This window comes from Pseudomonas sp. R4-39-08, assembly GCF_003852275.1.
Taxonomy (GTDB): Bacteria; Pseudomonadota; Gammaproteobacteria; order Pseudomonadales; family Pseudomonadaceae; genus Aquipseudomonas.
Window position 1 is genome coordinate 802700 of sequence record NZ_CP027733.1, and the last position, 56251, is coordinate 858950.

A 56251-nucleotide genomic window follows, 5' to 3' on the forward strand; every position below is an offset into this window, starting at 1 on the left:
GTTGTATTGAGTCAGGTTCAGGGTGCGCCGATGGTGCAGATTCAAGGTGCCGGCGCGGCGGATGTACGCCCGGTTGATGAAACCGGCGCGCCTGTACAACTTACCCGAATCGGTTTGGCCGGCAGTACGCTGTATGGCGCCACGGTCGACGGCGAACTGCTGCGCGCGGACGTGCGCATGGCTCGGGACGGCGTGTTGCCTATGGCTGCGCAATCGCTCGAATCATTGGAGCAGGCGCTAAAGGGCGCTGTGCGTGTCGAAGGTTTCTTTCATGATGATGCCGGGCAGCTCAATGCCCAGGTTCGCGATGCCCGGCAGCAACTGCACAGTGTCCCCGTGGATAACGCAAGCGTGCTGCGCCCTCAGTGGAACCTGAGCGATGTGTGGGTCAAGGGCATCGAGAAAGGTCTGCCGTTGCCCAGCCAGCAGGCGCTGACGACCGCAGTCGACCTGGGCCCTCGCGGCAAGGTTGCGTTTGACGCAGGCGCGTTGTTGAGCTGGGACGCGGCTGCGCAACGTTGGGATCACTCGGGGCTGCAGGGCGTCACACAGCTGGAGCGAGGGTTGGACGGACGTGCCTATGTGCTGCAGGAAGGGCAGCTCAAAGCGGTGACCCTGCAAAAGGTGCGTGACCCCGTCTTCGAGGGGGCCAGCCATGAATTGAGCGCACTGCCCAAGCCCCGTCCTCAAGTGTCACTTGACGAGGTGCTGGCGGGGGATCCTCAGCGCCCTGTCACCGGATTCGCTATCGCTGACGGTCGCAACTTTGTAACTGTCGATAAAAACCATCAGCTTCAAGCCTGCGTGGATGGGGTGGTCAACCCGTTACGGCTTTCCCCCGCGCTCGCCATACAAACCCTGGCGCTCGATCATGAAGCAAGTCTTTATGCGCACACCCAGGCGGGCGAATTGTTCAAGGCGGATTACCACGCCTGGCAGGGCCGCGATGGTGCCGCGCCAAGCTGGACCCAGGTTGAATTACCGCAGGGCCAATCGCTGGACTCCTTGCGGATGGGGGCTGATAAGCATCTGGTTGGCGGATGGGATAAACAGTTCCATCGACTCGATAAGGCGGCCTTGGGCGCAATGGCGTGGGGGCCGTTGGCAATGGCGGTGCAGCGGCCCTCATTGACCGATACGTTATCGGCCGCGCAGATGCGCAAGCCGATGGCAGGAGGCGCGCTGACGGCCACAAGCACTGTCGTGGGCCAAACCCGTGAAGGCGTGCCGCTCCAGCGCAATTTTTTCCAGGGACTCAATGCGCACTTTCATCCTCTGGAAGCCATCAGTGAGAAAGGCAAATCCATTCAACATCACGTAAACGGGCGCCGGGGGCTGGAGCACGTTTACGCTGACGATAAGCAACTGCACCAGCAGCTCGCATCGCTTTCCAAGAGCAAGCCGGTTGCCGCTGACCTGAATGCGCGTCTCGCCGCCTTGTGCGAGCCCGGGCCGCGTCAGGCATTGGCCATGCGGATCAGCCAGGCGTTGACGCAGGTAACAGAAAGCAGCCAATCGAGCGCCCGCCTGTTAGGAGACGTACACGGGCTGGCGTTTGACCCACGGCCCACGCTGAGCCGAGCGCTGACGAGCCCTGAGTCGACGCTGCACCAACTGCATGAGGCATTCAAACGGGTTGCGCCTTCATCGGAGCCTTCAACGGCAGGCCTGCTGGCCAACTTCGAAGGTCAAGGCTTGACACTGCCCAAGTGGAAACCTGAGCGTAAACGCGATCTCGCCCACCCTGCGGCCATCGTCGAGGGCGACCTTATTCACCATGCCAATACGCTCAAGCAACTAAACGACCTGGCCCAGGAACTCGACAGCACTACTGGCCACAGCCCCAGTGCCTTGAAAAGAATCGAAGCGTCCATGGGCACTGTGATGAAAGAGTTTGATGACAGCCCTGTCCATAAACTGGCCAGCCAGAAAGTCGCCAGTTATAGCCAGGCGGAATCCCTGTATGACAATTTCAAGCTATTGGCCAAGGACCTTGGCACGCCGGGGTCTGCCTTGCATTGGCACCTTTCGGGCCTGCTGGGGTTGCCCGCCGATGCGTCCATTACGCAGGCAATGACACAGCAAGTGCAGCAGATGGAAAGTGGTCAAACCCTTAACCCCAGCCGAACCCAGGGCGAAAGCCTGGGGCTGATGGTGACCGGTATAAAACCTGCGCCAGCCGTAGAGTTTTTTCTGGGAGCCTCCAAGTCTCATACGCACGGTGTGAGTATCACCCGTACCGACAAGGGAGCCAGGGTCCAGATCAGCCGCGACGATATGCGGCGCCTGGCCGGCTCCGTGGCCACGGGGGCGACGTTAGGTCGCGGGGACGGTGCAGTGGGGCCCGGCCTGAGAGTTGCCGGTGAGTTGACGGCCGCCGTTGTGAAGAACACTGGATCGAACATCAGTTTCGATGTGAAGGAGTCGGACTTCGGCAAGATGATGTCGATACTGATGGGGCAGTCCGGGGGCTTCCACGACTTATTGGCGCTGGGAGAAAAAGGCGCAGTTGGCGAAAGCTCGAAACTCAGTGCTGACGTTAACCTGGATGGGCTCGCGCAATTGCGTTTGATGTACAGCCCGCAGGAAGACATCGCCGAGTTGGATTCAGTGATACGCGCCGGGATAGGAGTGATGGGTAACCTTAACCTTGCGCACACGGATAAAAGCCAAGCCACCACGCGCTCTGCGACGGGCACCAGCCGTGACCAGGCAAGCAGCGCGCAGTGGCTGAGGCAGGGCGGTGCTGGGGCCAACTTTGTGCCGATCAGTACGTTGGCGTTGGCGGGCAGTGCCGGGGCCAGCGGGCCGGCAACGGTGGTTGCGGCCTCGGCGGACGTATCGGTCATGGTGAAATTTGACCGTGGGCAGTCACAGGCCTTTAGCTTTTCTTTCAAGCCGCCGCAACCAGTGACTCAATCTCAGGTCGATGATATTCACAGCAGCCTGTCACTGTATTCCCCCCAGTTCAAACGGGACTTGGCCGCCGCTGACCCGTTGGGCGCGCAGGGCTCCCCAAAAGAACAACTGGCCAAGTTGCAGCAGTTTCTTTCCACTCATCCGGCGTTGGCGACAAAGCCGGACGCTTATTACGCCATCAGTCAGTCGCTGGACACGTTGATGACCCAACAAGACTTGATGAACAAGGGGCTGCAGCAGTTGGCATCGGTCGAGTCTTCCGTCACGCGCGTGGGGTTACGCGATAACGGGCGGCATGACTGGTTGGACGATGTCGCGCCGGCCAACAAGGCCGCCATCGAACAGTGGCTCAAGGATGACCCGCAGTTTGCCCAGGTGATCGGTCAACTGCAGCGGGGTGAAGGGACTTCAGTGAGGCTTGGCATGGAGCTCAAGCCAGAGGTTTTACGCGCCATCGAGCGCAGCCTGCTCGCGGGCGCAGATACCGAGCCGCTGATCAAGCAGGCACTGGGAGGTCCGAACCACCTGCGCGTCAAAAGCATGAGCATGAGCTACACCGCGAGCCAGTCCCATGGCATGTCGGTGCCAGCCATGATGAATCTGAGTTTTTCCAGCAGCGCGGCCGTCAGCTATACGCAAAAACAGGTCAACGTCGACTTCGAGTACGGGGTGGATGCGGATAAACCGCTGCGGATGAACTTGAACGATACGCTGAGCAGCCTGCCTGGCCATGACCTGACGATTGACCTGGGGGACCTGCGCATAAGGACGCCGGCTTCCACCGCCTGAAAGGTAAACAGCGGGCATAAAAAAACGGCCTACCTTTCGGTAAGCCGTTTTTAGTACTTGGTGGCTACACAGGGACTTGAACCCCGGACCCCAGCATTATGAATGCTATGCTCTAACCAACTGAGCTATGTAGCCAAGTGGCGCGCATTATTCGCGTAGAACGGGAATGCGTCAAGAGATTTTGTTAAGTTTTTTCTACGCTTTCAACTGTTTAACGAAAAACAGGCTGATTGGCGACGAGCGGCGGGGGCTCTTCAGGCTGCGATTCTCGGGCGGTCGCGCCCATCAAGCGTCAATCGCGTTGGGCAGATATCCTTTTCGCCCAACGGTGTTGCTGTGGCGAGACTTACGGCAACGGGTTGCGCGTCACGCGTTTGAGCTGTTCGCGCGCTCGCGACAAACGTGAGCGTACCGTGCCGATGGGGATGTCCAACGCATCGGCGGTGTCCTGATAGCTACCATCGGTCTCGAGCGAAGCGTAAAGCGTTTTGCGCATTTCTATAGGCAGGTGGTCGATGGCGTTCAGGGTCTTTTCAAGCCGTCGGTTGACTTCAAACTCCCAGTCCAGGCTGTTGTGTTCTTCCTGGCCATGCCACAACGATTCATCGAACTCGCAATGCACCGGTTTGGCATACATGCGCCTGAAGTGGTTGCGGATCAAATTCTGCGCAATTCCGCACATCCAGGTGCTGAGTGTGGCCTGCCCGCTGAAACGCTCTCTGTTGCGCCATGCTTCCAGGTAAGTCAATTGCAGCAGATCGTCAGCATCTTCAGGGTTGAGCACGCGTTTATGAATGAAGCGTCGCAGTTTTTTTTGCTGGTCGTCCGTCAGCTGGACCATGAACTGAGGCGAATTGCCGACGAGGTGAACTAGATCGCCAATAGGTATTTTCATGTTGTTTTTCCTCCGGGAAGGCTCGATCGAAATGGTTTCGATAGGGACCCCTTTTGCACCGGCTGTGCCAAATAGGAAAAACACACAACTTATTGATTTATATAGATATATATTTTTTGTTAGGGGTTTTTTGTGCCGTAACTTGCAAAGAAGACGATCTGGGTGTGCGGGTATTTTCATACCCCTCGCCGTGAAATGTTTTGATGGAACTGAACCGCAGCGGCTTGCCACATAGGGACACAAACTTCCCATTCTGGCCCGCCCATGAAAGTCGAATCCTTCAACGATGTGCAGCAGATCCAACCTGCGGACAAGCCCAGTGTGAGCACTGTCGATGTGCCAATCCGTTCGCAGGGCTTAGATGACATCGCGCAGATTTTCAGCGAAGAAGTGGCACTCAACGCACAGGCCCTGGGCCGGCGATCCATTGGCGCAAAAGTTTCGCCTGTCGCAGAGTTCGTGCAGCTCTATGAACAACTGGGTCACCCCGGCCTGGCCACGCTGGAAACCGTTGTTCGTCGGCTTCGGTTCGAGTTGCTGCGCAAGCCCACTGTCGAAAAATTGGTAAGCCATGCCGGTGGTGACCCCGCGCGTGCCTTCGTGGTGCTTCAATTCATCGCCAACGAAGCGCAAACCAATGGGCTGACAGTAGAAGAGGGCCTGGCGCGCGGGGCCTTGAAAGCGCTGAGGCAGGATTTCGGCGGGCACATCCAGGCAGGCCTGAATATCGCCTTGGCATTGAAGGAGGCCAGCGCTGACCCGCAGGAGCGTCAGGACGTACGTGCGCTTTATTACGCCTCCGTGGTCGTTCGCCAATCCTTGGCGTTGATGCTGCAGACGCTGTTGAAGATGTACGGCTTAACGGCGTTTCCCAAAGGCGTCGACCTGATGACTCAGGCGCTGAACAGCGATATCGCGGCGCACACCCAGTCGGTGCCCACGGAAAAATTGCACCTGCTGCTTAAGGGGTTGGCGCAGTGTCGTCAATTGCGTTCGGTGCTGGGCAACTGTGATGCGTTGATCCGGCGCCTGAACGTCGATCTGGAGGCGGTGGATTTATTGCAGCGTTTTCTGGGTTATGCCAGTACCGGTATCGATGCGGCCGAGGTGCAAAGGCTGGCCAGTGAGTTTGGGGGGACGCTGCTTGCCGCTCGTCTGCGCTCGCTTAATGAATTGGCCACGGAAGTAAAAAGTCTGCCCAAGGACTGGTGGCTTGATGCGCAATCCCAGGCATCTGCCGTGAAAGCGTTCAAGGACGTCATGGTTGAGTGGGCGCGCGAAGAGCGCGGTCATCAGACATTTCCCGGCGAGACGAGGACGTCCGGGTGACACTGCTGTCATCGGTCAATGGCGTGCTGCTCAAGGTGGCGCGGCGTGCCGAAGTGCTCGGCGCGGTGGTGGTCCTGGCCATCGTGTTTATCTTTATCGTGCCGCTGCCCACTTGGCTAGTGGACATCCTGATCGCGTTGAACATCTGTATTTCCTGCTTGTTGATCGTACTGGCGCTGTACTTGCCGGGGCCGTTGGCGTTCTCGTCGTTTCCATCGATCCTGCTGTTGACCACCATGTTTCGCCTGGCCCTGTCGATTGCCACCACACGCTTGATTCTGCTGGAGCAGGACGCGGGCGACATTGTGGAAGCGTTCGGTAATTTCGTGGTGGGCGGCAACCTGGCGGTGGGGCTGGTGATCTTCATGATCCTGACCATCGTCAACTTCCTGGTGATCACCAAAGGTTCGGAGCGGGTCGCCGAAGTGGCTGCCCGCTTCAGTCTGGATGCGATGCCGGGCAAGCAGATGTCGATCGACAGTGACCTGCGCGCCGGGTTGATCGATGGTATGCAGGCTCGTGACAAACGCGAGCAGTTATCCCGCGAAAGCCAGCTGTTCGGGGCGATGGACGGGGCCATGAAGTTCGTCAAGGGCGATGCCGTTGCCGGTCTGATCATCGTGGTCATTAACCTGCTGGGAGGCTTTTCTACCGGCATGTTCCAGCACGGGATGAGCGCGGGCGAGTCGATGGCGCTGTATTCGGTACTGACGATCGGCGACGGCCTGATCGCACAGATTCCCGCGTTGTTGATCTCCCTGACGGCCGGCATGATCATTACCCGAGTGGCGCCGGACGGGCGCAAGGGCGTCACCAACATGGGCGCCGAAATTGCCCGGCAGATGACCAGCGAACCCAAGAGCTGGATGATCGCGTCGGTGGGCATGTTGGCCTTCGCCACGCTTCCCGGCATGCCTACCGTGGTGTTCATTCTGATTTCGCTGATGACCGGCTCCCTGGGGTACTACCTCATGCGCCAGCGTCAGCGCGAGGACTCCCCGGCGGCGTCGGACGAAAAAGCGGTCCGTCCGGAAGAGAACGGCAGTGAAGACCTGCGTGGCTTCGACCCGTCACGGCCGTATCTGCTGCAATTCAACAGCCAGATGTACGGGGCCCCCGAGGTCATCGACATCGTGCAAAAAATTCGTCAGGCCCGAAATGCGCTGGTCGCCAATATCGGGCTGACGCTACCCCCGTTCGAAGCCGAGTTCAGTGAGGCGCTGGCCGTCGACGAGATGCGCTTTTGCGTGCATGAAGTTCCGACCGTGACGGCGACCCTCAGCGACCGTGTTGCGGTTGAATACGCCTCCTTGGCGCAGCCCCCGGACAGGGGCGATAGAGGCCTGGCTGAGCGGGACGAGGCGGACTGGTTGTGGCTCGACCCTGATGATCCATTGCTCGATGACCCCCAGATTGAGCGTTTCAGCGCCCAGAGCCTGATCATCGAACGGATGAAGCGGGCGATGTTGCTGAGCGGACCGCGGTTTCTCGGCATCCAGGAATGCAAGTCGATCCTCAGTTGGCTTGAACACAACCAGCCGGAGCTGGTGCAGGAGCTGCAGCGCATCATGCCGCTTTCGCGCTTTTCGTCGGTGCTGCAACGCCTGGCGAGTGAGGGTGTGCCATTGCGCGCCGTACGTTTGATCGTCGAGTCATTGATCGAGTACGGCCAGCATGAGCGTGAACCGGATGCCCTGGCCGATTACGCACGGATCGCCCTCAAGTCGCAGATTTTTCACCAGTACAGCGAAGCCGATGGCCTGCATGCGTGGCTCCTGTCGCCACAGACCGAGAACATCCTGCGCGAAGCGTTGCGCCAAACCCAGAGCGGGGTGTTTTTCGCCCTCGATAACGACAGCAGTGCGGCCTTGGTCGGGCTGCTCAACCAGGCCTTTGTGCTAAGGCCGAAAACCAAGAGCGTGCTGTTGGTTGCCCAGGATCTGCGCAGCCCGTTACGGGCGCTTTTGCTGGATGAGTTCAACCATGTGCCGGTGATGTCTTTTGCCGAGCTGGGGAGCAACTCCAAGGTCAAGGTATTGGGCCGTTTCGACCTGGGCCAGGACGAACCAATGCGTGGGGCGGCGGCATGAGCGCGTTATTTTTATCCGGATCGAGGGTGGCCCCATGATGTTCGAGCTGCGGGTGCTGGATGGTATGCATCAAGGCGCCGCGCTGCCGTTGTTTGGTGAGCAGTGGGGCGTGGGTGCCAATTCGGACGCTGATCTTCTGTTGAACGATCCCGGGGTTGCCGAGCATCACGCACGTTTGCGCTTGGCCGATGGCCGGTGGTCGGTGCAGGCCGAGGCGGGGCTGCTTAAAAACAGCGATGGGCAAGTGCTGGCGCAGATCGGCGAGCTTGCGCTGAACACGGTCTTTTTGATCGGTCCCGTTCGCTTGTGCGTCAGCCCTGCCGATCAGCCCTGGCCACAGGCACCCGCACCCGCGCCTGCGGCGCCTGAGCCTGCGGAGCAGGCGCCGCTCGCGTTGAAACTGTCATCAATTCCATCGTCCCAACAAAAGCGTTTGCTTAGCCTGGTACTTGCGTTCGCCGTACTCATTGCGGCAGCCGGCATCATCTTTAGTGGCGAGCGCAAGGCCCAGGCATCGCTGATGCCGGTAGTGGTTCAGAAGCCAGAACTGGGCTCGCCCTTTGAGGTGCGCCAGCAATTGCTGAAGATGCTCAGCGAGCGGGAATTGACTTCACGGGTCAGCTTGCAAGTCATCAATGGGCAGATTTCCCTGAGCGGTGATGTTTCCCAGGAAGAGGCGGACTTGGTCGCGCGCATGCTCGACCGCTTTGCCGGGCAGTTCGAAACCGCTGTGCCGGTGATCAGCCGCGTACGCACGCGTGACGGAGCACTGCCGTTCAAGATCGTGCAGATCATCAGCGGACCGAACGGCCACGTTGTGCTGGAAGAGGGCACCCGGTTGTTTGTGGGCGACGAAGTCAATGGCCTGCGCCTGGTGCTGATCGATAACAGCAAGGTGGTGTTCGACGGTGCGCAGCGCTATGAGGTGCGTTGGTGAGCGGCGCGTGGCAAGAGCGTCTCCAGGCTTGGCAACGCAGTCAGTCGGCGGCGTTGGACAGCTTTGCGCCGGTCACGATGCGCGGTCGCATACAGCGCGTCAACGGCATGCTGATGCAGTGTCGGCTGCCCCAGGCGCGCATCGGCGACCTGTGCCAGGTTGAAAAGCAACCGGGCGATTACATGCTCGCCGAGATCATTGGCTTCGATCAGCAGGATGCGGTGCTCAGTGCCCTGGGGAATCTGGAAGGCGTGAGTGTGGGCGCCAGCGTGGAGCGTCTTGGTGTGCCGCACAGGGTACGGGTGGGTGATGACCTGCTGGGCCAGGTGCTGGACGGTTTCGGCCGGCCGATTGCCGGCAACGGTCCCAGTGCGTTCGCCGAAGCGGATACGCCCGACGCAACCCCGGTGTTGTGCGAGGCGCCGTTACCCACGGAGCGGCCGCGCATCAACCGCGCATTGGCCACGGGGGTGCGATCGATCGACGGCCTGATGACGCTGGGAGAAGGCCAGCGCGTCGGGCTGTTCGCGGGGGCAGGCTGTGGCAAGACTACCTTGTTGGCCGAGATCGCCCGTAACGTGGACTGCGATGTGATCGTGTTCGGTTTGATCGGCGAACGGGGCCGAGAGTTGCGCGAGTTTCTTGACCATGAATTGGATGACCAACTGCGGGCCAAGGCGGTGCTGGTGTGCTCCACCTCTGACCGTTCCAGCATGGAGCGCGCCCGCGCCGCCTTCACCGCGACGGCGCTCGCCGAAGGTTTCCGGCGCAAGGGCCAGCGGGTGCTTTTGTTGATCGATTCCTTGACGCGTTTTGCGCGAGCCCAGCGTGAAATCGGCCTGGCTGCCGGCGAGCCGCTGGGGCGGGGCGGTCTGCCGCCTTCGGTGTACAGCCTGTTGCCGCGCCTGGTGGAACGGGCGGGGTTGACGCGTGACGGCGTGATCACGGCCATCTACACGGTGTTGATCGAGCAGGACTCGATGAATGACCCGGTGGCCGACGAAGTTCGCTCGCTGCTGGACGGCCATATCGTGCTGTCACGCAAGTTGGCCGAGCGCGGCCATTATCCGGCCGTGGACGTGCTGGCCAGCCTGTCGCGGATTTTGACCAATGTCTGCGAGCCCAGGCATATCCAGGCCGGTACGGCTTTGCGACGCCTGTTGTCGGCCTACCAGCAGATCGAGCTGATGCTCAAGCTGGGTGAGTACCAGGCAGGCAATGATGCCCTGACCGACATGGCGGTAAGCAGCCGCCAGGCGGTGGATAGCTTCCTGCGCCAAGACTTGCGTGAGCCTTCTGCGATCGACACGACGATGGACCAACTGACGGAGCTGACTGCCTATGTCCCATTCTGAAACGTTGCCCGGTGAGATCGAAACCCTGCGGCGGTTGCGTCGGTACCGGGCCGATCGTGCCGAACGTGCGCTGCGCGAGGCCAAACGATCACAGCAGGCATTGGTGGCGCACATCCAGCAGGCCCAAGACCTGCTGGAGAAAACCCGTCAGGAAGAGCAACGCCAATGTGCACAACTGTTGAGCGAGCACCAGGGGCAGGTTGTGAGCGTTCAGGCGCTGAAGTCGTGGAATCGCAAGGAACAAAGCCTGTCTGCCGGTACCCGGCGTGAAGAAGGCCAGGTGCAACAGCTGCAAGGGCAGCAGGAACAGCGTGAGGTGGAGGTAGGTATCGCGCAGAAGCACGTCTCCCAGTGCCTTCGCCAAGTAGAAAAACTGCAGGAATTGGCCAATTTACTCACGCAGGAACCGCTATGAACGCTATTTCAGCCAACACGCCTGAACGCCAACGCCGACGCGACCCTCGCGAGGACCGTGTCCACGAGGTGGGCGCCCCAGTGCCTTGGGAGCAACGGCAGCTCTTTACCCAATTGTTCGGTGATGACGAACAGGATTCGGGCCGTAGCGCGTCTCAGCCCGGAACCCGGGCCGGCGGTGATGTCGCCATGGTCGAGGCGTTGTCGGAGCAGTTGATACCTCGGCTGCAAAGCGGCTCGACGTGGCCGCTGACAGTGGCCATGTACTTGCCACGCCTGGGGCGGATCAATGCCCGTATTCGTCGAGAAGGGGCGGGGTGGAATATCGAGCTTGAGGCGCAGCAGGACGCAACAGCGCGCTGGCTCTACGGCGTACGGCACCAATGTGAGCACAGGCTCGCCGCGAGCCTGGTGTTACCGGTGGCGCTGTGCGTGGCGAATTCGGCGCCGGCATGATGTTGCCCTCTCTGGCCTTGTGCACTGTGAGGGCTGATGCAGTGGCTGCCCGGCGACGGCTGGGGCGTGGGTTGCACATGCCGTTCCAGGTGGCCGAACAGCGCGGTGAATTACGCCTGGAGCCTGGCACTGAGCCGGTTGGCGCTCAGTCGCTGTGCTTTGAAACCACCAGTGGGGTATTGGCGTTCAGCGAACCGGGGCCGCAATTGAGCTTGATGGGTGAGTGCCCGGTGACGTTGGCCCAGGCCGGCAACGATCCGGACTCCTGGTTCTGGGCATTGTTTCAGCACTACTTGAGCCCCCAGATACGTGACCTGTTCGGCTATATGCGGCTGCTGGAGACGGATCGGCCCGAGGGGTTCGGTTGCCGGCTCAGCGTGTCCCTGGGCGCCTCACGGGTCATGGGCTACCTGTGGCTGAGCGCTGGAAGCTTCCTCGCGTTGTGCGAGGCCGCCCCATGGCGCTCTGTCGCTGCACCCCTGCCGGGGCAGTTTCAACTGGCGATTGCCGTCACCCTGGGGCGCATGCGCCTGACCATTGCACAGGTACACGGCCTGCGCGCCGGTGATGTGCTGGTCCCCGAGCTCGCGCTGTTCCAGGCGCAGGGCAGCGGTTATATGCAGGTTGGCAGGCATCGGCTGCGGGGCAGTATTGACGATGAAAACGGGACTCTGTGCCTGACCCTTTCTTCTATCGAGGACACGTCTGTGGACGATAATTTTGCGGCGCACGCCTACTCCGAGGATGCGCAGGATGAACCTGTGGTGGATATCTTTGGCCACGAGCCATTCGATGAGTTGAGCATGGCGCTGAATGTTCGCTGCGGCACGCTGAACCTCACGCTGGGCGAGTTGCGCAATCTGGGGCCTGGCTCAGTGCTGGGCATTACCGGTTACGCGCCTGGCCTGGCAGGCCTGTATTACGGCGACCGTCCCATTGGGCAGGGCCAACTGGTGGAAGTCGATGGCCGCTTGGGGTTGCAGCTGTCCCGCGTGCTTTTCGGTCGATGACAGTTCAGGGGCTGGACCCCCTCGTTCTCGCACTGTTTATTGCCACGCTGACGCTGATGCCGATGCTGTTGATTATCTGCACATCGTTTTTGAAAATCGTGATTGTGCTGATGATTACCCGCAATGCCATCGGCGTGCAGCAAGTGCCGCCGAGCATGGCTATCAACGGCATCGCATTGGCCGCGACGCTGTTTATCATGGCGCCGGTGGGTTACCAGATCGCAGAAAGCCTCAAGATTTCTCCGCTGGACACGAGCAGCGTGCAGGGGGTGCTGCAGACAGGCGCAGAGGCCATCAAGCCGTTGCGTGCATTCATGCTGCGCAATCTCGACCCCGACGTGCTCACCCACCTGTTGGAGAATACCCACCGCCTCTGGCCCGCGCAGATGGCGCAGGAGGTGCAGCGTGAAGACCTGATCCTGCTGATTCCCGCCTATGTATTGTCGCAACTGCAGGCGGGGTTCGAGATCGGGTTTCTGATCTACATCCCCTTTATCGTGATTGACCTGATTGTCTCCAACCTCTTATTGGCGCTGGGCATGCAAATGGTTTCACCCATGACCATTTCCCTGCCGCTCAAATTGCTGCTGTTTGTAATGGTGTCCGGCTGGTCGCGGCTGCTCGACAGCCTGTTCCTTTCTTATCTCTGAGCTGAATATGGAACCGATCGTATTGTTCAAGCAGGGCATGTTACTGGTCGTGGTATTGACCGCACCGCCGCTGATCGTGGCTGTGGTGGTAGGCGTGCTGACCTCGCTGGTTCAGGCGCTGATGCAGGTGCAGGATCAGACGCTGCCGTTTGGCATCAAGCTGGTGGCGGTGGGTGTCACCCTGATCATGACCGGACGCTGGATCGGCGTGGAGTTGATCCAACTGATCAACCTGACGTTCGACATGATCGGCCGTTCGGCCCTCCACTGAGGTTGCTTCTGTGCTGCTGTATCTTGAATACCTGCCAAGCCTGGTGATTGCCATGGCGCGCATTTATCCCTGTGCCTTTCTGGTCGCTGCATTCTGTTTTCAACATATACGTGGCATGCCCCGGCACACGATCGTGATGGTCATGGCATTGATCCCCGCGCCGGGTATCCATGCAGCGTTGGAGGGGCTGGATTACTCGGGCCTCATGCTCGTCGCCTTGGCGCTCAAGGAGTTGGCCCTCGGGGTAGTACTGGGCGTGTTGCTGTCGATGCCGTTCTGGATGTTCGAGTCGGTGGGCGCGCTGCTGGATAACCAGCGAGGCGCGTTGGCCGGGGGCCAGCTCAACCCGTCGCTGGGCCCGGACGCAACGCCCATCGGGCATATGCTCAAGCAGTTGGCGATTTTTCTGTTGATGGTCACCCTGGGGCTTGGCGCACTGACCCAGGTGATCTGGGACAGCTACCTGATCTGGCCGCCGACGGTGTGGTTCCCGCTGCCGGGGCCCAATGGGTTCAGCGTATTCATCGCGCTGCTCGGGGATACGTTCACCCATATGATGCTCTACGCGGCGCCCTTTATCGCCGTGCTGCTGTTGCTGGAGTTCGGCATCGCGCTGCTGGGTGTTTACAGTCAGCAGTTGCAGGTGAGCACACTGGCTCCGCCACTCAAGAGCCTCGCGGGTATCGGTATCCTCTTGCTGTATTTTGCGTTATTGCAGGATCTGATCGTCGGGCGTATGAGTTTGCTGGGTGACCTCAAGCATTCCCTTGGGCTGCTGTTCAAGGTGGCGATGCCATGAGCGACTCGGGAGAGAAAAAACACCCCGCCTCCGCTAAAAAGCTGCGTGACCAGCGTAAGAAAGGCCAAGTCTCCCAGAGCCAGGATGTAGGCAAGTTGCTGGCGCTGACCGCCATCAGCGAAATCGCGCTGTATACCGCCCAAAGCAGTTTGCAACGTTTCGAACAATTGATGGTGCTACCGATTTCACGCATGAATCAGCCCTTCGTGCGAGCGCTGGAAGAAGTGCTGTTCGATGGGGTGGTGGTGTTTCTATCGTTCGCCTTATTGATGGTTGGGGTGGCGATTGCCACGAAGCTGATCAGCAGTTGGTTGCAAGTCGGGTTTCTGTTCGCCCCGGAAGCACTCAAGCTCGATTTCAATCGGGTCAATCCCATGAGCCAACTCAAGCAAATGTTCTCCGCCCAGTCGGTGATGAACCTGCTGATGAGCGTGGCCAAAGCGTTTCTCCTGGGCCTGATTGTGTATCTGGTGGTCTGGCCCTCTTTGGGCACGCTGATTAATCTGGCCAACAGCGATCTGCAAAGCTACCTGCTGGCGCTGATTGCGCTGTTCCGCTATCTGCTCCATGCCTGTCTCGGATTGCTGTTGGTGTTGGCACTGACCGACCTGACCCTGCAAAAGTACTTCTTCGCCAAGCGCATGCGCATGACCCAGGTCGAAGTGGTCAAGGAATACAAGGACATGGAGGGTGACCCGCACGTCAAGGGGCAGCGCCGCTCGTTGGCGTATCAGTTGGCGCAGGAGGAACCCAAGGTCAAGTTGCCCAAGCTGGAAGAGTCGGACATGTTGGTCGTCAACCCGACCCACTTTGCCGTCGCCCTGTATTACCGTCGCGGCAAGACGCCGTTGCCGCAGTTGGTGGCCAAGGGCACGGATGCGCAGGCGCGCAAACTGATCGATCGCGCCAAGGCGGCTGATGTTCCGGTCATTCAATGCGTATGGCTGGCCCGCACGATTTACGAGAAAAAGCTCGGCGCGCCGATTCCTCGTGAGACGTTGCAGGCCGTGGCGTTGATCTACCGTACCTTGCGTGAGCTTGACGATGAGGCCAAGCGTGAAACCCTTACATTGCCGGAGCTCGAGCAGCGCTGATCAGCGTATGACCGAAAGGTCCAGAGCGTGCAAGTTGGCCAGAGACAGCATCCGGCTGAGGATTTTTTCCAGCGCCTGGGGTTGTGCGGGCAGGGCGTGCCAGATAACCAGCGCGCCCTGGTTGTCCACATAGAGGTAACAGCCGTCAAACGCCAGCGCCTGTTGGAAACGACGCTCCAATACCTGTTCCAACTGCCCAGCTTGCAGGGCCATGCCTGCAATGTGTAAGGCTACGCCCTTGCGTGTGCCCGCATCGCACGAGCGCAATGTAATCCCCCTGCACAACTGCTGATGAGCGGGACGGCCGCTCACCAGGTCGTCAATGAGCATCTGGCGGTTCACAGGGGCGCCTGCCTCCACGCTCATCGCTCCAAGGACACGGTCTGATAGTCCGAACGCTCCCCGGCCGGGCCAGGTTCGACGCGCATCTGCGGGGGCCACCAGACCACCATCTTGTCTTTGCTCGATTGCGGACGTGAGCAGGAGTCGCCTTTGCAGGTCGATGTGCAACCGGTAACAAGCAGTACGGCAGCCATAAGCGCGGCATGCATCAGTTTGTGGTTCATGGTGTAGGTGTCCGGGTTGGGAGTGGGGTGATCAGGGAAGGGCGTGGCACACTCAGATGTTCATCCTTGATGACCGGACGCATGGCGATAAACACTTCAGCTTCTTCACCAGGCTTGAGCCAGGCACGCGGCCAGACGGTGACTGCCAGCGTTTGCGAATTGCTGCATTCCTTCTCATCGATGCGCACATTGCGCTTGAACTGATTGCGCAGCACCACCACCGCCACGTTGTAGTGCGGGCCTGCATACCATTGGCTGCGCTCAGTATTCAGCGCCAGCAAGTCGCGGGTGCTGCACAACGTGTTCAGCCCCAGCGGCATAGGTTCGGCCTTGAACGCCTTGGGAACTTCTCCACTGACTAGGTGCGCGAGGGTGCTGGTGATATCGCTGCGATTAATCACCGGCTGATGGGGGGCGTAGCGCCGCGCCAATGGCTTGAGCGCAGCTTGCAGTTCGACCTGATCGTCCTGAGGCAAATAGCGCGAAGGATCCGACTGATCGCCGATCACTCGCGGGGTCAGGATGAACAGCCGCTCACGCCGGTTATTCTGCCGTTCGGTCGAGGAAAACAGCGCCTTGCCCAGTAACGGTATGTTCCCCAGCACGGGGACCTTGTTTTGTTTGTCGGTGCTTTCGGTGACGTGGAACCCACCCACCACCAATGAGCGCTTTTCTGCCATCACGGCTTGGGTGCTGACCTTGCCTCGGCGTACATCCGGGCCAATACGTTCGGGGTTGGACTCGTCAAAGTTACCGTCTTCGATGTCTATCGCCAGATGGATCTGATGACCGCCCCGGCTGGTGATCACTCGGGGAACCACCTGGAAGCTGGTGCCCACGGTGATGGGCAGGATCGTCGCGTTTCTGGTGCCGGCAGTCAGGTATTGAGTACGGTTGAAGTCAATGATCGCCGGTTGGTTTTCCAGGGTCAGCACCGAGGGATTGGAGACCATGGTTGCCAGCCCGCGGGACTCCAGCGCGCGGATATCGGCGTAAAAGCGATCAAGACGTCCGATCGATAATTGTGATGCGGTACCGGGCGCCATGTTGACGCCGCCACGGAAGCGACTGTTCTGAAAGCCCCACTTGATACCGAATTCATTTAATTGCGTGCGCTCGATGTCGAGGATGATTGCATCGATTTCCACCAGCTTGCGCGCGACATCCAGTTGGCTGATCAACTCGCGATACATCGCTTGTCGCTCCGGCAAGTCATAAATCAGGATGGCGTTGTTACGCACATCCGCCTCGACGCGGATCCGGCTGGTGCCCACTGGCGCCCGAGGCGTAATCGACATGCCGGCATCCGGGGCAGGTGCACTGAGCATTTGCCCCAGCAGCGGGTTGCCCAAGCGCGCAAAGCTGGGCGTGACCGGTGCGGGCTGGGACTGGGACGGAGAACGTTGGGCCAGCCCGGAAAGCGTCGTGCCGGAGCGCGGCTCCAATAGCCCGCGCAGCATGCTGGCAACGCCAGGGATAACGATTTTTTCGCTGCGATACTCTATCTGGCGGTCTGCGGCATTGGCGAATTTCAGCGGGAACGTCAGCACGCTCTGTTTTTCATCCGCAGAGCGACGCTGGCTGCTGAATTGCTTGATCTGTTCGATGTAGCTTTTGGGGCCGGATACCAGAACGATGCCGTCTTCCGGCAACTCGCCCCAGCCGAAGCGACTGTCGAGCAGACCGATATCAGTTAGCGCCTGCTTGAGGTCGGAAACCGTCTCGGAAGAGACTTCCAGGCGCGCGGACTCTTGTTGGTCCAGTGTGCTGATAAACAGTGTGTTGTTGTACATGTACCACTGGAAGCGGTGTTCGACGCCCAGTCTGTCCAGCAGCGACTGCGGTGTGTTCGCTCGGATCTTGCCATTGACGTCGCCCTCCAGCAGGCCCTCGATTTGCAGTTGCGTGCCGAAGGTCTGGGCGAAGTCCTCGAGCACTTCGCGCAGAGGCTTGTGTTCGGCCTCATAGGCGTAGGCGGTGTTTTTCCACTCGGGAGGGATGGCAGCAAAGGCGCTGAGCACCGGAGCGAGCAAACCGGCGAGCGCGATCAGGCACCTGAAGTGGGCACGTCTGGACGAAGTCTCAGGCGGGTTAACACGCAAGCTGTTGCGCTTGAAGAGGTTCTTATACATAGATGTTTCCCTGATTAGTGCGACAACGAACGTAGCGAGGTGGGGCTGAGCGGATGGGGCGGCTTGTTCAGGCGCGCAAAGGTTGCCCGCCAGGTATCGCGTTGGTTGAGCAGGGACTCTATACAGCGTTGCAGAGGCTGTTCGCCGTAGGGCTTATGCAGGCAATGAACCAGCCAGAGTTCACCGCTGGTTGGGTGCTGAGCGAGAGCACCCTGGAAGTGATGCAGGCTTATTGCGCCCAGTCGCATCCACGTCATCAGCACTGATTTATTCGGGAGTTGTTGGGTCAGTTGGACACTTAGCAGAAGAGTGTCCGGACAGTGACGCAAGACGATTTCGTCGTCGTTTTCGAATAACCTCAACTCTGCGCCGCCACTTCTCAAACACTCGGCAAGTAGCTCTTTCATGTTACTGGGCGCTGTCCAGAGCAGACTTCATTAGCATGAACTTTACGCGGGTCTGTTCATTGATGAGGTATTCAGACTTGCGGTGTTTTACCACAAGGTCATAAAACAAGTCCGCGTCCTGCTCTGACCCGGAGTAATTGTTTACTGCAGAGTCGACCTCACGTTTAACGTGTTTTGCGTCTCTGACAAGTCTATCTCTAAGGCTGTCGAAAAAGTTCATGTGAGGTGCCTTTCTGGGTGTGTAACCCTTTATGGCTTTTATTTCGAAATGGTTCCATGTGTTGCGTCTTATATGTTAAGAAATATGTCCCCGTCGTCCGTTGTCGAAGGGCTTTCATCGTTGCTCATGACGGCCTTGACCATAGAGATCCAGTCAATCCGGAAATCTCCCTCATCGGTATTCAATAACAGCGTTTGAGGCTCGATCGAGTTTGCTGCGCGCAGCGACCAGTGATGACTACCGCTGCTGTCTAGGCATCGCCTCACCGTCTCGAGGTCATGTGGATTACAAAGTAATGTCGCCTTGATTGCAGGGATTTGGCACGCCAGCAACTGCTTGATCAGGGCTCCGATACGTTGAGGTGGGGACGTTTGCTCAAGCAAAAGGTGAATAGCCTGGTTGGCAATTGAAGTGGCGCATCGTTCGAGGTTTTCAAAGAGGACCTGACGCTCTGCTTCCCAGCGTTTGAGTTGGGCATCGGCACGCTGCCATATTTCAAACCCTGCTTGTTCAAGCAAGTGTTCCCGTTGTTCGTGTGCTTCCCTCAGCAATTGTCTGGCACCAGCCTTTGCCTGCTCTATCACATCACTGGCCTGGGTATAACTGGCCAGGGTTTCACCGGAAATCAGGCTTCCCGGGAGAGGCGGCGTAGCGCCAGGCGAGTTGATCGTACGTCGACATAGCATCGTTAATCTCCTTGCGGCTGCGGCCATGACTCGCAAGCACTGCTGTTAAGGTTCAGCGTGCCTATACGCCACACCACGGCGTGCCAGAGGGTATCGAGCCGACTGTGCGATCCATTGAGCGCCAGTGGCATTTCTTCCAGATCAAGCACGCGTCGGCGTGCAAAGCGTAGCCTTATCCGTTGCCAGGCGGCAGGTGGGATCCAAGCGCGCAACAACTGCAACGGATCCTTATCCGGTTGCACAATATCCAGGCATAGCGCCTTGGACAGGCTGTTACACCACAGAAGATGGTGCTCATCCAATGCTGCTGCGTAGCTGGGCCGGCAGATACCGTCGATCAGTGCCAGCCCCAGCTCAAGTTGCTCGCATGAGGCAATTGCCAATTGGAGTAAGGCGGGGTCAGGCATTGTCGGCAGGCAGGGAGTAATACCGTAATGTGTACCCGTTGCGACTAGCCCGCGGCGATGAATGTCTACAAGCGCCGCATGGGTATGCGTGCTTTTCCAGTCTGCGTGCGCATACAACCAGGGGGCTGCCCACCATCGGGCCCATGCGAGGTTACTCATTGTTTGAATGAGCGGGCATGTCAGGGGACCGCGCGTGCGTTTGAGCGTGCAAGACAGGTTCGGGCGTGGCTCGCTGTTTTCGCTTCTGCCAGAACAGGGTGGCCGACACCATAAGCGCCAGGACCAATAGCGAGACCGTCACGCTGGCTCGCCAAAAACCAAGGTCGTCGCCTGGGACCAGAAACGGCCCGAAGTAAACCAGGCTTTGTTGTTCCGTATAAGCTGTCGCTGGCACGAATACCACGGTCAGTTTCTGCGGATTATCGAGCGCCGTGGCCATGCCGGGTATGCTACTGGCAACCAGCCTGCGCACACGGGCCCTGATATTGTCGGGGTCAAGCCGCGGATCATGTTTGATAAACACCGACGCGGAGGCCGGTTGGACAGGCTCGCCCGGCGCCACTCGCTCAGGCAGTACCACATGGACCCTGGCCACGATGACCCCATCAATGTTCGATAAGGTGGTTTCCAACTCCTGGGACAGGGCGTAGATGTAGCGTGCTCGTTCTTCCAGCGGCGTCGAGATGACGCCTTCTTTACGAAAAGTGTCCCCCAACGTAGCGCGTGCTGCCCGGGGTAGTCCAACGGCCTCCAGCGTTCGTACGGCCCTTGCAATATCGATGGCATTGACTACCACGACAACGCCGTCTTTGGCGGGAACCTTGCTCGCACGAATATGTTTGTCCGCCAGTTCTGCTACAACTTCGTTGGCCTCTTGTTCCGTTAATTGCCGGTGGAGTTCGACACGTTCACTGCAGCCACTTAGCATGAGTGTGAAAGACAGGGTTAATGCAGTAAACAACGTGCGCGTCATGTTGACCTACTGGAGGTTGCTGATTTTATCAATGCACTGCGCGGTTTTACCAACACACTTCGTCAACATTAGCTGAAGCAATAATGCGTCGGAGAGTTGGCCTGGGTATTTTCGGGCCTCGTCAAGTTTGTCTGTGCTGCCGAGTGCACGCAAACTTTTGGACATGCGTTCAGTTACACCGGTTAGCTTGCCTGCGGTGTCGGTCAACAGGTTTTTTGGCGTTGGCTGATCAACTGTCGGGCTCGTATAGGCAGATGGCGTCATGGCCGAATTGAAAAAGTTCACATCTGTGCTTGAGGCGAACACTTCTTCTGTTCTGTAGGCGCCCGGCAGTCTGGCGTCAGCAGGCTTTATAACTTCTATCATCATGCAGCCCCGTGGTTGAGTAGTTGCCAATGCGGTGTTGATAGTCGGTAATGGAGTCTGCACTTAAATGGCCCTCCCGGCAGAGGCTGCCGGAAAGGCCAGATACGTTCAGGCGGTTACAAACGCAGGGCGTCGACAGCCGATTTGATACCACTGGTATTGGCGTTCTCTGCCGCTTTGAACGCGTTTTTTACACCGTCTGCGCGTTTCTTGCGTTCAGAGGCTTCCAAGCCAGCGTCGGCATCCTGCGCAGACATACCGCCACTGCCACCGCCAAAACCGCCCGCATAAGGTGAATAGGAAGATCCACTAGGAATAGTCATATCATTTTCTCCGTAGATAACGTTATTTTTACTGGGGTCAGCAATACGCTAAAAAATGTTTGTATAACCGTAGTGCCTTTCCATCATTTAAGTGGTTCAAGAGATTTTTGCGTTCCATGGGGTTCCGAGCGGAATGTTTCAAAAAATGTAAGTTGATAGCGGTATAGGTCGTGGCGATTCTCAGCTCAGCGAAACGCCCAGATGCTTCATCCGGTGGTAGAGCGTTCTTTTGGCTACTCCTAGTTCTATCGCCACACTGTCGACACAGCGGTCGTTTTGACGAAGAGACTCCTCAATCAGCGATTTCTCCATCTGATGCAAGCGGGCCTTCAGGCTCATTTCCCGTTCCTGGCGCGTTATCACCGTTGCTGAGAGCGGTGGCAGGCCCAGTACAAAACGCTTCGCCGTAGAACGTAACTCGCGCACATTGCCCTTCCAGGAATGACACAGCAACTGTTGTAACAACCACTTGCCGGGACGGGGCGGAGCAGGGAGTTTGAAGTGCTCAGCCTCATGCTCAATCATGTCGAGGAACATCGGTATAATTCGCTCTCGCCGCTCCCGTAAAGCCGGAAGATGAATGCTGACAACATTCAAGCGAAAGTACAGGTCTCGCCGGAAGGTACCTTGCTCGACCATGTCGTGCAGCGCGTGCTGAGCAGAGGCGATCACTCGCATGTCCACTGGTATGAATCGGGTCGAGCCCAAACGCTCAACCCCGCGAGACTCCAATACCCGTAGCAGCTTGGCTTGCAGCGTCAGTGGCATGCTGTCGATTTCATCGAGGTATAAGGTGCCCAAGTGTGCCGCTTCAACGAAGCCGGCTCGAGATTGCATGGCGCCCGTGTAGGCGCCGCTGTTGACGCCGAACAACTGGCTTTCGGCAAGGCTTTCCGGGATGGCCGCACAGTTGACCGCAACGAAGTTTCCTTTGCGGCGTGACAGGTGGTGAATACGTTGTGCCAGTGTATCTTTACCGGTACCTGTTTCTCCCATCAGCAGAATATCTATATCGAGAGCGGCTGTGCTGTTAACAGTCGTTTCGATGTTCGGGCAATCAGAAAAAGTTATATCTGTTATAGGTTTATTCTGACTGAGCGTCGACATAAATGCTTTGGTCCATTGCGGTAGCCACTCGATAAGGGCTGTCTCCATTAGCGTTAGTTAAACAGGATTTTTTTGGCTTGTCATGATCCTGTTAAAGCAGCAGGCAAAATGAAAAGTATGAATGCTCAAGCGATAAAGGATTTCAAGTGAAGATTAGAAGTGTCAGGCAAGTTGGGTGTAAGAGAAATCCTGAATTAATAGCGATTAATTTTAAATGGCGAGTTTTTTAACGAGGGATAACAGTTAATGTGCGGCGAGCGTTTGAAGTTAAAACGTATCAGCAGATGTCATGCTTGCAAAGTTTGTTTCTTCATAGGAAGTATTTTATTTGCGCGGCGCTCTAACGCCCACAAAAAAGCCGATGCAATGCATCGGCTCATTTTTGCGGCGTCAAAAACCGCAGGCAATTCTTACACGTTGAAACGGAAGTGCATCACATCACCATCCTTGACGATGTATTCCTTACCTTCAAGACGCCATTTACCGGCTTCCTTTGCACCCGCTTCGCCCTTGTACTGGATGAAGTCGTTGTAGGCGATCACTTCAGCGCGGATAAAGCCTTTTTCGAAGTCGGTGTGGATCACGCCGGCGGCCTGTGGCGCGGTGGCGCCAACCTTGACGGTCCAGGCGCGGACTTCTTCGACACCGGCGGTGAAGTAGGTCTGCAGGTGCAGCATTTCGTAGCCGGCGCGGATCACGCGGTTCAGGCCAGGCTCTTCCAGGCCCAGGGCCTCGAGGAACATGTCTTTTTCTTCGCCGTCATCCAGCTCTGCGATTTCCGCTTCGATCTTGTTGCACACGGGGACCACGATCGCGCCTTCTTCGTCGGCGATGGCCTTGACCACGTCCAGCAGCGGGTTGTTCTCAAAGCCGTCTTCAGCGACGTTGGCGATGTACATCACAGGCTTGGTGGTGAGCAGGTGGAAACCCTTGATCACGGCTTTTTCGTCGGTGCTCATGTTCTTCATGAGGCTGCGCGCCGGCTTGCCTTCGGTGAAGTGAGCGATCAACTGCTCCAGCAGGCCTTTCTGGACTACTGCGTCCTTGTCACCGCCCTTGGCGTTGCGCGCGACTTTCTGCAGTTGTTTCTCGCAGCTGTCGAGGTCGGCGAAGATCAGTTCCAGGTCGATGATCTCGATGTCACGCTTGGGGTCAACGCTGTTGGAGACGTGAATCACGTTCTCGTCTTCAAAGCAGCGGACCACGTGGGCGATGGCATCGGTCTCACGGATGTTGGCCAGGAACTTGTTGCCCAGGCCTTCACCTTTCGAGGCGCCCGCTACCAGGCCGGCGATGTCGACGAATTCCATGGTAGTCGGCAGGATGCGCTTGGGATTGACGATGGCCGCCAGTGCAGCCAGGCGTGGGTCGGGCATGGCCACGATGCCGCTGTTGGGCTCGATGGTACAGAAGGGGAAGTTCTCCGCTGCAATACCGGACTTGGTCAGGGCGTTGAACAGGGTGGATTTGCCGACGTTGGGCAGGCCGACGATGCCGCAATTGAATCCCATGGTGTTTCCCCTCGGTAAAAGTCAGGCCTTCTGGCTGTGCAGGTTTTTCATCGCACGGTTCCATTCACCGGCGAAGATATCCGGCAGCACGCCGAGGGCAAAGTCGATGCTGGCATCGAGTTTTTCCTGTTCGGCGCGTGGCGCACGACCCAGGACGAAATTTGAAACCATACTGGCAACGCCTGGGTGGCCAATGCCGAGCCGCAGACGGTAGAAGTTATTCTGATTCCCCAACTGCGCGATGATGTCGCGCAGGCCATTGTGCCCGCCATGCCCGCCGCCCAGCTTGAGCTTGGCAACGCCGGGTGGCAGGTCCAGTTCGTCATGGGCCACCAGGATTTCCTCGGGTTTGATCCGGAAGAACCCCGCAAGCGCCGCGACAGCCTGGCCGCTGCGGTTCATGTAGGTGGTGGGAATCAGCAGACGAACATCCTGACCCTGGTGCGAGAAGCGCCCGGTCAGGCCAAAATATTTGCGATCGGCCACAAGATTGATGCCTTGGGCGTGGGCGATGCGCTCAACAAAAAGGGCCCCCGCGTTATGCCGGGTCTGTTCGTATTCGGCGCCTGGATTTCCCAGGCCAACGATCAGTTTAATGGCGGTCACGACAGGGGCCCTTCCTTTGGAGTTGTGGATAACATCGCTGCAACCAACGTGCGGCGAAAGTGGACGACAGGAGCTCACTTATCCAGAGATAAACTTCGCGTTATCGCCCGCTTTCTCGCTACGTTTCGGTCCGCGATGTTTCCTCAAGCTCCGACGCTGCACAGAGCATTACTCGGCAGCGGTTTCGCCTGCTTCATCTTCTGCTACAACACGTGGCGCGTGGACGTTGGCAACAGCCTTGTCGTCGTTGTGAGCCAGTGCAACGAACTCAACGCCTTTAGGGGTCTTGAGGTCGGACAGGTGAATGATGGTGCCGATTTCAGCAGCCGACAGGTCGACTTCGATGAACTCAGGCAGGTCTTTCGGCAGGCAGCTTACTTCCAGCTCGGTAGTAGTGTGGGAAACAACGCCACCTTTCTTGACCGGAGCTTCTTCACCAACAAAGTGCACTGGAACGATGGCGGTCAGTTTCTGACCGGCAATAACGCGTACAAAGTCAGCATGCAGCACGTGGCCTTTGGCCGGGTGACGTTGCAGGGCTTTGATGATCACGTTCTGCTTGGTGCCACCGACGTTCAGTTCGATAACGTGGCTGTAGGCAGCATCGTTTTCGAGCAGTTTGGCAACTTCTTTAGCCAGCATGCTGATGGATTCAGGGGCTTTGTCGCCACCGTAAACTACAGCTGGAACCAGGCTTGCGAGACGACGCAGGCGGCGGCTCGCACCTTTCCCCAGGTCGGAACGCACTTCAGCATTCAGAGTAAAATCGTTCATGTTGTATCTCCAAAATAACCACATTCGCCCCAGCGTTTGCGACCAGCGCTAAAGGCGATATGGGCAAAAAAGCCCCGCCCCAGCGGAATGCTGGGGCGGGGCGCTTTTCGTCAGTGAAATGGTCCGCAGGTTTGACCCTTAGCGGAACATCGCGCTGATCGATTCTTCGTTGCTGATGCGGCGAACCGCTTCGGCAACTACCGGTGCGATATCCAGTTGACGGATACGCGAACAGGCTTGAGCTGCAGCGGACAACGGGATGGTGTTGGTCACCACCAGTTCGTCCAGCATGGAGTTCTCGATGTTCTCGATCGCTCGGCCCGACAGCACAGGGTGTGTGCAGTAGGCGAAGACTTTTGCGGCACCGTGCTCTTTCAAGGCTTTCGCCGCGTGGCACAGGGTGCCGGCGGTGTCGACCATGTCATCAACCAGAATACAGGTACGCCCTTCGACATCACCGATGATATGCATCACTTCAGAGTGATTGGCTTTCTCGCGGCGTTTGTCGATGATACCGAGGTCCACGCCCAGGGATTTGGCGACAGCCCGTGCACGCACGACACCACCAATGTCCGGGGACACGATCATCAGGTTTTCAAAGCGTTGGTCTTCGATGTCATCCACCAGGACGGGGGAGCCGTAGATGTTATCTACTGGAATATCGAAGAACCCCTGGATTTGGTCAGCGTGCAGGTCAACCGTGAGAACACGGTCGATACCTACCACGGTCAGCATGTCAGCAACGACTTTCGCGCTGATGGCCACACGTGCGGAGCGCGGACGGCGATCCTGACGGGCATAACCAAAATAAGGGATTACAGCTGTGATTCGAGTCGCTGAGGAGCGGCGGAAGGCATCAGCCATCACGACGAGTTCCATCAGGTTATCGTTGGTCGGAGCGCAGGTCGGCTGAATAATGAAGACGTCTTTACCGCGAACGTTTTCATTGATCTCGGCAGTAATTTCGCCGTCGGAGAATTTACCGACAGAGATGTCACCGAGAGGGATATGCAGCTGACGTACGACACGTCGAGCCAGATCGGGGTTGGCATTCCCCGTAAAGACCATCATCTTGGACACGCGCAGTACCTAGAGGCTGAGGGTAACCTGGATGAGTATTAGAAAATGGCAGGGGCGGCTGGATTCGAACCAACGCATGGCAGGATCAAAACCTGCTGCCTTACCGCTTGGCGACGCCCCTGTATCTGTTGCAACGAGTGCCTAACACTCGATTCCTTTTAGAGCAGATTTTGCAGCTTGCGATGCAACATCGAAACGTTGCTTCCTTTTGCTACAAACCCTGTAAGGGTCTCTGTAAGAAGGGCCGAGACTTTATCAGCTTCAGCTTTGCTTGGGAAGCCCCCAAACACACAACTTCCAGTTCCGGTTAATTTTGCTTCGGTAAATTTACCTAACAAATTCAAAGCGTTACGTACTTCTGGATAACGCCTTGCTACAACCGGTAAGCAGTCATTTCGACTGTTTCCCTTGGGAACGGGGCGCACTTTAATGGGAGAAGAGTTACGTGTCAACAACGGATCTGAAAAAATTTCTGCTGTACTTACAGATACTTGCGGCACCAGCACGAGATACCACGGCTCTTCGGGCTCCACGGGGGTCAGTTTCTCCCCCACACCCTCGGCAAATGCGGCATGCCCATGCACGAAAACCGGGACGTCGGCGCCGAGTGTGAGGCCCAGTACGGCCAGGCGATCAAGGTCCCAGCCCAGTTGCCACAAGTGGTTGAGCCCGAGCAGGGTGGTCGCGGCATTTGAACTGCCGCCACCGATACCGCCGCCCATGGGCAGGATCTTATCGATCCAGATATCGATGCCGAGTGGGCAGCCGGATTGCTGCTGAAGTTTCTTCGCGGCCTTCACGATCAGGTTGCTGTCGTGGGGCACGCCTTCGAACGCGGTGTGCAGCTTGATCACGCCATCGTCACGCACGGCGAAGGTCAGTTCATCGCCGTAGTCGAGAAATTGAAACAGCGTCTGCAACTCGTGGTAGCCGTCTTCACGACGGCCCAGGATGTGCAGCATCAGGTTGAGTTTGGCGGGAGAGGGCAGCGTCAGTGTTGCGACAGTCACGTTATTGCCCCAATTTACGTGGTTGCCAGTCCTTGATCACCAGCGTGACGTCAAGGTCGGTGCCGTGCAGTTTGATGCGCTCGGGCAGCCAGTAGCCGTTCTGCTGCACGTAGCTCAGGTACTCGACCTGCCAGCCGTTCTGCTCCAGGGAAGCCAGGCGACTGTCGCCATTGAGGCTCAGGCGGCTTTTGCTTTCCGGCGCGGGCAGGCCGCGCACCCACCAGACCAGGTGTGATACGGGCAGCTTCCAGCCGATCTGCTGCTCCAGCAGTTCTTCCGGGGAGGTCGCTTCGTAGCGGCCCTGGTTGGCCACTTCAAGGCTGACTTGTCCCGGCCGGCCGGTCAGGCGAGCGGCACCGCGACCCAGCGGGCCTGAAAGACGAATATCGTAGTAATCCTGGCGTTGCAGCCAGAACAAGGTGCCGCTGCCGGAATCTTTCGGCGCGCGTACTCCGACCTTGCCTTCGATCTGCCAGCCGTCAATGCTGCTGAGCTGGTCCTTGTGCTGTTGCCATTGTGCCGGGTTGCCCTGGCCTTCAACGGATTCGCGGTTGCCTACACCCGCGCAACCGGCGAGCAGGGCGATGAAACTGAAAACGATAACGTGGCGCAAGAACATAAGCTTATAGGGTCTCGGATCCGGTCAGGCGCTTGATGGTGCCGCGCAGGATGGGGCTTTCGGGTTGTTCCTTGAGGAATTTTTCCCAGATTTGTTGCGCTTCGCGTTGCTTGCCGTTGGCCCACAGCACTTCGCCCAGGTGGGCGGCTACCTCTTGGTCGGGGAAGCGCTCCAGCGCCTGGCGCAGCAGGCGCTCGGCCTCGTCGAGGTTGCCCAGGCGATAGTTGACCCAGCCCAGGCTGTCGAGCACGGCCGGGTCTTCCGGGTTGAGCTTGTGGGCCTGTTCGATCAGCACCTTGGCTTCGGCGTAGCGCGTTGTGCGGTCGGACAAGGTGTAGCCCAGGGCGTTGAGGGCCATGGCGTTGTCCGGGTCGCGCTTGATGATCAGGCGCAGGTCTTTTTCCATCTGCGCCAGATCGTTGCGTTTTTCTGCCTGCATGGCGCGGGTGTAGAGCAGGTTGAGGTCGTCGGGGTATTGCAGCAACGCTTGTTGCAACAATTTCCAGGCGCGTTCGCCCTGGTTGTTGGCCGACAAGGTCTCGGCCTGGATCAGATACAGCTGGATCGCGTAGTCCGGTTCGGCATCGCGGGCCGCGGCCAGGCGTTTCTCCGCTTCGTCGGTACGACCGTTGCTCATCAGAATATCGGCCTGGCGCAACTGGGCCGGCAGGTAATCATTGCCCGGGCCGACCTGGGCGTACTCGAGCAAGGCCGCTTGCGGGTCGTTGCGTTCCTCAGCGATGCGGCCCAGGTTCAGGTGCGCCGAGTCCACATGGCTTTCGCGCGCGACCAGCTCTTCCAGATAACCCTTGGCCTCGTCCCAGGCCTTGGCTTCCAGGCACACCAGCGCGAGGGAATAGCGCAGTTCGTCATCGTCCGGGTATTGCTGGACCAGATTGGCGAACTGCACCTTGGCGTCCTCCATGCGGTCCTGCTCAACCAGCATCCGCGCGTAAGTCAGGCGCAGGCGTTTGTCGTCCGGATATTTCTTGATGCTTTTTTCCAGCAGTGGAATCGCTTCCTTGCCGCGGTTGAGGTTCTGCAGCAGGCGGGCACGTAGCAGGATCGGTGCAATCTGACCGTCTTCCGGCGGGTTCTGCTCCAGCAGCTTGAGGGCGGCGTCGGCTTCATCGTCCTGCTGCAGCAGCAAGGCTTTGCCAAAAATCAGCTGGCTGTTCTTCGGGTGTTTTTGCAGCAGGCGGTCGAAGCTCTTCATCAGGCCATTGCGCGTGTCCTGATCGGTATCGGCGGCTGACAGCGCAAGGAAGTCAAAATGCGTGTCGCCTTTGCCTTGCAAGACTTTTTCCATGTAGACCATGGAATCGTCATAGCGCCCGGCGCGTGCCAACTGCACAGCTGCCGCCCGTTGGGCTTCCAGGTCGTCCGGGGCGTTTTTTGCCCAGATCAGCGAGGCGTCCAGCGCGGCCTGGTCGGCGCCCAGGTACTCGGCGATGCGAAACGCGCGTTCCGAGATACCGGGGTCCTGGGTATTGATGGCCTGGGTCACGTAGTTATCCAGGGCAATATCGAAGCGATTGCGCTGGCCGGCCAGTTCTGCGGTCAGCAGGCTGTAGACCGTTTCTTCGCTGAACGAGGAATAAACCTTGGGCTTTTCAGGGGCGGGGGTGCTGTCTTCCACCGGCGCTGTAGCGTCCGGCGACACGGGTGCCATGGCCTGGCAGCCGCTGAGGAAGACAAAAGCAAGGAGCAACGCGGAAGATCTATTCATATAGGAAGAGGACGACTAACCTGCGGTCGGATCATCATGACACAAGCCTTCGGCCAAACATAACCGAGTCTCAATGGATGCCTTTATAGGCACAACGTATAGGGACAATAGACGACGGTGGTTGTTCTGGATCTTTCGAAGTAGGACAATTGTCGGCTTCCCGACATCATCAGCGATAGTGAATGGCCTTTCTCGCACTCGGTATTAACCACAAGACTGCCTCGGTAGACGTGCGCGAGCGCGTAGCGTTTACGCCAGAGCAGTTGGTTGAGGCCTTGCAGCAGCTCTGCCGGCTTACCGACAGCCGCGAAGCTGCAATCCTTTCGACCTGCAATCGCAGTGAGCTTTATATAGAGCAGGAACACCTGTCTGCCGATGTTGTGCTGCGCTGGCTGGCCGATTACCACCATTTGAGCCTCGATGACCTGCGCGCCAGTGCCTACGTGCACGAAGACGATGCGGCCGTTCGTCACATGATGCGCGTGGCGGCCGGTCTCGATTCGCTGGTGCTGGGCGAACCGCAGATTCTTGGCCAGATGAAATCAGCCTATGCCGTGGCCCGCGAGGCCGGCACGGTCGGCCCGCTGCTGGGCCGCCTGTTCCAGGCCACCTTCAATTCCGCCAAGCAGGTGCGCACCGACACGGCCATTGGCGAGAACCCGGTATCCGTGGCGTTTGCCGCCGTCAGCCTGGCCAAGCAGATTTTCAGCGACTTGCAGCGCAGCCAGGCGTTGCTGATCGGTGCCGGCGAAACCATTACCCTGGTCGCGCGTCACCTGCACGAACTGGGTGTGAAGCGCATTGTGGTGGCCAACCGCACCCTTGAGCGCGCCAGCATCCTCGCCGAGCAGTTCGGTGCGCATGCCGTGCTGCTGTCGGACATCCCGGCTGAGCTGGTGCGCAGTGACATCGTCATCAGCTCCACCGCCAGTCAGTTGCCGATCCTGGGCAAAGGCGCGGTCGAGAGCGCGTTGAAGCTGCGCAAGCACAAACCGATCTTTATGGTGGATATCGCCGTTCCCCGGGATATCGAACCAGAAGTCGGCGAGTTGGACGACGTTTACCTCTACAGCGTCGATGATCTGCACGAAGTGGTCGCCGAAAACCTCAAGAGTCGCCAGGGCGCCGCCCAGGCCGCTGAGGAAATGGTCAGCACCGGCGCTGAAGATTTCATGGTGCGCCTGCGTGAACTGGCGGCGGTGGATGTGCTCAAGGCGTATCGTCAGCAGGGCGAACGCCTGCGCGATGAGGAGCTGATCAAAGCCCAGCGTTCGTTGGCCAATGGCAGCAGCGCCGAAGAGGTGTTGATGCAGCTGGCCCGTGGCCTGACCAACAAGCTGCTCCACGCCCCCAGCGTACAGCTTAAAAAATTGACTGCCGAAGGCCGCCTTGATGCGCTGGCCATGGCCCAGGAACTCTTTGCCCTCGGTGAGGGCGCGTCAGACAGCTCTTCGGATAAAAAACCGCAATGAAAGCGTCACTGCTCAATAAACTGGATGTGCTCCAGGACCGTTTCGAAGAACTGACCGCCTTGCTCGGCGATGGCGAGATCATTGCCGATCAAACCAAGTTCCGTGCCTATTCCAAGGAATACGCCGAAGTCGAGCCCATTGTGGCCACCTACACGCACCTGCTCAAAGTGCAGGCCGACCTCGAGGGCGCCCAGGCGCTGCTCAAGGACAGCGACCCGGACATGCGCGAAATGGCCGTGGAAGAAGTGCGCGAGGCCAAGGAAAAGCTCGTCGAGCTGGAAGGCGATCTGCAACGCATGTTGCTGCCCAAAGACCCTAATGACGGGCGCAACGTGTTCCTCGAAATCCGCGCCGGCACCGGTGGCGACGAGGCGGCGATTTTCTCCGGCGACCTGTTCCGCATGTACTCGCGTTACGCCGAGCGTCGCGGCTGGCGCGTGGAAATCCTCTCCGAGAACGAAGGTGAGCACGGCGGCTATAAGGAAGTCATCGCGCGGGTCGAGGGCGATAACGTCTACGGCAAGCTGAAGTTCGAATCCGGCGTGCACCGTGTGCAGCGTGTTCCGGCGACCGAGTCCCAGGGCCGTATCCATACCTCGGCGTGCACTGTGGCGGTATTGCCCGAGCCGGACGAGCAGGAAGCGATCGAGATCAACCCGGCGGACTTGCGCGTCGACACCTACCGCTCCTCGGGCGCGGGCGGCCAGCACGTCAACAAGACCGACTCGGCGATCCGCATTACTCACTTGCCGTCCGGCATTGTGGTGGAATGCCAGGAAGAACGTTCCCAGCACAAGAACCGTGCGCGGGCGATGTCCTGGCTGTCGGCCAAGCTCAATGACCAGCAGACCAGCGCCGCCGCCAACGCGATTGCCAGCGAGCGCAAGCTGCTGGTGGGGTCGGGCGACCGCTCCGAGCGCATCCGCACCTATAACTTTGCCCAGGGCCGGGTCACCGACCACCGAGTCAACCTCACCCTGTATTCCCTGGATGAAATTCTCGCCGGTGGCGTCGATGCCGTGATCGAGCCGCTGCTCGCCGAATACCAAGCCGATCAATTGGCGGCGATAGGTGAATAAATGACCATCATCGCCAGCCTGTTGCGTGCCGCCGACCTGCCCGACTCGCCCACCGCGCGCCTGGATGCCGAATTGCTGCTGGCCGCTGCGTTGGGCAAGTCCCGCAGCTACCTGCACACCTGGCCGGAAAAGATCGTCAGCAGCGAGCACGCCCTGACCTTTGCCGGCTACCTGCAACGCCGTCGCGGCGGTGAGCCGGTGGCCTATATCCTCGGCCAGCAAGGCTTCTGGAAGCTGGACCTGGAGGTCGCCCCTCACACGCTGATTCCGCGTCCGGATACTGAACTGCTGGTGGAAACCGCCCTGGAATTGTTGCCGGCCACGCCCGCGCAGGTCCTGGATTTGGGCACCGGCAGCGGCGCCATCGCCCTGGCGCTGGCCAGCGAACGGCCGATGTGGCAGGTCACCGCCGTCGACCGCGTGCTCGAAGCGGTGGCTTTGGCCGAGCGCAATCGCCAGCGGTTGCACCTCAATAACGCCGTGGTGCTCACTAGCCATTGGTTCGGCGCGTTGCAAGGCCACACCTTTGACCTGATCATCAGCAACCCGCCGTATATCGCCGCCAACGATCCACACCTGGCAGCCGGCGATGTGCGCTTCGAGCCGGCCAGTGCGCTGGTGGCCGGCGATGACGGGCTGGACGACCTGCGCCTGATCATCAAACAGGCCCCGGCCCACTTGAATCCCGGTGGCCGCCTGTTGCTGGAGCATGGTTACGACCAGGCCTCGGCCGTGCGCGAGCTATTGCTCAGTGAAGGCTTTGAAGAGGTGCACAGCCGCATCGACCTCGGCGGCCATGAACGCATCACCTTGGGACGCCGCCCGTGCTGAGCGACCAGGAGCTGTTGCGCTACAGCCGACAGATTCTGTTGCAGCATGTGGACATCGACGGCCAGTTGCGCTTGAAAAACAGCCGCGCGTTGATCGTCGGCCTGGGCGGGCTGGGTGCGCCGGTTGCGCTGTACCTGGCCGCCGCTGGCGTAGGTGAGTTGCATCTGGCGGATTTCGACACGGTCGACCTGACCAACCTGCAGCGCCAGATCATCCACGATACCGACAGCGTGGGGCAGGCCAAGGTCGATTCGGCCATGGGGCGGCTGAGCGCCCTCAACCCCGAGGTCGCGCTGCTCGCCCACCGTTCCGCGCTGGATGCCGATTCGTTGGCGGCAGCCGTCGCTGCCGTCGACGTGGTGCTTGATTGCAGCGACAACTTTTCCACTCGCGAGGCGGTTAACGCGGCCTGTGTGATGGCCGGCAAACCCTTGATCAGTGGCGCGGCGATTCGCCTTGAGGGGCAGTTGTCGGTCTTCGACCCACGTCGCCCCGAAAGCCCGTGCTACCACTGCTTATACGGGCATGGCAGCGACACCGAACTGACCTGCAGTGAAGCCGGCGTGGTCGGCCCTCTGGTGGGGCTGGTCGGCAGCCTGCAAGCGTTGGAAGCGTTGAAGCTGCTGGCCGGGTTCGGCGAACCGTTGGTGGGGCGCTTGTTGCTGATCGACGCGTTGACCACGCGCTTTCGTGAGTTGCGCGTCAAACGCGACCCTGGTTGCAGCGTGTGCGGGACGCAACATGGTTAACGACGCGCCCATCGGTGTGTTCGATTCCGGGGTCGGCGGCTTGTCGGTACTGGAGGAAATCCAGCAGTTGTTACCCCAGGAGTCACTGTTGTACGTGGCCGATTGCGGGCACATCCCCTATGGCGAGAAAACCCCGGCCTTCATCCGCGAACGCTCGCGCCGGGTCGCCGAGTTTTTTCGCGGGCAGGGGGCCAAGGCGTTTGTGATTGCCTGTAACACCGCGACGGTCGCCGCTGTTGCCGATTTGCGCCAGGACTACCCCGACTGGCCCCTGGTCGGCATGGAGCCTGCGGTAAAACCGGCGGCTGCCGCGACGCGCAGCGGGGTGGTCGGCGTGCTGGCCACCACCGGCACCCTGCAAAGCGCCAAGTTCGCCGCCTTGCTCGACCGCTTCGCCAACGACGTGCGGGTAATTACCCAACCCTGTCCGGGCCTGGTAGAGCTGATTGAAACCGGCGATCTGGACAGCCCGGCGCTGCGCCAGTTATTGCAGGGCTACCTCGAACCGCTGCTCAGCGCTGGCTGCGACACCATCATCCTCGGCTGTACCCACTACCCTTTCCTCAAGCCACTGCTGGCGCAGATGCTGCCCCCGAGCATCATCCTGATCGACACCGGCGCCGCCGTCGCGCGCCAGCTCAAGCGCTTACTGGGCGAACGCGACTTGCTGGCCAGCGGCGCATCGGCCTCTTCACCGCTGCCTGCGCAGTTCTGGACCAGCGGCGATGTGTATCACCTAAGAAATATCCTACCGACACTTTGGAAACATCCTGGAGTTGTGCGAAGCTTCGCCTCGTGAAAATTTCGTGAAATCTCGCTGAACTTCTGGCTCTACGTCAGCTTCTATAGCGAGATGGCCTGTAAATAACCAACAACTTCGTTCGCAAAGGTAGTTTCTATGAAGCGCTTGTTCTGTATGGCTGCTATTGCGGCTGTGATGGTGGGACACTCTATTACCACCCAGGCCGCCGGCCTGGAGTTCGGGCTGGGCAGCACCAGCGATTCAACGCTGACCTACCGTCTGGGCCTGACCTCGGATTGGGACAAAAGCTGGATGCAGAGCAATGTCGGTCGCCTGACAGGCTACTGGAGCGGCGCTTACACGTATTGGGAAGGTGATGACCGTGCAGGCGCCAGCAGCCTGTCGTTCTCGCCGGTGTTTGTGTATGAGTTTGCCGGCGAGTCGGTCAAACCCTACATCGAGGCCGGGATCGGCGTGGCGTTGTTCTCCCGCACCCAACTGGAAGACAACAACATCGGCCAGTCCTTCCAGTTCGAAGACCGCCTGGGTTTCGGCCTGCGGTTTGCCGGCGGGCATGAAGTGGGCATTCGCGCCACGCATTATTCCAACGCCGGAATCAGCAGCAACAACGATGGGGTAGAGAGCTACGCGCTGCACTACACCATGCCGTTGTAAAGACACAGCAAATCCATGTGGGAGGGGGCTTGCTCCCGATAGCGTCATGTCAGTCACTCTTAATTTGACTGACAGGCCGCTATCGGGAGCAAGCCCCCTCCCACATTTGGATCCCTACGCATTTCAGTATCAGCGATAGACCGTAGCAATACCTGCACGCTCTTCCAGGCACTCCGGCGCCCCCATCTCGAATTCCCGGCATATCAACGGCCGAAGCTCATAGATCGTGCACATCATCGTGTTCCGGTCCAGCGCCGCACACCAGCCGTCATCCAGGCGCAGCATCACTTCGCCGCCCCAGTCGTCGGTATCGATATAGCGCTGCGGCACGCCGGTGTCGGTGATCAGCATGACTTCCAACTGGCAACAGCAGGCCGCACACGTCGAGCAGGTGACGGCGGGTTCGGTGATTTGAATGTGAGGGATGTTGGTCATAGGCGCGCAGTGTAAGCCAAGCAGGCCATGGGTGTAGGAATGCGCGACGGACGTCAGTGAGCCAACCGCTGCATGCCGACGAACACGGCGGCCCAAAGTACCGCCAGCCCGGCCATCGTCGGCCCCAGTCCATAGCCAAACTGCACGCCAGCCAATTGGCTGCCGGCGTAATACGACAACGGCCCACCCACCGCGCCCAACAGGGCGGCACGCCACCAGGGCCGGGCGCTCCAGGCCAGGCAATGGCGCAGGGTGGTGGCCAGTAATGCCCACAGCAGCATCAACCAGAACGGAATCAACGGCCCCGGTTCGCTGAAGTGGAATACCCCCAGGGTGCGCAACAGCGTGTCGAGCAGCGTGCCGGCGAGCGTCACGCCGATGATCAACACCCCGTCATCCGCCAGCGGGCTTATCCACAGCAGGTTGATCACCAGTACCGCCAACCCCACCAGCAACCACAGGCTGTCGCCGCCGAGCACACAGGCAAACCAGCCGCATTGGAACAACGCGGCATTCGCCAGGGATTTAAGCACTGAAGCGCCCGAGCAACGGCGGGTTGATTGCCGCTGGCTTGGCCAGCAGTAACTGCGCGGTGCCAATCGTGCGCTCCATGAAGCCGCCCTCGCAGTAGCACAGGTAGAACTCCCACAAGCGCAGGAAGTACTCGTCGTAGCCAAGCTCCGCGAGGCGGCCATGGGCACGGCGAAAGTTCTCATGCCACAGGCGCAGGGTTCGTGCGTAGTGCAGGCCGAAATCTTCCATGTGCAGCAGGTTCATGTCGGTGTCGCGGCAGACGATCTGCAGCATGTTCTGCACACTGGGCAGGGCGCCGCCGGGAAAGATGTAGCGTTGAATGAAGTCGACGCTGTGCTTGGCCTGCTCAAAGCGTTGTTCGCGGATGGTGATGGCTTGCAGCAGCATCAGGCCGTCGGGTTTGAGCAAATGCGCACACTGCTTGAAATACGTGGCCAGGAAGCGATGGCCTACCGCTTCGATCATTTCGATGGACACCAGCTTGTCGTACTCACCCGTGAGGTCGCGGTAGTCCTGCAGCAGCACCGTCACCTGACTGTGCAGGCCCGCCGCCGCGATGCGCTGCGCGGTGTAGGCAAACTGCTCTTTGGACAAGGTGGTCGTGGTGACCTTGCAACCATAATGCTGCGCCGCGTACAGCGCCATGCTGCCCCAGCCGGTGCCGATTTCCAGCAGGTGGTCAGTGGGCTTGAGCGACAGTTTCTGGCAGATGCGTTCCAGCTTGTTCAGTTGCGCCTGTTCCAGGGTGTCGTCGGCGCTGAGAAATTGCGCTGCCGAATACATCATGGTCGGGTCGAGAAACGCCTCGAACAGGTCGTTGCCCAGGTCGTAATGGGCCGCGATGTTTTTCTGCGAGCCCTTGCGTGTGTTGCGGTTGAGCCAGTGCAGGCCCTGGGTGAACGGCCGCGCCAGGCGGGCCAGGCCACCTTCCATCGCATCAAGCACGTCGAGGTTGCTGACCATCACCCGCACCACGGCGGTCAGGTCCGGGCTGCTCCAATAACCGTGGATAAATGCCTCGCCGGCGCCGATAGAGCCGTTGGCGGCCACCAGGCCCCACACCGCCGAATCCAGGATCTGGATTTCCCCCAGCAGGTGCGCTTCCCGTGCGCCGAACACTTGTCGCTCGCCGTCCTCGACGATCACCAATTGCCCATGGCGCAATTGGCTGAGTTGACGCAACACGCCTTTGCGCAACAGCGCAGCGCTGATGCCATTGACGTTCAGGCGATTGGCCTTGACCGATAAGCTAGGGGATTTCATGGCGGCGGTCCTTGGTATACCCGACTGCGGTGCTGGAGACGCCATCGGCGGCTCGGTGGGGGAAAATCGGTGTGCGTTTGAGCAGCAGGCGCAGGGCCTGCCAGTAAATCGCGAGGCAAGTCTTGGCGGTCATCCAGGGAAAGCGCCATAGATAGCGATGCAGGCTGGCGCGGGTCAGGGCCTCTTTTTGCAGGCTCAAGGTGGCGTCGAAGACTTTATGCGCGCCTTGCCAATCGGCCATGTGCACGCCGAGCCGGGCGGCCGGCGGGCTGAAGCTCATGCGGTATTCCAGGTCGCGCGGCAGGAAGGGCGATACATGGAACGCCTTGGCCACGGCGAAGTGCTGATGCTCATCGGCGCCCATTACCTGGGCCGGCAACACGTAGTGATAGCGCTCGCGCCACGGTGTGTTGGTGACTTCACACAGGATCGCCGCCAGTTGCCCGTCGGCCTCGTAGCAATAGAAGAAACTCACCGGGTTGAACGCCAGGCCCCAGCTGCGAGCCTGGGTCAGCAGGCAGATAGCGCCCTGCGGGGTGCGCCCCAGGGCCTTGCCGACTTCACCGCGCACCGCGTCGCTCAAGCTCATGCCGTGGCGCGTGAATGGGCGCAGGTAGTCCTGCTGGCGAAAGCCGAACGGCGCCAGGCGGCTCACGCCGGCCAGGGGGGAGAGCGCGAGCACCGCGTCCTCTTCGCTGAGGTCCAGGTACAGCAGGCCGATGCGGTAGCGAAAGGCATGGGCCTTGGGCGTAAACCGACGATGGGCGATCCAGCCGCTGTACAAGGCGCTGTTCACAGGGTTTCCCCAAAGGCCTGGGCCACGCGCAGGGCGCTGACCACGCCGTCTTCATGGAAACCGTTGGCCCAGTAGGCGCCGCAGTAGAACGTGTTGCGCGCGCCATGCAATTCTTCCCAGCGCGCTTGCGCGGCCACCGCTGCCAGGCTGTATTGCGGATGGGCATAGGTGTAGCGCGCCAGGATCTTCAGCGGATCGATCATCGACGTCTGGTTGAGGCTCACGCAAAAGGTGGTGGCGCTGTCGATGCCTTGCAGGATGTTCATGTCGTAGGTGACAGCGGCCTGATGCTGCTGACTGCCGCTCAGCCGGTAGTTCCAACTGGCCCAGGCCAGCTTGCGGTCGGGCAGCAGTCGGGTGTCGGTGTGCAGCACCACGTCATTGTCGGCATAGGGCAGGGCGCCAAGGATTTGCTGTTCGGCCAGGCTGGGGTCGGCGAGCAATGCCAGGGCCTGGTCACTGTGGCAGGCGAAGACCACACGATCGAACGTCTCGCTGCCGGCCGCGCTGTGGATAACCACGCCGTCGTCGGTGCGTTGCACGTTATGCACAGGGCAGTTGAGGCGCACGTGATCGCGGAAACTGCGGGCCAGCGGTTCGATATAACAGCTGGAGCCGCCTTCAATCACGCACCATTGCGGGCGATTGCTCACCGACAGCAAACCGTGGTTCTTGAAGAAACGCACGAAGAACTGCAAGGGAAACTTGAGCATGTCGGCCAAAGACATCGACCAGATCGCCGCGCCCATCGGCACGATGTAGTGGCGAATAAAGCGCGGGCCATAACCGCCGGCGTCGAGATAATCACCCAGGGTCATGTCGGCGCTGATGCGCTGCGCTTGCAGGTCCTGCGGCGCCTGGCGATTGAAGCGCAGAATATCGCGCAGCATGCCCCAGAACCCTGGCGACAGCATGTTGCTACGTTGGGCAAACAGGCTGTTGAGGTTATTGCCGTTGTATTCGAACCCTGCGCTCTGGTCACACACCGAGAAACTCATCTCGGTGGGTTTGAACCTGACGCCGATCTGCCCCAGCAGGCGGATGAAATTGGGATAGGTCCAGTCGTTGAACACAATAAAGCCGGTGTCCACCGCATAGCATTGGCCTTCGACCGTCACGTTGGCCGTATGGGTATGCCCGCCGAGGCAGTCACCCGCCTCGAACAGCGTGATGTCGTGGCGCCGACTGAGCAGGTAGGCGCTGGTCAGCCCGGCGATACCGCTGCCGATAATGGCGATCTTCACAGGTCGTCCTTGTGCGGCGGCGGGCTGCGCAACATGCGTTTGCCGATGATCAGTTGGGCCCGGTTAGGCAGCTTCGACAGCGGCCACAAGGTGGCGATGAACATGGCCGGAAAGGCGATCTCCAGCGGGCGCTTTTCCAGTTTGGCGAAGATGTGCTTCGCCGCCTTGTCGGCCGACCAGCTCAACGGCATGGGGAAATCATTGCGTTCGGTCAGTGGCGTGTCGACAAACCCCGGGCTGATCACCGTGACGTCGATGTTCTCGGGCGACAGGCTGATGCGCAGGGATTCGAACAAGTAGCGCAGCCCCGCTTTCGAGGCACCGTAGGCTTCGGCACGTGGCATGGGCAGGTAGGTCACGGCGCTGGCCACGCCCACCAGGTGCGGCGTACGCCCGGCACGCAACAGCGGCAGCGCGGCTTCGACGCAATAACTGCTGGCCAGCAGGTTGGTGCGCACCACGTGTTCGACAATCGACGCATCGAACTGCCGGGCGTCGACGTACTCACAGGTGCCGGCGTTGAGGATCACCGTATCCAGCGAGCCCCAGGCTTCGCCGATTCGTTCACCGATTTCGCGTACGGTTTGGCTGTTGGTCAAGTCGCCGGCCACCACCAGCACCTGCCCCGGATAACGCTGGGCGAGTGCTGCCAATGGGCCTTTGGTGCGCGAGCTGAGCGCCACATGGGCGCCGCTGTTGAGCAGCTCCACGGCCAGCGCGGCGCCGATGCCACTGCTGGCGCCGGTCAACCAATAACGACGGGGCGGTGTCAGGCTCATCCCATTCTCCTCTCTGGACGCGTGGGCAGGCTGCGAAAGGCGGCAAGGGCGCGCTCGCGGGAGTGTTTCAGGTCGACAATGGCGCGCGGGTAATCGGCGATGCCGAACAAACCGCCGGCGGCTTGCGGGTTGTGCACGTCCTTCTTGTTCAGCGCGGCCAGCTCCGGCAGCCAGTGCTTGATGAACAGGCCTTCGCTGTCGAATTTTTCCGACTGGCTCAACGGGCTGAAAATCCGGAAATACGGCGCCGAATCGGTGCCCGTCGACGAACTCCACTGCCAGCCGCCGTTGTTGGCCGCCAAGTCGCCGTCGATCAGGTGCCGCATGAAGAAGCGCTCGCCCTCGCGCCAGTCGATCAGCAGGTTCTTGGTCAGGAACATCGCCACCACCATGCGCAGGCGGTTGTGCATCCAGCCGGTTTCCAGCAGTTGGCGCATGGCCGCGTCGATAATCGGCAAACCGGTGCGCGCTTGCTGCCAGGCGGCCAGGTCCTCGGGCGCGTTGCGCCAGGCCACGGCTTCGGTTTCGGGGCGGAACGCACGATGGCGCGAGACCCGTGGGTAACCCACCAGGATGTGTTTGTAGAACTCACGCCACAGCAGTTCGTTGATCCAGGTAATCGTGCCGATGTCGCCGCTTTCGAACTCGCCCTGGTTGGACTGCAACGCCGCGTGCAGGCACTGGCGTGGTGACACGACTCCGGCGGCCAGGTAGGCGGACAGCTGGCTGGTGCCGGGCTTGGCGGGAAAGTCGCGCTCGTCTTTGTAATAGCTGATTTGCTCGTCTGCAAATGCGTCGAGGCGGCGGCGCGCTTCGTCTTCACCGGCGGGCCACAGGGCACGCAAGGTTTCACTGGGTGGCGCGAACCCTTCAACGCGGGTGGGGATGACGTCGCTTTTCACGTCGAGCCTGGCCTGGGCCTTGGGGCTTGCCACCAGGCGCGGCAAGGCACTGTGCAGGCGGGTGTAACACACCTTGCGGAACTGGCTGAATACCTGGAAGTAGGTGCCGGACTGGGTCAGCACGCTGCCCGGCTGGAAAAACAGCTGGTCCAGGTAACGCTGGAAGGTCACGCCCTGGGCTTCCAACGCCTGGGCCACGGCGGCGTCGCGCCGGCTCTCGTGGATACCGTATTCGTCGTTGACGTGCACCGATTGCACCTTGAGCTCCCGACACAGCTGGCTCAATACGCCGGGCGCCTGGTCCCAGGTGTCGGCGTGACGGATCAACAGCGGGATGTTCAGGGCTGCCAGCGCCTGGCTCAGCGCTTGCAGGTTGCGCAGCCAGAAGTCGACCTTGCAGGGCGCGTCATCGTGGGCCAGCCATTGTTGCGGCGTGATCAGGTAAACCGCCGCGACCGGGCCTCGCTGGCTTGCGGCAGCCAGGGCGGTGTTGTCGTGAAGGCGCAGGTCGGTGCGCAGCCAGATCAAGTGCATTTAGACAATTCCACGCTGGAGCAATATCTGATGGGCCGACAACGGGTCTTCGGCGACGAACACGTCGGGGAGGTCATGGGTGAGTGCGGCCAACTCGGCGTGGTGGATGCACACCGTGGGGCCGGCAATCAGTATCGGGCAACCAACGCCGGCCAGCAGTTTGGTGAGTGCCGGGACCTGCAGCGCTTTGCTTGAATACAGCAGCACCGCGCGCGGTTGCAGGTGTTCTACCGCCAGGGCCAGTTCGCCAGCGGGCAGCGGCCAATCGAACACTTCCACCGGGCAGTCGGCGCTGCTGGCCAGCCAGGCGCTGAGCCACAAGTGCGGTTCCAGGGGTAAGTCGGAGTGGTTGACCAGCAGCAACGGGGCGCCGTGGAGTTGACGATTGTTGTGGTAAATCCGCGCGCCAAACTTGCTGCGCAGCCAGGACAGGAAAAACACCCGCTCCATCTGCGCGCCGAATTGACCCTGCCATTTCTGTTCAAGCTCGCTGAGCAGCGGCAGCATCAACTGCTCGCACAAGGTACGCGGTGGGTAGAGCGCCATGGCTTGGTTAAAAGCATCGTCGACCCGGCGCTCGGCCAATTCGCCGATGGCATTGACCAAGGTTTGACGCAGGGCGTGCCATTCGTTTTCCATCGGCTCGGGGTTGGCCTGGGCGGAGTCGATCAGGCCTTTTACCTGGCTGACCGGCACGCCCCGATTGAGCCAGGTGAGGATGGCGTGGATGCGTTGCACATGTTCGGCGCTGAACAACCGGTGCCCTTTGGGCGTGCGCTGGGGCACGATCAGGCCGTAGCGGCGTTCCCAGGCGCGCAGGGTCACGGCGTTGACGCCGGTCTGGCGCGCCACCTCGCGGATCGGTAACCAGCCATTTTTCAGGGCTTGGGCGATGTCTTCGCCGGTTTCGCCTTGCAGGGCAACGTTCATGGCTTAGATCGCATTACGCAGGCTGAGATTTTCCGGGTGCGGTTGCAGGTAGGCCTGCTGCGCAATGTAGCGGTCCGGGTGTTGACGAAAGTGATGCTTGAGCAGGGTAAGCGGTACCACCAGAGGCACGATGCCTTGGTGGTATTGGCCGATGATGGTTTGCATTTCCTGCTTGTCGTCGGCGCTGATCGACGCCTTGAGGTAGCCGCTGATGTGTTGCAGCACATTGGTGTGGGTACCGCGGGTGGCGCACCTCTTAAGGCCCGTCATCAGTTCGCAGAAGTAGCAGGTGGCCAACTCGTCGAGTTTGTCATCCTTGCCCATGGTGCCGAGCAACTGGCCGAGGCTTTTGTAGTGCGCCGGGCTGTGGGCCATCAGCAAGTATTTGTAGCGCGAGTGAAAGGCCAGCAGGCGATGACGCGTCAGGCCATCGGCGAGCAGTTGCTGCCAACTGGCGTAGACGAACACGCGGGTGAGGAAATTTTCTCGCAATACCGGGTCATTCAGACGGCCGTCTTCTTCCACCGGCAAGTTGGGGTGGCGCGCGCAGAATGCCTGGGCGTAGACACCGCGCCCCCCGCCATCCACCGGTGCGCCATTTTCACGGTAAACCTTGACCCGCTCCAGGCCACAGGACGGCGATTTCTGCATAAAGATGTAGCCGCACAGGTCGGTATGTTCACGCGCCATCGCCTGCCCGTATTCATCCAGCGGCTGGGTCACGTTGAGTTCGCGGTGCACGGTGCCCACGGCCTGGGGATTGTTCGCGTCGCCGACCAGGCGAATGGTTTCGCGGGGGATGCCCAGGCCGATTGCGACTTCAGGGCACAGCGGCACGTAGTCGAAGTAGTCGGCCAGGGTCTGGCTGCACAACAGGGATTGTTTATGCCCGCCGTTGAAACGCACGTTCTCGCCCAGCAGGCAGGCACTGATGCCGATCTTGGGTTTCACGGAATGGGGCATGGGCAAACCTCTGTGAAATTCCTGTACAGGTGCGAATTACTGTACAACTAATCTCATCATAGATTTGATCTTGTACAAGTCAATTATTTTGTACAGGTTTTTTCGCAGGGCTTACTGCCATCCCATTTTCCAGCTATCCGTATTCTGCAATGTTTGCCAGCCAACGCGCTCGGTTCGTCGGGTCATCACCGCTTGCAGCTCGATCTCCAGCACGGTGCCTTCCTCGTCACGAAACAGTTCGGTGACGAGGAAGTGTTTTTCCTTGTTTTTCGGCAAGGTGGCTGTCCATTTCGACAATAGCAATTTGGCCGGGTTGATGCGATTCATTGCAGGTGCTCGATCAACCGTCGCGCCGCCTCCTGGCCGCTGAGCCAGGCACCTTCGACACGCCCCGACAAACACCAGTCGCCGCAGACGAACAGGCCCAGGTCGGCATCGGCCAGCACGCCGAATTCATGACTGCTGGACGGTCGGGCGTAGAGCCAGCGGTGTGCCAGGCTGAATGAGGGCGCGGGCATAGTGCAATGCAGCAGCTCGGCGAAGGCGCCGTGCAAGTGTTCGATCACGGCCTCTTTGGGCAGGTCCAGGTGCGCCTTGCTCCAGGTGCTGGTGGCATGTAGCACCCAGGTGTCGACGGTGACGTCACGCCCCGGTTTGCTGCGGTTGCGCGCCAGCCAGTCGAGGGCGCTGTCTTGCACGAAGCAGCCTTCCATCGGTGTATCCAGAGGCGTGTCGAAGGCCAGGGCGATGGCCCAGGTGGGGTCCATTTTCACCCCGGCCACGACGCTCGCCAGTTTCGGTGCGGCGGCCAGCAGGGTGGTAGCCTGGGGCGCCGGCGTGGCGATGATCACATGGCTGAACGGGCCGTGATGGCCGCCATCGGCGTCGAGCAGGTTCCAGTGCTGGGTGCCCTGGAACACCTCGGTGATGCGGCAACCGAATTCCACCGGCAGGTCATCGAGCAGTGCGCGGGTAATGGCGCTCATGCGTGGCGTGCCGACCCAGCGGATCTGTTCGTCGGGGGAGGGCGTCAGTTGGCCGGACTTGAAGTTGTACAGCTGGGGTTTCCACTGTTGCGCCCAGCCATGGCTTTGCCAGCGCTGCACTTCGTTGACGAAGCGCCGATCACGCGCGGTGAAGTACTGTGCGCCCATGTCCAGGGCACCGGCATCGCTGCGCTTGCTGGACATACGGCCGCCGCTGCCGCGGCTTTTATCGAAGAGTTGTACAACGTGCCCCGCGTCTCGTAACGCTCGGGCGGCGGAGAGACCGGCAATGCCGGTACCGATGATCGCAATGGGGACAGTCATGGGAGGCCTCGTTTTACCGTTGGGTACAGACTACGCCGACACCAATAGCTGTACAATATTGTTTTTTGGTATAAGTTTTGGCGTGCCTGATTGTGTGGCGTGACCTATGGTTAAGCTAAGGGCTGAATGGCCGCCACGCTCGATTATTAAATTGATCCCTGCTTATAAAATAGACCAGTGAGCGGCGGCGAACGTTACATGAGGAGCGTCCCATGCATATTTTGCTGACCGGCGGTACCGGTTTGATCGGCCGTCAACTGTGCCGGCACTGGCTTGCCCAGGGCCATCGCTTGACCGTGTTGAGCCGCAAACCCGATGCCGTTGCGCGGGTCTGCGGCGCGCAAGTGGCGGGTGTCGGGCGCTTGCAGGACGTGATCGGCGGCGTCGATGCGGTGGTCAACCTTGCCGGTGCGCCCATCGCCGACCGTCCCTGGACCCACAAACGCAAGGCTTTGCTGTGGAGCAGCCGCATCAGCCTGACCGAAAGCCTGCTGGCATGGCTGGAAGGCCTCGAGCAAAAACCGGCGGTGCTGATCTCCGGGTCTGCCGTGGGTTGGTATGGCGACGGCGGCGAGCGCGAACTGACTGAAGCGTGCGGCCCGGTGCAAGACGATTTCCCCAGCCAGTTGTGTATCGCCTGGGAAGAAACCGCCGTGCGGGCCGAGGCCCTGGGCATTCGTGTGGTGCTGGTGCGTACCGGCCTGGTGCTGGCGGCCGAGGGCGGCTTTTTGTCGCGCCTGCTGCTGCCGTTCAAACTGGCGCTGGGCGGGCCGATCGGCAATGGTCGGCAATGGATGCCGTGGGTGCATATCCAGGATCAAATCGCCCTGATTGATTTTCTTCTGCACAAGGCTGACGCCAGCGGTCCTTATAATGCCTGCGCGCCACACCCGGTGCGTAACCGCGAATTTGCCCAGACGTTGGGCCAGGTGCTGCATCGGCCGGCGTTCATGCCGATGCCGGCCTTTGCGCTGAAGGTCGGCTTGGGCGAGTTGTCGGGCTTGTTGCTGGGCGGGCAAAAGGCCCTGCCTGAGCGGCTGCTGGCGACGGGTTTCACTTTCCAGTTCACTGAGTTGCGTGCGGCCCTGGACGACTTGTCCAGCCGCCTCTAGAGATAGGATGTTGCATGACGGATCACGCGTTGTTACTGGTCAACCTGGGCTCACCGGCCTCCACTTCGGTGGCCGATGTGCGCAGCTACCTCAATCAGTTCCTGATGGACCCTTATGTGATCGACCTGCCGTGGCCGGTGCGCCGCCTGCTGGTGTCGCTGATCCTGATCAAGCGCCCTGAGCAGTCGGCGCATGCCTATGCGTCCATCTGGTGGGAGGAGGGCTCGCCGCTGGTGGTCCTCAGCCGTCGCCTGCAGCAGCAGATGACCACGCAATGGACCCAGGGCCCGGTGGATCTGGCGATGCGTTATGGCGAGCCTTCGCTTGAAACGGTGCTGACACGCCTGGCCGCCCAAGGCATCCAGAAAGTGACCCTGGCGCCGCTGTACCCGCAGTTTGCCGACAGCACCGTGACCACGGTGATCGAGGAAGCCAGGCGCGTGGTGCGCGACAAGAAACTCAAGGTGCAATTCTCGATCCTGCAGCCGTTCTACGATCAGCCTGAGTACCTCGATGCCTTGGCGGCGAGTGTGCGGCCGTATGTAGAACAGGATTACGACCACCTGCTGTTGAGTTTCCACGGTTTGCCTGAGCGTCACCTGACCAAGCTCGACCCCACGGGCCAGCATTGCTTCAAAGACGCTGATTGCTGCAGGAACGCGTCCCCGGAGGTGCTTGCCACCTGCTACCGCGCGCAGTGTTTCAGCGTCGCCCGGGATGTAGCCGCGCGGCTGGGGTTGCCGGACGGCCAGTGGTCGGTGGCGTTCCAATCCCGCCTGGGCCGCGCCAAGTGGATCGAACCCTATACCGAGGCGCGTCTCGAGGCGTTAGCGCAACAAGGCGTGAAAAAACTGCTGGTGATGTGCCCGGCGTTTGTCGCCGATTGCATCGAGACTCTGGAGGAAATCGGTGATCGCGGGCTGGAACAGTTCCGTGAGGCGGGGGGCGAGGAGTTGGTGTTGGTGCCTTGCCTGAATGATGACCCGCAGTGGGCGGCGGCGCTTAATACCTTGTGTGAACGCGCGCCTGTGTCGCTGTAATTAAGCCGTGCGAATAACCAAATGTGGGAGGGGGCTTGCTCCCGATAGCAGGGTGTCAGTCTCAGTATTGCTGATTGATACACCGCTATCGGGAGCAAGCCCCCTCCCACATTTAGTATGGCGTTTGCTTAGAGATTGAGGGTCAGGCTGAGCGTGAGGTTGCGCGGCTCACCGGGGTTGACCCAGTAGCTGCTGTAGGACCGCTCGTAATAGTGCTCATCGAACAGGTTGTTGAGGTTCAGGCCCACGGTGACGTTCTCCGTTGCCTTGTAATGCGCGAGCAGATCGACGGTATGGTAGGCGGGCAGTTCGAAGCCGGTGCCCGCTTCACCGGAGCGATCACCGACATAGGTAAACGCCGCCCCCAGGTCCGAACCGCGTAACGCGCCGTCCTGGAACTCATACACCCCCAACAGACTGCCGCTGCGCTTGGCCACGCCGAGGATGCGGCTGCCCGCCGGAATGGTGTTATCACCCTTGGTCACTTCGGCGTCGATGTAGGCGAAAGCGCCGATCACGCGGATGGCGTCGGTGACTTGCCCGGTCAGTTGCAGATCGAACCCCTGGCTGCGCGCCTTGCCCATGGCGCGGTTGGTGTTGGTCGACGGGTCCAGGGTCAGCACGTTTTCCTTTTCGATATGAAAGGCGGCGAGGGTGGCGCTGAGGCGGTCGTCGAACAGCTCGGTCTTGATCCCCATTTCGTACCCCACGCCTTCTTCGGGTTTGAAGGTCTGACCGCCGGCATCCACACCGCTGTTGGGCTTGAACGAGGTGGAGGCGTTGGCGAATACCCCCACCTGCGGCGTCAGTTGATAGAGCAGGCCGGCACGCTGGGTAAGGGCGTCGTGGGTCTGCCGGCTTTTGGCGTGGTTGCGGGCGAAATCGTCGGTGCTCTGTTCGAAATGCTCGAAGCGTGCGCCCAGCATGCCGCGCAGGCGGTCGGTGAAGATGATCTGGTCTTGCAGATTCAATGCGTGGCTTTTGGTTTGCTCGAAGAAGTCGGTGCCGGAGCGTTTGCCGTTGGGTTTGGGCTGGCCGTAGACCGGGTTGTAGAGGTCGATGGGGTAGCTGCCGTCGGTAGCGGTCACGCGTTCCTGCTTGCGATAGTCCTCGTATTCGGTGCCCACCAGCAGTTCGTGCTGCCAACTGCCGATATCAATCAGGCCGCGCAGTTCCAGCTGGGTGATGCTGTCGTGCCAACCCATGGAGCGCTCGCGGTAGCGGCGGTTGAGGGTGTGGCCGTCTGCATTCAGTGCACGGTTTTCCGACGCGTCGCCCCACAGGCTGCCCTGTTTGTAGTGGCTGGCCAGGCGCAGTTTCCAGGCGTCGTTGAGGTGATGTTCCAGGGTGGCCTGGATGCGATTGTTGTGGTTGTCGATGTCGCCGTCGTTGGGTTCGCCGAGGAAGGTGGAGCGTGATACCCCAGGTGCGTCGACGATGCCGCGATCGAAGGTCGAGCTGTGGCGCACGAATTCGCTTTCCACCAACAGGCTGGTGTCCGGGTTCAGCTGCCAGCTGAACGAAGGCGCGACGAACACGCGCTTACTCTCGACGTGATCACGGAAGCTGTGGTTGTCTTCCACTGCCAGATTGACCCGTGACAGCACATTGCCCTCGGCGTCCAGCGGTGTGTTGACGTCGAGGGCTGTGCGATAGCGGTCCCAACTGCCGGCACTGGTTTGCAGGGTCGTGAAGGCTTCCGGCTGGGGCTTCTTGGTGACGATATTTACCGTGCCGCCCGGATCGCCACGCCCATACAAACTGGCGGCAGGCCCCTTGAGTACTTCGATGCGTTCGATATTCGCGGCATCCGGCGTGCTCGGGTAGCCCCGGTTGGCACTGAAGCCATCCTGATAGAACTCAGAAGTGGTGAAGCCGCGCACGCTGTATTCGTAAAGGGTCAGGCCGCCGAAGTTGTTTTGCTTGGAGACGCCGCCCGCAAACTCTAAAGCGCGTTCCACGCTGGTACTGCCCAGGTCCTTGAGCACCGTGGCGGGAATCACGCTGATCGATTGCGGGATGTCGCGCAGGGCTGTGTCGGTCTTGGTGGCACTGGCGGAGCGAGTGGCGCGGTAGCCCTGTACCGGGCCGGTCGCCGACTCATAAGCGTCGGTGGTGACGCTGATGGTGTCCAGTTCCAGGGTGTTTTCTTCGGCGTAGGCGGAGTCGAGCAGCAAGCCCAGGGCCAGGCCGGCCAGGGGCGCAAACTTTCGAGACGGCATGATAGAGCGTTCCAATGTTGGTATTGAAACAATATAACATGTCTAATGAGATGGGTTGTTATGTAATATCATTTTGCAGGTGCCCTCGAGCGGGCACCTGCAAGATGCCGCTTATTCCTCTTCTTTTACCGGCGCTGTGGCTGGCGGTGGGCGCAGGCCGATTTCCGCCGACAGCTTGATTTCCTTGCCGTTGCGCATCACCTGGATCGCTACCTTATCGGTCGGCTTGATCCGCGCCACCTGGTTCATCGACTTGCGGCCATCACCGGCCGGAGCGCCGTCGATGCTGAGGATCACATCGCCCAATTGCAGGCCGGCTTTCTGCGCCGGGCCGTCGCGGAAGATCCCCGCGACTACGATGCCAGGGCGCCCGGTCAGGCCGAACGACTCGGCCAGTTCCTTGGTCAAGGGTTGCACTTCAATGCCCAGCCAGCCGCGAATCACCTGGCCGTGCTCGATGATCGACTTCATCACCTCCATCGCCAGCTTCACCGGGATCGCAAAACCGATACCCTGGGAGCCGCCGGACTTGGAGAAAATCGCCGTGTTGATACCCGTGAGGTTGCCATTGGCATCCACCAGCGCGCCGCCGGAGTTGCCGGGGTTGATCGCCGCGTCGGTCTGGATGAAGTCTTCGTAGCTGTTAAGGCCCAACTGGTTACGCCCGGTGGCGCTGATGATGCCCATGGTTACCGTCTGGCCAACGCCGAACGGGTTGCCGATGGCCAGCGCCACGTCGCCTACGCGCAGGCCATCGGAGCGGCCGAGGGTGATCGAGGGCAGGTTCGTCAGGTCGATTTTCAGTACCGCAAGATCGGTTTCCGGATCGCTGCCCACGACGCGGGCCAGGGTCTCGCGGCCGTCACGCAGGGCTACCACGATCTGGTCGGCGCCGGTGGTCACGTGATTGTTGGTGAGGATGTAGCCTTCGGGGCTCATGATTACCCCGGAACCGAGGCTCGATTCCATGCGGCGTTGCTTGGGCCCGTTGTCACCGAAGTAGCGGCGAAACTGCGGGTCTTCGAACAACGGATGCGCCGGCTTGTTGATGACCTTGGTGGTGTACAGGTTGACCACGGCAGGGGCGGCGATGGTCACGGCATCCGCATAGGTCACCGGGCCTTGCACCACGGTGCTGGTTTGCGGGGCCTGTTGCAGGTTCACATCAAGGCTGGGAAGGCCAACCCACTGTGGATAACGCTGAATGATCAGCATCGCGATCAGCACGCCAGCCAGCAATGGCCATCCAAAAAAACGCAGCGCCTTGAGCATCAAGTAAGTCCTGACAGGTTGCAGGGGGCGCGGGAGCGCCCATAATGACGCGCATTATACGAGGCTGCGACGCCAGCGAACGGGATATTTAGGAGTCTTTTATGGCCGTCCCCCTTACCACCCTCGTCGAGGAAGCGGACCGCTACCTTGGCAGCTTGAAAATCGCCGATTATTGCCCCAACGGCCTGCAAGTGGAGGGCCGGCCGCAGGTGATGCGCATCGTCAGCGGCGTCACCGCCAGCCAAGCCCTGCTGGACGCCGCCGTCGAAGCCCGGGCCGACCTGATCCTGGTGCACCACGGGTATTTCTGGAAGGGCGAAAACCCCTGCATCACCGGCATGAAGCAACGTCGCCTGAAAACCTTGCTCAAGCATGACATCAGCCTGCTGGCCTACCACCTGCCCCTGGATCTGCACCCTGACGTAGGCAATAACGTGCAGCTTGCCAAGCAACTGGACATTACCGTCGAAGGCCCGCTCGACCCAGGCAACCCAAAAGTCGTCGGCCTGGTCGGCTCGCTCGCCGAGCCGCTGTCACCGCGCGACTTTGCCCGCCGCGTGCAGGACGTGATGGGCCGAGAGCCGCTGCTGATCGAAGGCAGTGAAATGATCCGCCGCGTCGGCTGGTGCACCGGGGGCGGCCAGGGGTATATCGACCAGGCAGTGGCTGCCGGTGTCGACTTGTACCTGAGCGGCGAAGCCTCGGAACAGACCTTCCACAGCGCGCGGGAAAACGACATCAGTTTCATCGCCGCCGGCCACCACGCCACCGAGCGCTATGGCGTGCAGGCGTTGGGGGATTACCTGGCACGACGCTTTGCCTTGGAGCATATCTTCATCGATTGCCCGAACCCGATCTAAGCCACACAGCCGAGGCAAATGTGGGAGGGGGCTTGACCGAGTTTCAGGCCAAACTTGGGGGTATATTCATATACCGTTTCGATCTAGTTGGCGCCCTGAATAGAAGCAGGTGCTGTGCTAGCATGCCCCGCTCGAACACGGCCCGCTGGCCGTCCACACGATCGTTTTTCCGTGAGTAGCCATGGTCGACAAACTGACGCATCTGAAACAGCTGGAGGCGGAAAGCATCCACATTATCCGCGAGGTCGCCGCCGAGTTCGATAACCCGGTGATGCTCTACTCGATCGGTAAAGACTCCGCCGTGATGCTGCATCTGGCCCGCAAGGCCTTCTTCCCGGGCAAATTGCCGTTTCCGGTAATGCACGTCGACACCCGCTGGAAATTCCAGGAAATGTACAAGTTCCGCGACAAGATGGTCGAGGAACTGGGCCTGGACCTGATCACCCACATCAACCCCGATGGCGTGGCGCAGAACATCAACCCGTTTACCCACGGTAGCGCCAAGCACACCGACATCATGAAGACCGAAGGCCTCAAGCAGGCCCTGGACAAGCATGGTTTCGACGCAGCCTTCGGCGGCGCCCGTCGCGATGAAGAGAAATCCCGCGCCAAAGAGCGCGTGTACTCATTCCGCGACAGCAAGCACCGCTGGGACCCGAAAAACCAGCGCCCGGAGCTGTGGAACGTCTACAACGGCAACGTCAACAAGGGCGAATCGATCCGCGTATTCCCGCTGTCCAACTGGACCGAGCTGGACATCTGGCAGTACATCTACCTGGAAGGCATCCCGATCGTGCCGCTGTACTTCGCCGCCGAACGCGACGTGATCGAGAAGAACGGTACGTTGATCATGATCGACGACGACCGCATCCTCGAGCACCTGTCCGACGAAGACAAAGCCCGTATCGTCAAAAAGAAAGTCCGTTTCCGCACCCTTGGCTGCTACCCGTTGACGGGCGCGGTGGAGTCCGAAGCCGAAACGCTGACGGACATCATTCAGGAAATGCTCCTGACGCGAACTTCCGAGCGCCAGGGCCGGGTCATCGACCATGATGGCGCCGGCTCCATGGAAGATAAAAAACGTCAGGGTTATTTCTAAGGGGTTGTCATGTCGCACGTATCTGATTTGATCAGCGAGGACATCCTCGCCTACCTGGGCCAGCACGAGCGCAAGGAAATGTTGCGCTTCCTGACCTGCGGCAACGTCGATGACGGCAAGAGCACCCTGATCGGGCGACTGCTGCACGACTCCAAGATGATCTACGAAGATCACTTGGAAGCCATCACCCGCGATTCGAAGAAGTCCGGCACCACCGGTGACGACATCGACCTGGCGCTGCTCGTTGACGGCCTGCAGGCCGAGCGTGAGCAGGGCATCACCATCGATGTCGCCTACCGCTACTTCTCCACCGCCAAGCGTAAATTCATCATTGCCGATACCCCAGGCCATGAGCAGTACACTCGCAACATGGCCACCGGTGCGTCCACCTGTGACCTGGCGATTATCCTGATCGACGCGCGCTATGGCGTGCAGACCCAGACCCGCCGCCACAGCTTCATCGCCTCGTTGCTGGGCATCAAACACATCGTGGTGGCCGTCAACAAGATGGACATCAATGGCTTTGACCAGAGCGTATTCGAGTCGATCAAGGCCGATTACCTGAAGTTTGCCGACGGTATCGCGTTCAAGCCGAGCACCCTGGCCTTCGTGCCGATGTCGGCGCTCAAGGGCGACAACGTGGTGAACAAGAGCGAGCGTTCGCCGTGGTACACCGGGCAGTCGCTGATGGAGATTCTCGAGACCGTCGAGATCGCCAACGACCGCAACTACACCGACCTGCGTTTTCCGGTGCAGTACGTCAACCGTCCGAACCTGAACTTCCGTGGTTTCGCCGGCACCCTGGCCAGCGGCATCGTGCACAAGGGCGACGACGTCGTGGTGCTGCCGTCGGGCAAGAGCAGCCGCGTCAAATCCATCGTCACCTTCGAGGGCGAGCTGGAACAGGCGGGCCCGGGCCAGGCCGTGACCCTGACCATGGAAGACGAGATCGACATCTCCCGTGGCGACCTGCTGGTGCATGCCGACAACGTGCCGCAAGTGACAGACGCCTTCGACGCCATGCTGGTGTGGATGGCCGAAGAACCGATGCTGCCGGGCAAGAAGTACGACATCAAGCGCGCCACCAGCTATGTGCCGGGCTCCATCACCAGCATTGTGCACCGCGTGGACGTGAACACCCTGGCCGAAGGCCCGGCGAGTTCGCTGCAGTTGAACGAGATTGGCCGGGTCAAGGTCAGCCTTGACGCGGCTATTGCGTTGGACGGTTACGACAGCAACCGCACCACTGGCGCGTTTATCGTCATCGACCGCTTGACCAACGGCACCGTGGCCGCCGGCATGATCATCGCACCGCCAGTCAGCCATGGCAGCGCGGCGCAGCACGGCAAGTTGGCCCATGTAGCCACCGAAGAACGCGCCCTGCGTTTCGGCCAGCAACCGGCCACCGTGCTGTTCAGCGGCCTGTCCGGCGCCGGCAAGAGCACCTTGGCGTATGCGGTCGAGCGCAGGCTGTTCGACATGGGGCGTGCGGTGTTTGTGCTGGACGGCCAGAACTTGCGTCACGACCTCAACAAAGGTCTGCCGCAGGACCGCGCCGGGCGTACCGAGAACTGGCGCCGTGCCGCTCACGTGGCGCGCCAGTTCAACGAAGCCGGCCTGCTGACCCTGGCCGCGTTCGTCGCCCCGGATGCCGAAGGCCGCGAACAGGCCAAGGTGCTGATCGGCAGCGACCGTTTGCTGACCGTGTACGTGCAGGCGTCGCCGCAGGTGTGTGCCGAGCGTGATCCCCAAGGGCTGTACGCGGCGGGCGGGGATAACATCCCCGGTGAGTCCTTCCCGTATGACGTGCCGTTGAATGCCGACTTGGTGATCGACACCCAGACTTTGTCGCTGGAAGACAGCGTCAAGCAAGTGCTGGAGTTGTTGCGTCAGCGTGGCGCGATCTAAGCGTCACGCGCACAAAAAAGCCCGCCATGTTGGCGGGTTTTTTTATGGGGCTTTGAAAACAGCGCAGTCAAATGTGGGAGGGGGCTTGCTCCCGATAGCGGTGGATCAGTAACAGCTGTACTGACTGACACGCCGCCATCGGGAGCAAGCCCCCTCCCACAGGTTGATCAGCTTTTGCCAGGAAATTCTGTGTGCAGCTTTTCCAGCAACACATCCTTCTCTTCCCACAACCGGTTGATCCAGCCCTGGAACGCCAACCGATATTCCCCGTCCTGCTCATAATTCTTGCCGATAAACTCGACCGGAATCTGCACCTCTTCAAACTGCACCACCACATCCTTCACATTCCCGCACAGCAAATCCCAATAGCCCGGACGGCCGCCAGGGTAGTGAATGGTCACGTTGACCAGCGACTTCAACTGCTCACCCATGGCATCCAGCACGAACGCAATCCCTCCGGCCTTGGGTTTGAGCAAGTAGCGAAACGGTGACTTCTGCTGTGCATGCTTGCCCGGTGTAAACCGTGTGCCTTCGGCAAAGTTGAAAATCCCTACCGGGTTGTTGCGAAACTTCGCACAGGTCTTGCGGGTGGTTTCCAGGTCCTTGCCTTTCTTTTCCGGGTGTTTTTCCAGGTACGCCTTGCTATAGCGCTTCATGAACGGAAAGCCCAGCGCCCACCACGCCAAACCAATCACCGGCACCCAGATCAGCTCCTGCTTGAGAAAGAACTTCAGCGGGCGAATGCGTCGATTGAGCACGTATTGCAGCACCATGATGTCGACCCAGCTCTGGTGATTGCTGGTGACCAGGTACGAGTGTTGATAGTCCAGGCCTTCAAGGCCGCTCAAGTGCCAGCGGGTGCGCCGTACCAGGTTCATCCAAGCCTTGTTGTTGCTGACCCAGGCTTCGTGCGTGTGGTTCATCAAGCCTTCGCTCATGCGCTTGGCGAAAGGCAGGGCCTTGAACAGCGCCACGATAAACAGGAACGAGCACAGCAGGATTGTGTTCAGCGCCAACAGCAGGGAAGCGATTACTCCGCGTACGGCGGCAGGTAGAAAATCCAGCATTTAGATATCCATAGGTCGGTTGGCGGCTTGGATCGCGGTCAGGGCGATGGTGTACACGATGTCGTCCACCTGGGCGCCGCGCGGCAGGTCGTTGACCGGTTTGCGCAGGCCCTGGAGCATCGGCCCCAGGCTTACGCAATCGGCGCTGCGTTGCACGGCTTTGTAGGTGGTGTTGCCGGTATTCAGGTCGGGGAAGACGAACACCGTGGCCTTGCCGGCGACCTGGCTGTTGGGCGCCAGTTGCCGGGCCACGCTTTCATTGGCGGCGGCGTCGTATTGCAGCGGGCCGTCGATCAGCAACGAGCTCTGTTGTTCGTGGGCGAGCAGGGTGGCTTCGCGGACTTTTTCCACTTCCTCACCGCTGGCCGACTCGCCGCTGGAATAGCTGATCATCGCCACGCGCGGGACGATGCCGAACGCGGCGGCCGAGTCGGCGCTCTGCAGAGCGATTTCCGCCAGCTCCGCAGCGCTTGGGTGCGGGTTCATCACGCAGTCGCCATACACCAGCACCTGCTCGGGGAACAGCATGAAGAACACCGACGATACCAAGGTGCAGCCCGGCGCCGTCTTGATCAGCTGCAGGGCCGGGCGGATGGTGTTGGCGGTGGAGTGGATCACCCCGGACACCAGGCCGTCCACCTCGTCGAGGGCGAGCATCATGGTGGCGATCACCACGGTGTCTTCCAATTGCTGCTCGGCCATTGGCGCGTTCAGGCTCTTGCTCTTGCGCAATGCGACCATCGGTTCGACGTAGCGCTGGCGGATCAGGTCCGGGTCAAGTATCTCCAGGCCTTCCGGCAGTTCGATACCCTGGGCCCGCGCCACCGCTTCCACGTCCGCCGGCTTGGCCAGCAGCACACAGCGGGCGATGCCGCGGGCCTGGCAGATCGCGGCGGCCTGCACGGTCAG

General features: G+C 60.0%; 56 protein-coding genes and 2 tRNA genes (2 of these 58 cut by a window edge). 23 read left to right on the forward strand and 35 right to left on the reverse strand.

Annotation, left to right across the window (positions count from 1 at the left end; all coding sequences use genetic code 11):
• On the forward strand, positions 1 to 3708 hold the 3' portion of the coding sequence (locus C4J88_RS03405) for an AvrE-family type 3 secretion system effector (protein ID WP_124406221.1). 609 nt of this gene lie to the left of the window's left edge; the window shows 3708 of its 4317 coding nt (coding positions 610-4317); the start codon falls outside the window, past its left edge; it ends in the stop codon at positions 3706 to 3708.
• Positions 3709 to 3766: 58 nt separating this feature from the next.
• Here the strand turns inward: C4J88_RS03405 and C4J88_RS03410 are convergent.
• Both C4J88_RS03410 and C4J88_RS03415 read right to left on the reverse strand, forming a co-directional pair.
• Positions 3767 to 3843 (reverse strand) — tRNA-Met (locus tag C4J88_RS03410).
• Positions 3844 to 4054: 211 nt separating this feature from the next.
• Positions 4055 to 4603, reverse strand: coding sequence for an RNA polymerase sigma factor (locus C4J88_RS03415; RefSeq protein ID WP_124361172.1), 549 nt, complete (start codon positions 4601 to 4603; stop codon positions 4055 to 4057).
• Positions 4604 to 4867: 264 nt separating this feature from the next.
• On the opposite strand from C4J88_RS03415, the gene C4J88_RS03420 reads away from it, so the two are divergent.
• From C4J88_RS03420 to sctU, 11 genes are read left to right on the forward strand one after another with little or no spacing between them, the layout of a single operon-like run.
• Positions 4868 to 5932 (forward strand): HrpJ domain-containing protein, encoded by a 1065-nt coding sequence (locus C4J88_RS03420; RefSeq protein WP_124406222.1) that lies wholly within the window; start codon positions 4868 to 4870, stop codon positions 5930 to 5932.
• Positions 5929 to 8022, forward strand: coding sequence for a type III secretion system export apparatus subunit SctV (gene sctV, locus C4J88_RS03425; RefSeq protein WP_124403007.1), 2094 nt, complete (start codon positions 5929 to 5931; stop codon positions 8020 to 8022). The genes C4J88_RS03420 and sctV overlap by 4 nt, the downstream gene beginning before the upstream one ends.
• Before the next feature lie 37 nt (positions 8023 to 8059).
• Positions 8060 to 8959 (forward strand): FHA domain-containing protein, encoded by a 900-nt coding sequence (locus tag C4J88_RS03430; protein ID WP_164487738.1) that lies wholly within the window; start codon positions 8060 to 8062, stop codon positions 8957 to 8959.
• On the forward strand, positions 8956 to 10314 hold the full coding sequence (locus tag C4J88_RS03435; RefSeq protein ID WP_124365734.1) for a FliI/YscN family ATPase: 1359 nt from the start codon (positions 8956 to 8958) through the stop codon (positions 10312 to 10314). The genes C4J88_RS03430 and C4J88_RS03435 overlap by 4 nt, the downstream gene beginning before the upstream one ends.
• Entirely contained in the window at positions 10301 to 10729 is a 429-nt protein-coding gene (locus C4J88_RS03440; RefSeq protein ID WP_124406224.1) for a YscO family type III secretion system apparatus protein, read from the forward strand. The genes C4J88_RS03435 and C4J88_RS03440 overlap by 14 nt, the downstream gene beginning before the upstream one ends.
• Positions 10726 to 11184, forward strand: a complete 459-nt coding sequence (locus C4J88_RS03445) for a type III secretion system HrpP C-terminal domain-containing protein (protein ID WP_124406225.1) — start codon at positions 10726 to 10728, stop codon at positions 11182 to 11184. Before C4J88_RS03440 ends, C4J88_RS03445 begins: the two co-directional genes overlap by 4 nt.
• Positions 11181 to 12194 carry a FliM/FliN family flagellar motor switch protein gene (locus C4J88_RS03450; RefSeq protein WP_124406226.1) on the forward strand — a complete coding sequence of 338 codons (1014 nt, stop codon included), beginning with the start codon at positions 11181 to 11183 and terminating at the stop codon, positions 12192 to 12194. The genes C4J88_RS03445 and C4J88_RS03450 overlap by 4 nt, the downstream gene beginning before the upstream one ends.
• A complete protein-coding gene (sctR, locus tag C4J88_RS03455) occupies positions 12191 to 12844 on the forward strand; it encodes a type III secretion system export apparatus subunit SctR (protein WP_124365738.1) in 654 nt (217 codons plus the stop codon). Before C4J88_RS03450 ends, sctR begins: the two co-directional genes overlap by 4 nt.
• A gap of 7 nt (positions 12845 to 12851) precedes the next feature.
• Positions 12852 to 13115 (forward strand): type III secretion system export apparatus subunit SctS, encoded by a 264-nt coding sequence (gene sctS / locus C4J88_RS03460; protein ID WP_104501569.1) that lies wholly within the window; start codon positions 12852 to 12854, stop codon positions 13113 to 13115.
• 10 nt (positions 13116 to 13125) lie between these two features.
• The gene (gene sctT, locus C4J88_RS03465) at positions 13126 to 13914 is read left to right on the forward strand and encodes a type III secretion system export apparatus subunit SctT (protein WP_124406227.1); all 789 of its coding nucleotides are present in this window, start codon (positions 13126 to 13128) and stop codon (positions 13912 to 13914) included.
• Complete coding sequence (gene sctU / locus C4J88_RS03470; protein ID WP_124406228.1) at positions 13911 to 15008, forward strand: type III secretion system export apparatus subunit SctU; 1098 nt, start codon at positions 13911 to 13913, stop codon at positions 15006 to 15008. Before sctT ends, sctU begins: the two co-directional genes overlap by 4 nt.
• On the opposite strand, the gene C4J88_RS03475 is transcribed toward sctU, so the two are convergent.
• The 18 genes from C4J88_RS03475 to C4J88_RS03560 form a co-directional block, all read right to left on the reverse strand.
• Positions 15009 to 15338, reverse strand: a complete 330-nt coding sequence (locus C4J88_RS03475; RefSeq protein WP_256657861.1) for a transcriptional regulator — start codon at positions 15336 to 15338, stop codon at positions 15009 to 15011. It lies immediately after the preceding gene.
• Between the two features lie 32 nt (positions 15339 to 15370).
• On the reverse strand, positions 15371 to 15574 hold the full coding sequence (gene hrpT, locus C4J88_RS03480) for an HrpT family type III secretion system protein (RefSeq protein WP_124369505.1): 204 nt from the start codon (positions 15572 to 15574) through the stop codon (positions 15371 to 15373).
• The gene (sctC, locus tag C4J88_RS03485; protein ID WP_124406230.1) at positions 15571 to 17706 is read right to left on the reverse strand and encodes a type III secretion system outer membrane ring subunit SctC; all 2136 of its coding nucleotides are present in this window, start codon (positions 17704 to 17706) and stop codon (positions 15571 to 15573) included. The genes hrpT and sctC overlap by 4 nt, the downstream gene beginning before the upstream one ends.
• 14 nt (positions 17707 to 17720) lie before the next feature.
• Positions 17721 to 17963, reverse strand: coding sequence for a hypothetical protein (locus C4J88_RS27585; RefSeq protein WP_256659080.1), 243 nt, complete (start codon positions 17961 to 17963; stop codon positions 17721 to 17723).
• A gap of 438 nt (positions 17964 to 18401) precedes the next feature.
• On the reverse strand, positions 18402 to 19019 hold the full coding sequence (gene sctL, locus C4J88_RS03495; RefSeq protein WP_124406232.1) for a type III secretion system stator protein SctL: 618 nt from the start codon (positions 19017 to 19019) through the stop codon (positions 18402 to 18404).
• Positions 19020 to 19021: 2 nt separating this feature from the next.
• Positions 19022 to 19426 carry a type III secretion protein gene (locus tag C4J88_RS03500; RefSeq protein WP_256657451.1) on the reverse strand — a complete coding sequence of 135 codons (405 nt, stop codon included), beginning with the start codon at positions 19424 to 19426 and terminating at the stop codon, positions 19022 to 19024.
• Positions 19427 to 19577: 151 nt separating this feature from the next.
• Positions 19578 to 20399, reverse strand: a complete 822-nt coding sequence (gene sctJ / locus C4J88_RS03505; RefSeq protein ID WP_124369510.1) for a type III secretion system inner membrane ring lipoprotein SctJ — start codon at positions 20397 to 20399, stop codon at positions 19578 to 19580.
• Between the two features lie 6 nt (positions 20400 to 20405).
• A complete protein-coding gene (locus C4J88_RS27590; RefSeq protein ID WP_256657452.1) occupies positions 20406 to 20828 on the reverse strand; it encodes an EscI/YscI/HrpB family type III secretion system inner rod protein in 423 nt (140 codons plus the stop codon).
• A gap of 53 nt (positions 20829 to 20881) precedes the next feature.
• Positions 20882 to 21088, reverse strand: coding sequence for a hypothetical protein (locus C4J88_RS03515; protein WP_124365748.1), 207 nt, complete (start codon positions 21086 to 21088; stop codon positions 20882 to 20884).
• Positions 21089 to 21268: 180 nt separating this feature from the next.
• Positions 21269 to 22195: a sigma 54-interacting transcriptional regulator gene (locus C4J88_RS03520; RefSeq protein ID WP_124365749.1), complete on the reverse strand. Its 927-nt coding sequence runs from the start codon at positions 22193 to 22195 to the stop codon at positions 21269 to 21271.
• 410 nt (positions 22196 to 22605) lie between these two features.
• Positions 22606 to 23706: a redox-regulated ATPase YchF gene (gene ychF, locus C4J88_RS03525; protein ID WP_057725888.1), complete on the reverse strand. Its 1101-nt coding sequence runs from the start codon at positions 23704 to 23706 to the stop codon at positions 22606 to 22608.
• Positions 23707 to 23727: 21 nt separating this feature from the next.
• Entirely contained in the window at positions 23728 to 24312 is a 585-nt protein-coding gene (gene pth, locus C4J88_RS03530; RefSeq protein ID WP_003188350.1) for an aminoacyl-tRNA hydrolase, read from the reverse strand.
• A 168-nt stretch (positions 24313 to 24480) separates the two neighbouring features.
• Positions 24481 to 25086, reverse strand: a complete 606-nt coding sequence (locus C4J88_RS03535) for a 50S ribosomal protein L25/general stress protein Ctc (protein WP_124406233.1) — start codon at positions 25084 to 25086, stop codon at positions 24481 to 24483.
• A gap of 138 nt (positions 25087 to 25224) precedes the next feature.
• On the reverse strand, positions 25225 to 26166 hold the full coding sequence (locus C4J88_RS03540) for a ribose-phosphate pyrophosphokinase (protein WP_003208392.1): 942 nt from the start codon (positions 26164 to 26166) through the stop codon (positions 25225 to 25227).
• Between the two features lie 46 nt (positions 26167 to 26212).
• Positions 26213 to 26287 (reverse strand) — tRNA-Gln (locus C4J88_RS03545).
• Between the two features lie 37 nt (positions 26288 to 26324).
• Positions 26325 to 27128: a 4-(cytidine 5'-diphospho)-2-C-methyl-D-erythritol kinase gene (ispE, locus tag C4J88_RS03550; RefSeq protein WP_256657489.1), complete on the reverse strand. Its 804-nt coding sequence runs from the start codon at positions 27126 to 27128 to the stop codon at positions 26325 to 26327.
• Positions 27129 to 27177: 49 nt separating this feature from the next.
• On the reverse strand, positions 27178 to 27795 hold the full coding sequence (gene lolB, locus C4J88_RS03555; protein WP_124406234.1) for a lipoprotein insertase outer membrane protein LolB: 618 nt from the start codon (positions 27793 to 27795) through the stop codon (positions 27178 to 27180).
• Between the two features lie 4 nt (positions 27796 to 27799).
• Positions 27800 to 29524: a tetratricopeptide repeat protein gene (locus tag C4J88_RS03560; protein WP_124406235.1), complete on the reverse strand. Its 1725-nt coding sequence runs from the start codon at positions 29522 to 29524 to the stop codon at positions 27800 to 27802.
• Between the two features lie 182 nt (positions 29525 to 29706).
• Here C4J88_RS03560 and hemA point away from each other — a divergent pair, with 182 nt between their 5' ends.
• The 6 genes from hemA to C4J88_RS03590 all read left to right on the forward strand — a co-directional run bounded on the left by hemA (position 29707) and on the right by C4J88_RS03590 (position 35072).
• Complete coding sequence (gene hemA, locus C4J88_RS03565; protein ID WP_124369513.1) at positions 29707 to 30996, forward strand: glutamyl-tRNA reductase; 1290 nt, start codon at positions 29707 to 29709, stop codon at positions 30994 to 30996.
• Complete coding sequence (prfA, locus tag C4J88_RS03570; protein WP_124369514.1) at positions 30993 to 32075, forward strand: peptide chain release factor 1; 1083 nt, start codon at positions 30993 to 30995, stop codon at positions 32073 to 32075. The genes hemA and prfA overlap by 4 nt, the downstream gene beginning before the upstream one ends.
• Positions 32076 to 32906 carry a peptide chain release factor N(5)-glutamine methyltransferase gene (gene prmC, locus C4J88_RS03575; RefSeq protein WP_124406236.1) on the forward strand — a complete coding sequence of 277 codons (831 nt, stop codon included), beginning with the start codon at positions 32076 to 32078 and terminating at the stop codon, positions 32904 to 32906.
• On the forward strand, positions 32900 to 33655 hold the full coding sequence (locus C4J88_RS03580) for a molybdopterin-synthase adenylyltransferase MoeB (RefSeq protein ID WP_124365753.1): 756 nt from the start codon (positions 32900 to 32902) through the stop codon (positions 33653 to 33655). The genes prmC and C4J88_RS03580 overlap by 7 nt, the downstream gene beginning before the upstream one ends.
• Positions 33648 to 34454: a glutamate racemase gene (gene murI, locus C4J88_RS03585; RefSeq protein ID WP_124406237.1), complete on the forward strand. Its 807-nt coding sequence runs from the start codon at positions 33648 to 33650 to the stop codon at positions 34452 to 34454. Before C4J88_RS03580 ends, murI begins: the two co-directional genes overlap by 8 nt.
• 99 nt (positions 34455 to 34553) lie before the next feature.
• Positions 34554 to 35072: an acyloxyacyl hydrolase gene (locus tag C4J88_RS03590; RefSeq protein ID WP_065891717.1), complete on the forward strand. Its 519-nt coding sequence runs from the start codon at positions 34554 to 34556 to the stop codon at positions 35070 to 35072.
• Positions 35073 to 35201: 129 nt separating this feature from the next.
• On the opposite strand, the gene C4J88_RS03595 is transcribed toward C4J88_RS03590, so the two are convergent.
• From C4J88_RS03595 to C4J88_RS03645, 11 genes are all read right to left on the reverse strand, one after another.
• Positions 35202 to 35507, reverse strand: a complete 306-nt coding sequence (locus C4J88_RS03595) for a YkgJ family cysteine cluster protein (protein WP_124361204.1) — start codon at positions 35505 to 35507, stop codon at positions 35202 to 35204.
• A gap of 53 nt (positions 35508 to 35560) precedes the next feature.
• Positions 35561 to 36040, reverse strand: a complete 480-nt coding sequence (locus C4J88_RS03600; protein WP_124361205.1) for a DUF2878 domain-containing protein — start codon at positions 36038 to 36040, stop codon at positions 35561 to 35563.
• Positions 36033 to 37304: a cyclopropane-fatty-acyl-phospholipid synthase family protein gene (locus tag C4J88_RS03605; RefSeq protein ID WP_124406238.1), complete on the reverse strand. Its 1272-nt coding sequence runs from the start codon at positions 37302 to 37304 to the stop codon at positions 36033 to 36035. Before C4J88_RS03605 ends, C4J88_RS03600 begins: the two co-directional genes overlap by 8 nt.
• Positions 37291 to 38100, reverse strand: coding sequence for a DUF1365 domain-containing protein (locus C4J88_RS03610; RefSeq protein ID WP_124406239.1), 810 nt, complete (start codon positions 38098 to 38100; stop codon positions 37291 to 37293). Before C4J88_RS03610 ends, C4J88_RS03605 begins: the two co-directional genes overlap by 14 nt.
• Positions 38097 to 39344, reverse strand: a complete 1248-nt coding sequence (locus tag C4J88_RS03615; RefSeq protein WP_124406240.1) for an NAD(P)/FAD-dependent oxidoreductase — start codon at positions 39342 to 39344, stop codon at positions 38097 to 38099. Before C4J88_RS03615 ends, C4J88_RS03610 begins: the two co-directional genes overlap by 4 nt.
• On the reverse strand, positions 39341 to 40123 hold the full coding sequence (locus C4J88_RS03620) for an SDR family oxidoreductase (protein ID WP_124406241.1): 783 nt from the start codon (positions 40121 to 40123) through the stop codon (positions 39341 to 39343). The genes C4J88_RS03615 and C4J88_RS03620 overlap by 4 nt, the downstream gene beginning before the upstream one ends.
• Positions 40120 to 41559 (reverse strand): deoxyribodipyrimidine photo-lyase, encoded by a 1440-nt coding sequence (gene phrB, locus C4J88_RS03625; RefSeq protein ID WP_124369523.1) that lies wholly within the window; start codon positions 41557 to 41559, stop codon positions 40120 to 40122. The genes C4J88_RS03620 and phrB overlap by 4 nt, the downstream gene beginning before the upstream one ends.
• On the reverse strand, positions 41560 to 42489 hold the full coding sequence (locus tag C4J88_RS03630; RefSeq protein WP_124406242.1) for a MerR family transcriptional regulator: 930 nt from the start codon (positions 42487 to 42489) through the stop codon (positions 41560 to 41562).
• 3 nt (positions 42490 to 42492) lie between these two features.
• Positions 42493 to 43452 carry a DUF523 and DUF1722 domain-containing protein gene (locus tag C4J88_RS03635; protein WP_124406243.1) on the reverse strand — a complete coding sequence of 320 codons (960 nt, stop codon included), beginning with the start codon at positions 43450 to 43452 and terminating at the stop codon, positions 42493 to 42495.
• A gap of 111 nt (positions 43453 to 43563) precedes the next feature.
• Positions 43564 to 43779, reverse strand: a complete 216-nt coding sequence (locus C4J88_RS03640) for a TIGR02450 family Trp-rich protein (RefSeq protein WP_124365762.1) — start codon at positions 43777 to 43779, stop codon at positions 43564 to 43566.
• Positions 43776 to 44762 (reverse strand): NAD(P)/FAD-dependent oxidoreductase, encoded by a 987-nt coding sequence (locus C4J88_RS03645; RefSeq protein WP_124365763.1) that lies wholly within the window; start codon positions 44760 to 44762, stop codon positions 43776 to 43778. Before C4J88_RS03645 ends, C4J88_RS03640 begins: the two co-directional genes overlap by 4 nt.
• Before the next feature lie 212 nt (positions 44763 to 44974).
• Between C4J88_RS03645 and C4J88_RS03650 the strand changes: the two genes are divergently transcribed.
• Complete coding sequence (locus tag C4J88_RS03650) at positions 44975 to 45874, forward strand: TIGR01777 family oxidoreductase (RefSeq protein ID WP_124365764.1); 900 nt, start codon at positions 44975 to 44977, stop codon at positions 45872 to 45874.
• A gap of 14 nt (positions 45875 to 45888) precedes the next feature.
• Positions 45889 to 46914, forward strand: a complete 1026-nt coding sequence (gene hemH / locus C4J88_RS03655; protein ID WP_124406244.1) for a ferrochelatase — start codon at positions 45889 to 45891, stop codon at positions 46912 to 46914.
• Positions 46915 to 47042: 128 nt separating this feature from the next.
• Here hemH and C4J88_RS03660 read toward each other — a convergent pair whose 3' ends face one another.
• Complete coding sequence (locus C4J88_RS03660; RefSeq protein ID WP_124406245.1) at positions 47043 to 49136, reverse strand: TonB-dependent siderophore receptor; 2094 nt, start codon at positions 49134 to 49136, stop codon at positions 47043 to 47045.
• A gap of 111 nt (positions 49137 to 49247) precedes the next feature.
• Positions 49248 to 50408 (reverse strand): Do family serine endopeptidase AlgW, encoded by a 1161-nt coding sequence (gene algW / locus C4J88_RS03665; RefSeq protein ID WP_124361218.1) that lies wholly within the window; start codon positions 50406 to 50408, stop codon positions 49248 to 49250.
• Between the two features lie 101 nt (positions 50409 to 50509).
• On the opposite strand from algW, the gene C4J88_RS03670 reads away from it, so the two are divergent.
• The 3 genes from C4J88_RS03670 (at position 50510) to cysN (ending at position 54275) form a co-directional block, all read left to right on the forward strand.
• A complete protein-coding gene (locus C4J88_RS03670; protein WP_124365767.1) occupies positions 50510 to 51268 on the forward strand; it encodes a Nif3-like dinuclear metal center hexameric protein in 759 nt (252 codons plus the stop codon).
• A gap of 181 nt (positions 51269 to 51449) precedes the next feature.
• A complete protein-coding gene (gene cysD, locus C4J88_RS03675; protein WP_003171640.1) occupies positions 51450 to 52367 on the forward strand; it encodes a sulfate adenylyltransferase subunit CysD in 918 nt (305 codons plus the stop codon).
• Positions 52368 to 52376: 9 nt separating this feature from the next.
• Positions 52377 to 54275, forward strand: a complete 1899-nt coding sequence (gene cysN, locus C4J88_RS03680; RefSeq protein WP_124406246.1) for a sulfate adenylyltransferase subunit CysN — start codon at positions 52377 to 52379, stop codon at positions 54273 to 54275.
• Positions 54276 to 54442: 167 nt separating this feature from the next.
• Here the strand turns inward: cysN and C4J88_RS03685 are convergent, their stop codons facing one another.
• Positions 54443 to 55342, reverse strand: a complete 900-nt coding sequence (locus tag C4J88_RS03685) for an acyltransferase (RefSeq protein WP_124406247.1) — start codon at positions 55340 to 55342, stop codon at positions 54443 to 54445.
• Positions 55343 to 56251, reverse strand: the 3' end of a protein-coding gene (gene pta, locus C4J88_RS03690; protein ID WP_124406248.1) for a phosphate acetyltransferase. It continues 1191 nt past the right edge of the window; the window shows 909 of its 2100 coding nt (coding positions 1192-2100); the start codon falls outside the window, past its right edge — the gene reads right to left on this strand; its stop codon occupies positions 55343 to 55345.

What these genes read in the sequence shown, in the direction of transcription:
- C4J88_RS03415 (WP_124361172.1), bottom strand. Translation starts at nt 4,603, where the DNA reads ATGAAAATACCTATTGGCGATCTAGTTCACCTCGTCGGCAATTCGCCT.
- C4J88_RS03420 (WP_124406222.1), top strand. Translation starts at nt 4,868, where the DNA reads ATGAAAGTCGAATCCTTCAACGATGTGCAGCAGATCCAACCTGCGGAC.
- C4J88_RS03430 (WP_164487738.1), top strand. Translation starts at nt 8,060, where the DNA reads ATGTTCGAGCTGCGGGTGCTGGATGGTATGCATCAAGGCGCCGCGCTG.
- C4J88_RS03440 (WP_124406224.1), top strand. Translation starts at nt 10,301, where the DNA reads ATGTCCCATTCTGAAACGTTGCCCGGTGAGATCGAAACCCTGCGGCGG.
- C4J88_RS03445 (WP_124406225.1), top strand. Translation starts at nt 10,726, where the DNA reads ATGAACGCTATTTCAGCCAACACGCCTGAACGCCAACGCCGACGCGAC.
- C4J88_RS03450 (WP_124406226.1), top strand. Translation starts at nt 11,181, where the DNA reads ATGATGTTGCCCTCTCTGGCCTTGTGCACTGTGAGGGCTGATGCAGTG.
- sctR (WP_124365738.1), top strand. Translation starts at nt 12,191, where the DNA reads ATGACAGTTCAGGGGCTGGACCCCCTCGTTCTCGCACTGTTTATTGCC.
- sctS (WP_104501569.1), top strand. Translation starts at nt 12,852, where the DNA reads ATGGAACCGATCGTATTGTTCAAGCAGGGCATGTTACTGGTCGTGGTA.
- sctU (WP_124406228.1), top strand. Translation starts at nt 13,911, where the DNA reads ATGAGCGACTCGGGAGAGAAAAAACACCCCGCCTCCGCTAAAAAGCTG.
- C4J88_RS03475 (WP_256657861.1), bottom strand. Translation starts at nt 15,338, where the DNA reads ATGCTCATTGACGACCTGGTGAGCGGCCGTCCCGCTCATCAGCAGTTG.
- hrpT (WP_124369505.1), bottom strand. Translation starts at nt 15,574, where the DNA reads ATGAACCACAAACTGATGCATGCCGCGCTTATGGCTGCCGTACTGCTT.
- sctC (WP_124406230.1), bottom strand. Translation starts at nt 17,706, where the DNA reads ATGTATAAGAACCTCTTCAAGCGCAACAGCTTGCGTGTTAACCCGCCT.
- C4J88_RS27585 (WP_256659080.1), bottom strand. Translation starts at nt 17,963, where the DNA reads ATGACGTGGATGCGACTGGGCGCAATAAGCCTGCATCACTTCCAGGGT.
- sctL (WP_124406232.1), bottom strand. Translation starts at nt 19,019, where the DNA reads ATGCTATGTCGACGTACGATCAACTCGCCTGGCGCTACGCCGCCTCTC.
- C4J88_RS03500 (WP_256657451.1), bottom strand. Translation starts at nt 19,426, where the DNA reads ATGCCTGACCCCGCCTTACTCCAATTGGCAATTGCCTCATGCGAGCAA.
- sctJ (WP_124369510.1), bottom strand. Translation starts at nt 20,399, where the DNA reads ATGACGCGCACGTTGTTTACTGCATTAACCCTGTCTTTCACACTCATG.
- C4J88_RS03515 (WP_124365748.1), bottom strand. Translation starts at nt 21,088, where the DNA reads ATGACTATTCCTAGTGGATCTTCCTATTCACCTTATGCGGGCGGTTTT.
- C4J88_RS03520 (WP_124365749.1), bottom strand. Translation starts at nt 22,195, where the DNA reads ATGTCGACGCTCAGTCAGAATAAACCTATAACAGATATAACTTTTTCT.
- ychF (WP_057725888.1), bottom strand. Translation starts at nt 23,706, where the DNA reads ATGGGATTCAATTGCGGCATCGTCGGCCTGCCCAACGTCGGCAAATCC.
- C4J88_RS03535 (WP_124406233.1), bottom strand. Translation starts at nt 25,086, where the DNA reads ATGAACGATTTTACTCTGAATGCTGAAGTGCGTTCCGACCTGGGGAAA.
- ispE (WP_256657489.1), bottom strand. Translation starts at nt 27,128, where the DNA reads ATGCTGCACATCCTGGGCCGTCGTGAAGACGGCTACCACGAGTTGCAG.
- lolB (WP_124406234.1), bottom strand. Translation starts at nt 27,795, where the DNA reads ATGTTCTTGCGCCACGTTATCGTTTTCAGTTTCATCGCCCTGCTCGCC.
- C4J88_RS03560 (WP_124406235.1), bottom strand. Translation starts at nt 29,524, where the DNA reads ATGAATAGATCTTCCGCGTTGCTCCTTGCTTTTGTCTTCCTCAGCGGC.
- hemA (WP_124369513.1), top strand. Translation starts at nt 29,707, where the DNA reads ATGGCCTTTCTCGCACTCGGTATTAACCACAAGACTGCCTCGGTAGAC.
- prfA (WP_124369514.1), top strand. Translation starts at nt 30,993, where the DNA reads ATGAAAGCGTCACTGCTCAATAAACTGGATGTGCTCCAGGACCGTTTC.
- prmC (WP_124406236.1), top strand. Translation starts at nt 32,076, where the DNA reads ATGACCATCATCGCCAGCCTGTTGCGTGCCGCCGACCTGCCCGACTCG.
- murI (WP_124406237.1), top strand. Translation starts at nt 33,648, where the DNA reads ATGGTTAACGACGCGCCCATCGGTGTGTTCGATTCCGGGGTCGGCGGC.
- C4J88_RS03590 (WP_065891717.1), top strand. Translation starts at nt 34,554, where the DNA reads ATGAAGCGCTTGTTCTGTATGGCTGCTATTGCGGCTGTGATGGTGGGA.
- C4J88_RS03595 (WP_124361204.1), bottom strand. Translation starts at nt 35,507, where the DNA reads ATGACCAACATCCCTCACATTCAAATCACCGAACCCGCCGTCACCTGC.
- C4J88_RS03605 (WP_124406238.1), bottom strand. Translation starts at nt 37,304, where the DNA reads ATGAAATCCCCTAGCTTATCGGTCAAGGCCAATCGCCTGAACGTCAAT.
- C4J88_RS03620 (WP_124406241.1), bottom strand. Translation starts at nt 40,123, where the DNA reads ATGAGCCTGACACCGCCCCGTCGTTATTGGTTGACCGGCGCCAGCAGT.
- phrB (WP_124369523.1), bottom strand. Translation starts at nt 41,559, where the DNA reads ATGCACTTGATCTGGCTGCGCACCGACCTGCGCCTTCACGACAACACC.
- C4J88_RS03630 (WP_124406242.1), bottom strand. Translation starts at nt 42,489, where the DNA reads ATGAACGTTGCCCTGCAAGGCGAAACCGGCGAAGACATCGCCCAAGCC.
- C4J88_RS03635 (WP_124406243.1), bottom strand. Translation starts at nt 43,452, where the DNA reads ATGCCCCATTCCGTGAAACCCAAGATCGGCATCAGTGCCTGCCTGCTG.
- C4J88_RS03640 (WP_124365762.1), bottom strand. Translation starts at nt 43,779, where the DNA reads ATGAATCGCATCAACCCGGCCAAATTGCTATTGTCGAAATGGACAGCC.
- C4J88_RS03645 (WP_124365763.1), bottom strand. Translation starts at nt 44,762, where the DNA reads ATGACTGTCCCCATTGCGATCATCGGTACCGGCATTGCCGGTCTCTCC.
- C4J88_RS03650 (WP_124365764.1), top strand. Translation starts at nt 44,975, where the DNA reads ATGCATATTTTGCTGACCGGCGGTACCGGTTTGATCGGCCGTCAACTG.
- hemH (WP_124406244.1), top strand. Translation starts at nt 45,889, where the DNA reads ATGACGGATCACGCGTTGTTACTGGTCAACCTGGGCTCACCGGCCTCC.
- C4J88_RS03660 (WP_124406245.1), bottom strand. Translation starts at nt 49,136, where the DNA reads ATGCCGTCTCGAAAGTTTGCGCCCCTGGCCGGCCTGGCCCTGGGCTTG.
- algW (WP_124361218.1), bottom strand. Translation starts at nt 50,408, where the DNA reads ATGCTCAAGGCGCTGCGTTTTTTTGGATGGCCATTGCTGGCTGGCGTG.
- C4J88_RS03670 (WP_124365767.1), top strand. Translation starts at nt 50,510, where the DNA reads ATGGCCGTCCCCCTTACCACCCTCGTCGAGGAAGCGGACCGCTACCTT.
- cysD (WP_003171640.1), top strand. Translation starts at nt 51,450, where the DNA reads ATGGTCGACAAACTGACGCATCTGAAACAGCTGGAGGCGGAAAGCATC.
- cysN (WP_124406246.1), top strand. Translation starts at nt 52,377, where the DNA reads ATGTCGCACGTATCTGATTTGATCAGCGAGGACATCCTCGCCTACCTG.
- C4J88_RS03685 (WP_124406247.1), bottom strand. Translation starts at nt 55,342, where the DNA reads ATGCTGGATTTTCTACCTGCCGCCGTACGCGGAGTAATCGCTTCCCTG.